Here is a 55,845-nt window from a genome sequence, read left to right as displayed (position 1 = left end):
TCGCGCCAGTTCTTCGCATTGGCCGACTTGCATTCCCAGAGCGCCGGGACCGCCATGCCGTTCGGCGCCGCGACCACCACACCGTCGGCATGCCCTTGGACCCGACCACCGACGACCGAGAAGCCGAACTGATCGCCATGGCGATTGCGCGTGCGCAGGTCAAAACCCGCCTTGCGCAGCCATTCGATGGCCAGATCTTCGAGGACGTGCCCGAGCGCGAAGATGCGCAGGGACTGGCCAGAGAACCCGGCGCCCGGGTCTTTCGGCGTCTTCAGGTATTCGTATTGCAGTCTGCGCTGGCAGACATCGCCCAGCCGGCTGCCACCGAGGTAGTCGCGTTGGGGGCGTTCAGCCTGTTCCGCGACAAGAGCCCGATCGATGCAGGTGTTGACCGTATCCGCAAAGCTCGGCGGCTTCTCCCGGTGATTGAAGTCGAAACCGGCGTCCATCAGAACGGCACCTCCGGATCGGGCCGGGGTGCGCTGGCCATCATCGCTTCCTGGAAGCCGTCGACGGCGGCGGTGGCGAGGGCGAGCGCCTGCGCCTCGCTGAGATCGGCGAACCGCGTGGTCCAGCCGATCTCGGCCATCAGTTCGGCCATGTTCTTCAAGGCGGCGCGGTGCGCGGCCTGTTCACGTTCATCGGGATCGATCATGCGCCAGCCCCGATGGTGGGTGACGCTGGCGTGCGGGAATGCAGGATGGCGCGGAGCGCCGGATTGATGCTGTTCATGGGAGAGCTCCAGATGCTCTCCTCACCTACCGGCGCGCTGTCCTGACTGTCGGATGCGTGGATCAGAACACTTCGGGAACATGCACTTGTGCGATCACTGTTCCGCCGATAGCCTGAACTCCACCCCCGATTCATCCTGGAGCCGAATCGCGCATGGCGTCATTCAACCCGAGAAGTTTCACCAACCCTGACCGTCTCAAGAGCATTTCGCCGAGGCATCTTTTGAAGTTCTTCGCGACGTGGGCCGGTTATTTTTCTGAGCGGGGGTTTGAACTTCCGGCCGAAGCGGGTGAGGATTTTCCCTACGACGATCTCGCGGCTGTGCTGATGAAGCCCGACGAAAAGGTGCCGCCCGAAATGGTCGACGCGCTTTTCTACGTACACGAGACCGCGACCAAGGAAACCGCCGAGGAACTGATCGAGGCGGCAGGACGGGCTGGCCTCACGATCGAGGCCGGTGAGGAACCCTCCGATGCGGACATCGCCCTGCAGATCTGGCTCCAGAAACCTGATCTGCTACGACGTCAGCATGCCGAGACCGTGGCGTTCACACGTTCGCGTTTCATCTATTTTGCGGGCCGCAGCGGCAAGCCGCGACCGGCTCCGGACCCGACCGACGAACAGACAGCCACCATGCAGGAGCGGATGGACGAGTGGTTCGACCGCAAACGCCGCGGCAAGGGTTCACGGGTCTTTGCTTTTCCGCGCGGGACGAAGACGTGGTTTATGGTCCGACACGGCGAACCGATGCGGCGCGAGGGGCGACATCAGGATGATGGGGGATCGGGGATCGCCTACTACCGACCGCAGAAGCACGACGTCGTCATCTATGACGGCGAATCCGATGAACTGGCTGTCAACGCAGGGACGAAAGGCGAGACCGCACTCTACCTGAGAACGTTCGGCGAGGTCATCTTCGGTGACGAAGAGTATTTCGATCGCTCGAACCGCTTCACCCTCGATCCGCTGCTGGAGAAGGGCGAGACATCGCTCGACAACGACACGGTCTCCGAGATCGTAAAGGTGCGCCTGATCGAAATCGAACGCTTTTGGGGCGGAAAGGCCAAGGAGAAGGAGGTGCGCAAGGCGAACGACCTCTTCGTGGCCTGGGAAAACGAGTGGGCGAGGCGCCTTGCCGGCGGATCCATCGACCGGGCCGTTTTCAAGGTCAAGTTCGATGGAGACGGCAAGGAGCGGACGGTTGCCATTCTCCCGCCGAGCCTCGCACGCTACGACCGTGATGCCGACAGCGATCTGATCGACCGCTGGCTCAAGGATCAGGGCTTCTGCCGCCCCAACGTCGGAGATGAGGACGATGACGTCGGCGTTCTGGAGGACGATTGAGCGCGTCCCCGGTCATGCGACCGACACGCTCGACTGGAAGGTCGACCTGATCGATTGCTGGACCCAGGTCGAACGCTACCTTCCGGAAACCTCCAAGTACGCAGAACGTATCGACTGTCCCTGGCCCGGCGGGGAGCATTGCCCGCGCCACGTCGTGCGGCATGCCGGCGGCTTGGTCCGTGCCGTCTGCAGCGATCCGGGGCGACTCTGCGAAACCCTCGACATCAATCCCGACGATATCCGCATCCGTGAACTCGACCGCCGCAGGCTGTTTGCCGACATAGCCACGGCGCTTGGCCTTGTCGCTCCCACCGCGCCTTCGCGCGGGGCGGTCTTTCTGCACATCGGCGATCATGCCATTGCCGCCGGCCGGAGTTTTCCGGTGTTCGCTGCGCTCACAAGCCCGCGCGCGCCGCTCAGCCGGGCAGACGTCCTCGACATCGATCGCCGCAATCTACCATTCGTCCTGCTGGTGACATCGCTCGGCGCGATCGACCCGGACGTTTCGGCCTTTCTTGCGGCACGGCAAGGGCGTGTTCTGACGTGGGCCGAATGCCTCCACTTCGCCCTCGCACCGCGCAAGGGATTCGTCGCTGCCATGCCACTTGTCGATCTCTTCGCGCCCGAGATCGCGGCACTGGCGAACGCAGGTGACGTCGCCCAGCGTCCGGTGATGACTCTGCCTGCGAATGCACGGTGGTCCGATCTGCGCTTCGCGTTTCGCGAGGAGGCCGTGCTCAACGTCAGCTATCTTGGGCAGGCTCCGGCGCGCCTTGAACCGGACCAGATCGGCATGCGCGATGAGCGGAACGGCAAGCCGAACCGCCAGTGGCGGCTACTCCTTGTTTGCGCCGCACTTGGCGGGGCATTGCCTCGGTCCTTTCCGATTTCCACCATCAAGGGGCGCCGCCCGGCGAGCGATATCGTTCGCATTCTCGGGCAGTTCCAGCGTGGTTACGAAAAGCAGCGCCAACTTCTCGCCGCAGCACTGCGTGAGCGGTTCGGGATCGACGAGGACCCGTTCTCAGGCGCTGACGATTGTTACGAGGCACGGTTCCTGGTCGATGCAAGCAGTCTGAAGCAGGGCCGATCCGACCAGCGCGACCGAAATTTCGCCGACGACGACTGACTCTTTCCGAACTTTTTTCATCCCACCCAACCCCATGAAACCGCAAGGTTTCGTGGGGTTTTTGCTTCTCCGATCCCCTGATTTCGAGGCCCTCCAACGAATTTTCGCCGGTCCCGGTCACTCGGGCCGCGTGCCCGTCCACCTGGACGAAGGCGAAACTTCATGGAGCGTTTCCACCCCATTTGCGACGCGCGCTCGCGCGTCTCCCGCAACATCACCATTCGCGCCGAACGGCTGGCCCGCTCGGGCTCCGTCCCCGGAATGGATGCCGAGGACATCAAGCAGGATCTGCGGCTGCATCTCTATCGCCGGGACGAGAAGTTCGACCCGGCCCGCGGTCAGTATGACACCTTCGCCGACCGCGTGCTGGCGAACCGCATCGCCACGCTGGCCGCGCCGACCGAACGGCTGCGGGCCGAACGGGCCTGGATCGACTTCGACAGCCCCGCCGAGGGGCGCGGCGATGACGAGATGCTGCCGCTCGCGGAAACGCTGCCCGACAGCGCGATGCCGCATGCCGCCGTCACACGCGGAACGGACGAGGCGTTCGGGCTGGTGCGAGATGTCCAGCGGCTCCTTGCTGGCCTGACCCCGACCTGCCGCGCCCTCGCGCTGGCGCTGATCGACATGTCGCCGACGGAAGCGGCCGAAGCCCTCGGGATCCATAGGAGCACCGTCTACGCACGGCTCGCCACCATCCGGAAGGCGGCCGAGGCGCTTGATCTCGCGGCATATCTCGGCACCGCCCCGACAGTCTCGGAGGCTCGCCGGTAGGTGACAACAGGACCGGCGATGACCCGGTCCGCCAGTTTCATGCCGGGCCCTCGGAGGAATGCAACACCCCCACGCGGGGAAACACTCCGACCGCAAGCTCCAGGGCGGCGTCAGGCCCGGCAGCAGTCTTCCCGACGATCCCTGGACAGCAACCGACGACAACACGGAGCGTCACCATGTTCAAGACTACCCCTCTGAAGCGCCTGCGCGAACTGCGCTGGCTGGAAATGCTTCCCGACAACATCGACGTCCCGGCGGTCTTCGACAGGCCGGACCAGGTCGTGCCGATCGAACGCGCCACGGTGGACGAGATCGAGTTTGCCCTTGTCGCCCTGGCGCGACAGCAATCCGACCTCTACCGCCTGACCGGCGCGCTCGGTGACGTGCTGAAGATGGCGCGCCGTCAGGGCGCCTGTGGAGCGGACAATGCCATCTCGGCGGCCGCGCGCGATCTGGAGAGCGGCAAGTGAGCGCCCCGTTCGGCGCCGGGCCGCTCCGGATCATCACCGCCGACGAACGGCTGCGCGAGGCGCGCGGCATCAAGGGGGTGCTCACGGGCACCTCCGGCATCGGCAAGACCACGCAACTCCTGACCCTCGATCCGCAGCGCACGCTGTTTCTGAACCTCGAGGCGGGCGAGCTCGCCGTGCAGGGCTGGCCCGGCGACGAGATCCGCATCCGCGATTGGGAGGTCGCCCGCGATCTCGCGGCCTGGATCGGCGGCGCCAACCCGGCGATGCGGGACGACCAGTCCTATGGGCCCGGGCACTTCGCACGGGTTTGCGCCGCCTTCGGCCCCGCCACTCAGCTCGACAAATACGACACCGTCTTCGTCGACAGCATCTCCGTCGCCTCTCGCATTTGCCTTCAGTGGTGCAAGGGTCAATCCCAAGCCCAATCCGACCGCACCGGCAAGCCGGATCTCCGCGCGACCTACGGGTTGCTCGGCCAGGAGATGATCGGCTGGCTCACGCATCTGCAGCACACGCCCGCCAAGAACATCTGGCTGGTCGGGCTGCTGGACCGCAAGCTGGACGATTTCGGCAAGCCCTTCTTCTCGATGCAGATCGAGGGCTCGAAGACCGGGCTCGAACTGCCCGGCATCGTGGATGAGGTCATCACCCTGACCGAGTTGCGCCCCGAGAAGGGCGAGGCGTTCCGTGCCTTCATCTGCACCACCATCAACGATTTCGGCCTGCCGGCAAAGGACCGCAGCGGGCGGCTGTCGATGATCGAGCCCGCCCATCTCGGACGGCTCATGGCGAAGATCCGCGGCCCGCGCCCCGAGGGCGCCGCCCGCCTGAACTTCGATCTACCCGCGGCCGCGACCGCACCCAATCCCCCGACGACGCAAGGAGCATGACCATGGCGAGCGACATGGATTTCAACGGCGCGGACACGCAGGACGCCGCCTTCGACCTTATCCTGGCCAACACGCTGGCCAAGGTCTGCCTGACCATCCGCCCCGGTGGCGCGGGGCCCGAGGGCTGGCTCACCCAGAGCAAGACCAGCCCGGCCCTTTACCTCAACACCGAGGCGGTGGTGATGGAGGGGCCGTTCGCGCGGCGTCGCATCTACACGCGCATCGGATTTCGCGGGAAGGCTGCGGGCGGTCCGGGCGACGACACTTACGGCAATCGCGGCCGCGCGATGATCCGCGGCATCCTCGAATCCGCCCGGGGCGTGCGCGCCGACGACCAGTCGAACGCTGCCCGGGCGGCGCGGATGATCCGCAGCCTCGGCGAGTTGAACGGGCTCGAGTTCGTGGCCCGCATCGGCATCGAGCGCGACAAGGACAAGCCCGAGGACAGCGGCCGCAACGTCATCAAAGCGGCCATCGGCGCCGACCATGCCGAATATGCGCGCCTGATGGGCAGCGTGCCGCAGCCGCCGCAACAGGGTCAGTTCACCGCGACGGGCGCCCATCTGTCGAACACCGGCATGGGCCAGTCCGGCGCGCCGTCCTCCGGCTCCGCGCCCTTCTGGGCGCGCTGAGGAGGACGGTCATGATCCCACGCGATTATCAGAGGGCGGCAGTCGATGCCGCCCGCGACCGCACCGCCACCCACGGCAACACCATGCTGGTCCTGCCGACCGGGGCTGGCAAGACCGCCATCGCCGGTTTCTACATCGGTGAGGAACTGGAACACCGGCGACACGACCGCGTCCTGGTGCTGCAGCACACCGACGAGTTGATCGACCAGAACCGGACCTCCATCGGGGCCGTGACCGGAATGGCCACCTCGGTGGTCAAGGCCGAGCAGGACGATTGGGGCGGCCGCATCGTCTTCGGCAGCGTCCAGACGCTCGCCCGCGCCAACCGGCGCGAACGGATGGCGCCGGTCTCGCATCTCGTCATCGACGAATGTCACCGTTCCGCCGCGCAAAGCTATCAGTCCGTCATTGACGCGGCACGGGAACTCAACCCCGAGATCAGGCTGCTCGGACTTTCGGCCACGCCCGGTCGCGGCGATGGGCGCAGCCTGCGCCGCACCTTCAGCAATGTCGGCTATCATCTGAAGATAGGCACGCTGATCGGGCGCGGTCTCCTGGTGCCGCCGCGCACCTATACAATCGATCTCGGCGTCGAGGACGAACTGGCCGGGCTGGAGGCCACTGCGGGCGATTACGACATGCGCGCCGCCGACAAGGTGCTGAACCGCTCGGTGCTGAACGAGGCGGTCGTCGAGCACTGGCAGGCAAAGGCGGCGGACCGGCGCAGCATTTTCTTCTGCGCGACGGTCGACCATGCCGATGCGGTGGCAGAAGCCTTCCGCGCCGCGGGCGTCACGGCCGAGACGATCTCGGGCGACATGCCCTCGCGGGTGCGCGCCGACCTCATCGCCCGGTTCGACAGGGGCGAGGTGCAGGTGCTGACGAACTGCATGGTCCTGACCGAAGGCTTCGACAGCCAGCCGGTTGGCTGCATCGGCATCCTGCGCCCGATGCTGCACAAGGGCACCTTCATCCAGGCGGTGGGGCGCGGTCTGCGCCGTGTCGATCCCGCGCGTTTCCCCGGTATCGTGAAGACCGACTGCATCGTGCTCGATTTCGCGGGCGCCGCGCTCCGGCACGGGTCGCTCGAACAGGAGATCGATCTCGACGAAGACGATCCCGAGGCCGGCCAGGCGCCGTGGAAACTCTGCCCGACCTGCGAGGCGGAACTACCGCTCGGCGCCTCGGTCTGCGATTTCTGCGGACATGTCTTCACGCGCGAGCGTGGCGAGGCCCGGCTGCTCACCGCCTTCGACATGATGGAGATCGACCTGCTGGAACGGTCGCCGTTCGCCTGGTGCGACCTGCATGGCGACGGCCAGGCGATGATGGCGAGTGGGTTCAATGGCTGGGCCGGCGTGTTCCACGACGGCACGCTCTGGCATGCCCTCGGACAACCGAAAGGCAGGGCGATCCGGCCGCTCGCCATCGGCACCCGGGTGCAGGCGCTCGCCGCCGCCGACGATTTCCTGCGCGCCACTGAGACCGGCACCGCCTCGATCAAGAGCCGCCGCTGGCTGAACGATCCTGCCACGATGAAACAGATGGCGCTGCTGCAGCGCGCGGGGCACGAGGCGGACGGGCTGGATTTCAGCCTGTCGAAATATGCAGCCAACTGCCACCTGAACTTCCGCTGGAACCGTGGGGCGATCACCGCCGCCGTTCTTGGCCGGGCGGAGCGGTCGGCCGCATGAAACGCCCCAATCCGCTGCCGCCCGACCTGATGACGCCCGCCGAGCGCCGCACCGAGCTCTGCGGTCTGCTGGCGCTCGGGCTGGTCCGGCTGCGGATGCGGGAAAGTGGCGAAGTATATGACGATACAGGAGAAAGTTGCCTACACTTGTCCAGAGACCAATGCCCTCATGCAACTCCAACGCACCGGAGAACCGCATGACGACCCATGATCCCATCCCCGCGCGCCTGGCCGCGCTGAAGACCACGCCGACGCCAGATTTGAAAGCGCAATGGCGCGAGTTGTTCGACAGCGAGCCGCCGCCGTTCAATCGCCGCTACCTTGAATCCCGGCTGGCCTACCGCATTCAGGAACTCAGCCTTGGCGGGTTGAAACCGGAGACGATCCGGCGGCTGGAACGGCTGGGCGAGGAACTGGATGGCGGCGACCGATTGAGGCGCAGCATCCGCGCCGACCGCAACCGCCCGATCACCGGCACGCGGCTGCTGCGCGAGTGGCAGGGCGTCGAACAGATCGTCACCGTCACCGCCGACGGATTCGAATGGCAGGGGCGGCCCTACAAGTCGTTGTCCGCCATCGCCCGCGCCATCACTGGCACGCGCTGGAACGGCTGGGTGTTCTTCGGCCTCAGGAATCACCGGGGCCGGACATGACGAAGCCGCCGGAAAAATCGAAACCCGTCCGCAAGCTGCGCTGCGCCGTCTACACCCGCAAATCCTCCGAGGAGGGGTTGGAGCAGGAGTTCAACAGCCTGCATGCCCAGCGCGAGGCCTGCGAATCCTACATCGCCAGCCAGCGCTCCGAGGGCTGGGTGCTGGTCCGCGATCAGTATGACGACGGTGGCATCTCCGGCGGCACGCTGGAACGCCCCGGCCTGCAGCGGCTCATCGGCGACATCGAGGACGGGCTGGTCGACGTGGTCGTCGTCTACAAGATCGACCGCCTCAGCCGCTCGCTTGCCGACTTCGCCAAGCTGGTCGAGGTGTTTGACCGCAATGGCGTGACCTTCGTGTCGGTCACGCAGTCCTTCAACACGACCACCTCGATGGGGCGGCTGACGCTGAACATCCTGCTGTCGTTCGCCCAGTTCGAACGCGAGGTGACCGCCGAGCGCATTCGCGACAAGGTCGCAGCCAGCCGGAAGAAGGGCATGTGGATGGGCGGGGTGCCGCCCTACGGATACCGCGTCGAGAACCGCAAGCTGGTGGTCAACGAGGAAGCTGCCGGTCATGTGCGCTGGATCTTCGCCCGGTTCCTCGAAATCGGCTCCTGCACGGAACTGGCCCGCGAAGTCGGTAAGCGCGGTATCCGAACCCCGCGCGGCAACCGGATCGACAAGAAGTACATCTACCGGATGCTGTCGAACCGCGCCTATATCGGCGAGGCGGTGCACAAGGGCGACAGCTATCCCGGCGAGCACGACGCGATCATCGACCGCGAGACGTGGGACCGTGTACATGCGATCCTGCAGGAGAGCCCCCGGAAGCGCGCCGCCCGCACCCGTGCCGAAACGCCCGCGCTGCTGAAGGGTCTGCTGTTCGGTCCCGATGGCGCCGCGTTCTCACCGACGCATACGCGCAAGGGTGACAGGCTCTACCGCTATTATGTCAGCCAGACAGTGCTGAAGCACGGGGCGGGAGCTTGTCCGGTCGGACGCGTCCCCGCAGGTGAGATCGAAGCCGCCGTAATCGACCAGCTTCGCGCCGTGTTCCGCCAGCCGGAGATCGTGGCGGGCACATGGAAGGCCGCGCGCACGCAGGATGGCGAGATCACCGAGGCCGACGCCCGCGAGGCGCTGACCCGGCTGGATCCACTGTGGGATGAACTCTTCCCGGCTGAACAGGCGCGTATCGTGGCGCTGCTGGTCGAGCGGGTCGAGATCGGCACGGATGGTCTGAGCGTCCGTCTGCGCATGGACGGGCTGGCCGGGCTCGCGCGAGAAATGGCCACCAATATTGGAGCAGCTGCATGACCGGCGCGACGCCGATCCCCGAGACCGTCACCATCCACGTTCCCTTCCGCCTCGTGAAGCGCGGCGGGCGCAAGGAAATGCAGCTACCCGATGGCGGACGGCCAGACCGCAAGGCTGACAGCACGCTGGTCAAGGCATTGGCCCGCGCCTTCCGCTGGAAGCGCCTGCTGGAGTCCGGCGAGTTCGTCACCATCGCCGAACTGGCCGAGCGCGAGGGGATCGCCTTCACCTATATGGCCCGTGTCCTGCGCCTTACGCTGCTTGCGCCCGATATCGTCGAAGCTATCCTGGATGGGAAACAGAGCTCGGACGTCACGCTGAAGGGGCTCATGGAGCCATTTCCGTTGGATTGGCGATCACAGATGGCGCTGCTTTCCTGAGTGCCCGCCAAATGAAATTCACCACGATACGGGGATTGCGGCAGCTTGAGTTTCAGATGACCCTGAGACAAATCGGGGATATTGGAGCGTATCATGTCGGGCATTTTCAGATGGTTATTTGGCGGATCTTCTGCCCGCGAGCCCAAGGCACCGGATACTGTGCGAGGTGAGCCTCGCAGTAAGGCCGCTGCCGAGCCGGAGCCTGATATCATCCGGATGGCGGACCCTTCCCTGCCCGGGCAGCTCTATTTCGCGCAGCTTGAACGTTTCACCTCTTCAGTTTCCGCAAAGGACTATGTGACCGCGGCTGCAGCTGCGCGTGCAAGTCTACCGCTGCTGCGTGACTGGCTGAAAGATCCTCAAGGCGACGGGCAGCGGCTCGACATTCGGATTCCGGCCCTGTCGCAAGGCGGAACGATGATGGCCATCGTCGGAGATCGGGACGGACTCTGCGAGTTGCGCGACCTTGTGCAGAGTTTCGACCATCTGCAAGCTTACCGAGACGAGGCGGAGGAACACTTCGTCGACCTCGACCTTTTCGACCGGCTCCGGGAAGCGATCCGCGCAAATCCGGGCATCCTGCAAAGCCGGATCAGAACCGTGCTGGGCGTCGATGACGCGCGCCGTTCCAGTCGGCTCATCTCCTACCTTGAGAAGTCGGGAGAAGTCCGTCGCGCGAACAGCGGAAAGACCTATGAGCTCTATCTCGCCGATGCCGAGATGCCCAAGGCCGCGGCCGCGACGATATACAATGAGCCAGCAAGGCCCGGATCGCACCGACGCGACCGAGGTGCCGGGCGGCCGTACGAACTCGACCCAAAGCGTGTGAGTATCGTGCCTCTTCCTCCTTCGCCCAATGCGTGGGAGCAACCCGTCGAGATGCCTGCCACAGAGGAAGCCTTCGCAGACCCTCAAGGAAGCTGGAGCGAAATCGTCGTCGAGCCAATTGCGAAATCGGATCGACCGGATCCGGGCTTTCGCAGGCACTACAGCACGCGTGGCGGCGCACTGTCGTTCGACGATCTTGCGAAGTCAGAAGCGAGCCTTGGCGCTCCTGGAGCAGTGATGTTCAGCGACGCGAACGGACGGCCTGGGACACCGGTGCCCCTACACCGCGATGCTTACCACATTTCCGTTCATCCTGAGGGCGAGGGCTTCGCCCTCCGCTCGAAAAGCGGTGTGATGACCGTTTATCGTGGCGACCTCGGCATCGACTTCGAGACAGATCTAGAGGCCGCCCCGGAAGTCGTCACCAACCGCGAACGACTCGGCTTGCCAGAGAGCGAGGCACATCGCGCTCTGCGCTGTATAGCGCTGACACCAGATCGGGACCGCTACCTCTTCACTCACGTGGACGAAGCATGGTGCGTTAACCGGGAAGGAGAGCGCCTATGGGGGCTCAGGATGCCGGCGAAAGAGCCGACCCGCATCAGGGTGGGCGGCTCCAGCTTCGGGACCGCGGCGGAAATCGATCAAGCCCTAGAGGTCATGGGTCTTCAGATGCCGGTCACGCCCGACGAGATCCGGAAGCGGTACCGGCAGCTCGTGCGTGAACTGCACCCTGACGTGAATCCCGGAAACGAAGAGAGGATGAAGGCAGTGAATGTCGCATCTGAGCGGCTAACCGGCCTCGATCCTGAGCAGCTCGACGGAAGTGGAGGTGGTGAAGCCGGTTTTGAAATCGTGATCAGCTTTGGCCCCGCGGCCGAGGCTGACTGGATCTATGCCGCAGCCTTCTCCGGGACAGGAGAAACCGCTCTGCTTGGCACCTATGCCGGGCGGGTGGTGCGCGTGGACTGCAGCGGCTCACTGACCACGATCTACGAAGTGGGCTCCGTGCCTGTCCGCATCGTTGAGACCGAATCTTTCCTCTATGTGATGACCACGACCCGTCTCTATGTGCTGGACGGCGACCGCCTGATCGCTTTGCATGACTGTTCGCCAAAATGCGATCTGCTCGTCAGCGGAGGCATGGTCCTCTTGGTCGAAGGCAAAGGCGTTCGCGTCTTCACGGAAGATGGCCAGCCAATGGGGATCGCCCTGACCAAGGCACCCATCCGGCGGGCGTATGTCCACAATGGCGCGGTCGTTGTCGAAACGCGGACGCAACGGGGGAACTTCAGAGGGGTCCGCGCGGCTCCTAAGAGACCCGGCGATCCGTTCCAGGCAAGTCCCATGCGTCCATCGTGATGGCTGACCATGTAACTGCGGACCGCCGGTCGTACATAATGTCGATGGTCTGCCAGAAGGACACGAAGCCTGAACTCGCCCTGCGCCGCGCCCTGCACCGGCTCGGATACCGGTTCAGGCTTCATCGTCGCGATTTGCCGGGCAGCCCCGACATCGTGTTCCCGTCGCGGAAGAAGGTCGTCTTCGTGCACGGCTGCTTCTGGCATGGCCATGGCTGCAGGTGGGGCAGACTGCCGAAGTCCAGGCCGGAATACTGGCGGCCGAAGATTGAAACAAACCAAGAACGCGATAAGAGAGTCTTAACCGAACTGAGAGACGCTGGATGGGAGCCACTGGTCGTCTGGCAGTGCGAGTTGAGGGACATCGAAGGAGCCGTCGACCGGGTCGAAGCCTTCCTGAAAAGCTAGGATTCGCTGGTCAAGCGAGCGACACACCGATATGTTGGGCGGAAACCTTGGGGGCGGCTGCATGGCAAGACCGATTGGAATCGATTTGTTCGCGGGCGCGGGTGGTATGAGCCTTGGCTTCGAGCAGGCCGGTTTCGATGTCGTTGCCGCCGTCGAGATCGATCCCGTTCACGCGGCGGTCCACAAGTTCAACTTCCCGGACTGCGCAGTCATTCCTCGATCGGTGACGGACGTCTCCGGCGAAGATATCCGCGCGGAGGCAGGGATTGGGGATCGGACGGTGGATGTCGTGTTCGGCGGAGCTCCATGTCAGGGGTTCTCATTGATCGGACAGCGCGCGCTCGACGACCCGCGAAACGCGCTGGTCAAAGATTTCGTGCGCCTGGTCCGCGAACTCGATTCGAACTACTTCGTTTTCGAGAACGTGAAGGGGCTGACTGTCGGCAAGCACCGAAAGTTCCTTTTCGAACTGATCGAGGAATTCGAAGAAATCGGCTATTCCGTCCAACGTGACTGGCGGGTTCTGAACGCGGCTGACTATGGTGTGCCGCAGGATCGTCAGCGCTTGATTTTGATGGGTGCAAAGAAGGGCCGCTCTCTTCCGGACTACCCCAAGGCAATCGCAGAACGCCCGACCTGTCAGGACGCTCTTGCCGATCTTCCAAACGCAGAGGAGTTCGAGCGCCTTCGAGATTTCGACACCATCAAGACAGCGGCCTTCGGAAAGCCCAGCGCCTACGCCGAGCCGCTGCGGGGCCTTGGCAACGACGCATGGGCGTATGGCCACCCTCGGAACTGGGATCCGAAGAAACTGACGTCCAGCGCACGTACCGAACACACCGAGATTTCCCGTCGGCGATTTCGCGAAACGGAACAGGGTCGCGTGGAACCGATCTCGCGCTTGTTCAAGCTGCCGGCCGACGGCGTTTCGAATACGCTAAGAGCGGGGACGGATTCTGCTCGTGGCGCGTTCACCAGCCCGAGACCGATTCACTACGCGTTCGACCGGTGCGTAACTGTGCGCGAAATGGCGCGCCTCCACGGCTTTCCAGACTGGTTTCGCTTCAACGTCACCAAATGGCATGGCGCTCGCCAGATCGGAAACTCAGTGCCGCCTCCGCTGGCGCGCGCGGTGGCCAGCGTCGTTATCGCTGCGCTGGGGGTTCGCCCCACGCGACCGACCGAGGCTGTGGATCTCGGCGACGAAAAGCTCCTGAGTATGGGGAACACCGAGGCCGCTGCGTATTTCGACATCCAGAACCCTATCGGACGCCGCGACAAGAAGAGCGGTGCGCGAAAGCGGAAACAGGAAGAGATCGAGGCTTCATATGCCCTTCACAGGGGGGCGCAACTCGTAGATGGCGTCGCTGGCTAGGGTCAATTCCTCCAGCGCCGACGCTTCCGACCGCTTCACGGCAGTGAACTCGGTCAGGTAGAACCCGACGCCTTTGATCGTCCGCAAACCGATGGGAACGACCGTGTCCACCTCCGCTTCCGCGAAGGCAGCACGGACTTGGTTGATGATCTGGCTCTGAATAAGCGGGTCCTTGGCCTGCTTCGCTTCGCAAGTGACCAAGACGGATTCCGGTCGTTGCGGATCGCCGGTCTTGCCAAGGAAGAGGGCGTCGATCTCGGTCGAGCGCAGCTTGATCCCCATTTGAAGATGGGCAAGTTCGAGCAATGGAAACGCGGCTGCCACCGCGAAATGGGTCTCGACAACACGCAGATTGATCGCAGTCTGAACCAACCAGGTTTCATCGGAACGCCCCAGCGACTTGGTAACGAGCGGAATACTGATCGACTGGACCGGATACTGCGGCGCATCTTCGCGCACTCCGAACGCATCGGGGAACGGCTCGGTCTGTCCTGGTCGGTAGGGTATAAACTCGAAGCACTCTCCGTCGCCGGTCCGCTGGACCGCGGCGAAGCGTTTGGCCGCAACCGAAGTCGGCCAGTTGCTGGAGGCATTGGCTCCGCGCAGCAGATCTTTCATGAAATTCGCAGGATTGCGGTCGCTAAGCGTCGAGCCGTAAAGATCGTTACACTCGCGAATGGCCTGCGCGACGTCGTCGAGACTCATCAGGCTTTTTTCGAGCGCGCCCGTCGATACGTTCCAGTACTTGTCAAACAGATGTTCGACGACTTTCGTTTTCTGCGATCGTGCCAACCTGCGCGCCTTCTGATTATCCGGAAAGATAATCGCCCGAAGCGGGTGCGACGTTCAATCCCTTTCGATTAGGGCCGGTTTCATGCCTTCGTACGCGCCGAAACGATTGGGGCGTTCAGCGTTGCGGTCGACTTACGATCTCGAAAAAAGCCTTGTCAAACTGCGGCTCGTCCCATCGGTCGGCGACCGCCAGCCAGCGGTCGAGGTGGTCGCGGAACCCCGGATCGTCAGCCTTGAGGTGAAAGGTGTAGAGCCGGTCGACGATCTGTCGCATCAGGCTTCGCATCTGGTCGTCGTCGAGATGGGACGCGTCAGACCATGGAATCTGGCGACCGTCGGCGTCGGTGACGAACACGTCCGAATAGTCGCCCGTGTGAGTGACCGGGACAGTCCCCGCGTGCAATTCCTCGATCCCCGTGTTGCGCACACAGATCATTGCCATCAGTTTGGCCAGCCGAGCTGCGATGCGCTCCTCGTCGGCCGGTTTCATGGGGCGGACCGTTGTGGATCGTTCCCCCGGCGCTTCTTGAACAACGCGGCGAGGGATGCTTCGGCTCGGGCCAATCCAGCTTCCGTCAGGGCTAGCGACTTCGCCTTACCGACGGGATCGTAGATCAGCCCCTTCGCGTGTAACCGGTCGGTGATGGACCAGTCGAGCCCTTTCCAGACGCGATTGCCGTCATGCAGCGTCAAGCTGAGGATCGCCAGCGCCGCGTCGTCGAGCTTGTCGGTGTCGAGGTCCGGTTCCGCCATGTATGGCCTCCTTCACCCACAGGATGCCGTCGTTGCCGGAATTTCTCAATGCCGGAAAGGATTTGCGAGGCTGGATAGAGAAAGAACGGGTTGGATTTCTGTTCCTTTCCACGAACGCCGCTGGCATCGAAGTGTTCAGGTGGCGCGAGGAACTGTCCCAATGCTTTCAACTGGTTACGGGCTCTACACCGAATGCGCGCAGTCGAGAGGTCCGGAGAATATCGGGCTCAAGAGAACGTCTCCGGCTGCTGTGGCGAGGATACCAGTGCAAAGCCCCTCCAGCATAACCCCCGAAAACAACGGGAAAATCCGGCCGTAGCCGGATCAGGAGAACGCTTTCGCGAGGGCAAGTGGCGGAGACGGAGGGATTCGAACCCTCGATAGGACTTTAAGGTCCTATAACGGTTTAGCAAACCGCCGCCTTCAGCCTCTCGGCCACGTCTCCTTGTGGTGCCTTCTTTGCAGATAAGCGCATCGAGGTCAACGCGGTTTATGAAAGATGAGGTGGATAACAACCATGAGGCGACAGCCCGCCTTTCGGCGGATCAATGCCTCAGATGGGCCCGCATGTGATAGTGACCGCCTTCGCCCCGTTCAAACGAATCAAGCACACGGGGATGCCGAACGGGCTCTCCTGAAGTATCCGCCACGAGATTCTGCTCGGAAACATAGGCAATGTATTCCGTATCCATGTTTTCGGCGAACAGATGATAGAATGGCTGATCCCTGTCGGGCCGCCCTTCCTCGGGAATCGACAGATACCACTCTTCCGAATTGCTGAAACAGGGATCGACATCGAAGATCACGCCGCGAAAGGGGTAAATCCGATGTCTGACAACCTGCCCAAGCGCGAATTTCGCGCTGCGCGTTCTTGAAGAAGGCAACTCGCCCATACGCCATCCTGCCCTTATCGTTATCGGAAAACACGCCCCCCGCCGCCGGAAACGCGCTTCCAGGCAATGCATCCTGAAAGCGCCTGACAATCGCGGCCATATGTGGGCAAACCCCTTATCCCCGATCATTTCCTTACATCGTATATAGTTTGTTAAGCAAGATGCCGACCGGGCGCTTGATGCGAACATGAAAAGAACATATAAGGAAATTGTTGGAACACAGGGGAGATCAGAAGATGTACAAGGCTCTTGTCGCCGATCTTGTCGAGCTTGCGTCGCTGGCGCTTTTCGTGGCCATGATCGGTGTCGTGGCGGTCGCCGGCGCCGCCGCCTGATCCGCGTCCGCGCGGGTGACGGGTGCGCCGGGCAGCGATAAAATGGGTCGCGCGCAGTCGATTCGCATGCGCACGGCCGGTTCGGGGAGTGAAATGCCGGGTCTCATCGAGAATGTCGGGTTCGTTCACCTTCACGTCCATTCGTCCTATTCGCTGCTCGAAGGGGCGCTGACGATTTCCGCCCTCTCGAAGCTGGCGGCGGCGGACGACATGCCGGCAATGGCGCTTACCGATACCAACAACCTTTTCGGCGCGCTGGAATTTTCCGAAAAGCTTGCGTCGACCGGCATCCAGCCGATCGCCGGATTGCAGCTTGCCGTCGCCTTCGAGGCGGCGGAGCCGAATGCCCGCCCGACCCATCGGGCCCTGCCGCATGTCGTGCTGCTCGCGGCGAGCGCGCGCGGATACGGCAACCTCATGGCGTTGTCCAGCGCCGCCTTTCTCGGCAACGAACCGGGACAGGGGGCACATGGCGCGCATGTGCCGCTGGAATTGCTGGCGGCTCACACCGAAGGACTGATCGCGCTGACGGGCGGCCCCGGCGGCCCGCTCGACAGCGCATTCGCCGCGGGACGGCCGGAGCTGGCGCGGGAACGTTTCGAGCACCTGCTGGCCCTGTTCGGCGACAGGCTTTATATGGAGCTGCAACGCCACGGCAGGGACGACGAGGCGCTGACGGAACCGGCCCTGCTGGAACTGGCCTATGCGCGCGGCGTACCCCTCGCGGCCGCCAATGAACCCTACTTCGCCACCGCCGGCGATTATGAAGCGCACGATGCGCTGCTCGCGATCGCCGACGGGCGGCTGGTGTCGGACGATCAGCGGCGGCGTCTGACGCCTTCGCGGTTTTTCAGGTCGCGCGCGGATATGGCGGCGGCGTTCGCCGATCTGCCGGAGGCGCTGCATTCGACGGTGGAGATCGCGCAGCGCAGCGCCTTCCGTGTGCGGACCTGCAAGCCGATTCTGCCTCATTTCAGCGGCGCGGACGCGCATGCCGACGATGGCGCGGACCATGCCGATGACGAGGCCGTCGAATTGCGCCGCCAGGCGCGGGAGGGGCTCGCGGCTCGCCTCGCCGCGCACGGCCCCGCGGAAGGGCTCGCCGCGAAGGACTATGAGGACAGGCTCGACTATGAACTGTCGGTGATCGAGCGCATGAAGTTTCCCGGCTACTTCCTGATCGTGGCCGACTTCATCAAATGGGCGAAGGCGCAGCACATACCCGTGGGCCCGGGGCGTGGCTCGGGCGCGGGCTCGCTCGTCGCCTATTCCCTGACCATCACCGATCTCGATCCGCTGCGCTTCGGCCTGCTGTTCGAGCGCTTTCTCAATCCCGACCGCGTGTCGATGCCCGACTTCGACATCGACTTCTGCCAGGACAGGCGCGAAGAGGTCATCGGCTACGTGCAGCGGCGCTACGGCGAGGAGCGCGTGGCGCAGATCATCACCTTCGGCACCCTGCAAGCGCGCGGCGTGATGCGCGATGTCGGCCGGGTGCTGGAAATGCCCTACGGGCAGGTCGACAAGCTGACGAAGCTCGTGCCGCAAAATCCGGCCAATCCCGTCACGCTTGCGCGCGCCATCGCGGATGAGCCCAAATTGCAGGCGGCGGCGGAGGAAGAGCCGGTGGTGGCGCGCATGCTGGCCTTCGCGCAAAAGCTCGAGGGGCTGCATCGTCATGCCTCGACCCATGCCGCCGGCGTCGTGATCGGCGACAGGCCGCTCGAACAACTGGTGCCGCTCTATCGCGATCCGCGCTCGCAGATGCGTGTGACGCAGTTCAACATGAAGTGGGTCGAGCAGGCGGGGCTGGTGAAGTTCGACTTTCTCGGCCTCAAGACGCTGACGGTTCTGAAAACGGCGATCGATCACATTCACCGCCGGTATCCCGATTTCTCTCTGGAGCGCATTCCGCTCGACGATCCGCTGACTTTCGAACAGCTCGGACGCGGCGAAACGGTGGGCGTGTTCCAGGTCGAAAGCGCGGGCATGCGCAAGGCGCTCGTCGACATGCGGCCCGACCGGCTCGAAGACCTCATCGCGCTGGTGGCGCTCTACCGTCCGGGGCCGATGGCCAACATTCCCGTCTATTGCGACCGCAAGAACGGACGCGGCGAGCCGGAAAGCGCCTGGTACCTGCACGAGGCGCTCGCGCCGATCCTGCGCGAGACCTTCGGCATCATCATCTATCAGGAACAGGTGATGCAGGTGGCACGGACGCTTTCGGGCTATTCGCTGGGCGAGGCCGACCTGCTGCGCCGCGCCATGGGCAAGAAGATCAAGGCGGAGATGGACGCCCAGCGGGCGCGCTTCGTCGACGGCGCGACGGGGCAGGGGCTCGCCCGCGATCTCGCGAACGAGATCTTCGACCTGCTGGCCAAGTTCGCGGATTACGGCTTCAACAAGAGCCACGCGGCCGCCTATGCCCTGATCGCGTATCAGACGGCGTATCTGAAGGCGAATTTCCCCGTCGAGTTTCTCGCGGCCTCGATGGCGCTCGACATGGACAACACGGACAAGCTGTCCGAGTTCCGGCGCGAGGCGCAGCGGCTCGGCATCCGCGTCGAGCCGCCATCCGTCCAGCAGTCCGGCGTCAGCTTCGACGTGGCGTTCGACGCGGACGGCACCGGCATCATCCGCTACGCGCTGGCGGCCATCAAGGGCGTGGGCGCGCAGGCGGTGGAATCGATCGTGGCGGCGCGCGCCGGGGCGCCCTCCGATCGATCGAAACCCGCCCCGATCGGCGTTGGCGCCGGCGGACAGTTCAAGGATCTCGGCGATTTCGCGCGCCGCATCAACCCGCGCCTCGTGAACCGGCGAACGCTGGAGGCGCTGGTCGCCGCCGGCGCGCTCGACCCGATCGCGCCCGACCGCGCCCGCGCCTTCGCCGCCATCGAGGCGATCATGGCGCTGGCCAACCAGACCGCGCAATCGGCGGCGGCGGGGCAGGGAGACATCTTCGGCGCGCTCGCCGCGCCCGAGCCGCTGCGTATTCCCGAATACCAGCCCTGGCAGGCGTCGGAGAGATTGCAGCGGGAATATGACGCCGTCGGCTTCTTTCTCTCCGGCCATCCGCTCGACGAATACGGACCGCTGCTGGAGAGACTACGCGTGCGGCGCTGGGCGGATTTCGCCCGCGGCGTCAAGCGCGGCGAGAGCATGGGGCAGCTTGCGGCGACCGTGCTCGACCGCGTGGAGCGGCGCACGCGCAACGGCACGAAGATGGGCGTGATCACCTTCTCCGACCAGAGCGGCCATTTCGAGGCGATCCTGTTCTCGGAGGGGCTGGCCCAGTACCGTGATCTGCTGGAGCCTGGCCAGGCGGTGATGCTGGTGGTGCAGGCCTCCAGCGACGGCGATGACGTGCGCGCGCGCATCCAGCGGGCTGAACCGCTGGATCAGGCCGTCGCCCGCCATCAGAAAGGCATGCGCATCGTCGTGAACGACGCCGCACCTCTTGACGCCATCGCGCGCCAGTTGAGCATGCACGGCGAGGGAACCGTCTCGCTCGTGGTGGATATCGCCGGCCTGCGCGAGGTGGAAATGGAACTGCCGGGCCGCTTCCGTACCACGCCGCAGATAGCGGCGGCGCTGCGCAGCCTCACGGGAGTAGTGGATGTCGAATTGCGCTGAGCGGGACAAGGACGTGTCAGCCTGCGATAACCGTGGAAAAAGCGGGAGATGACTTGCATTTGTCAGGCGCAGATACTATAAGCCGCGCCATTCCACACGCGGGGCGGGCTCTTTGGCTTCCGGTGGCCGGGTTGTCCGGCCGGAGCCCCGCGGAGGCTTGAACCGGAGACGAGTATCATGGCACTTCCTGAATTTTCGATGCGCGAGCTGCTTGAGGCAGGCGCTCACTTTGGCCACCAGGCCCACCGCTGGAACCCGAAGATGGAACCTTACATCTTCGGCACGCGCAGCAACATCCACATCATCGATCTCGCCCAGACGGTCCCCGCGCTCTATCGCGCGTTGCAGGCGATCTCCGACACCGTGGCCGCCGGCGGCCGCGTGCTGTTCGTCGGCACGAAGCGTCAGGCGGCCGAATCGGTGGCGGATGCCGCGCGCCGTTCCGCGCAGTATTATGTGAACTCCCGCTGGCTCGGCGGCATGCTGACCAACTGGAAGACGATTTCCGGCTCCATCCAGCGGCTGCGCAAGGTGGACGAGATCATCGCGGGCGGGGCGGTCGGCCTCACGAAGAAGGAGCGCCTGATGCTGGCGCGCGAGCGCGAGAAGCTTGAGCGCGCGCTGGGCGGCATCAAGGACATGGGCGGCACGCCCGACCTGCTGTTCGTCATCGACACGAACAAGGAGCAGCTCGCCATCAAGGAAGCCCAGCGCCTGGGCATTCCGGTCGTCGCGATCGTCGACACCAACAGCGATCCCGACGGGATCAACTACCCCGTGCCGGCGAACGACGACGCCGGCCGCGCCATCAATCTGTATTGCGATCTCGTCGCACGCGCCGTGATCGACGGCATCTCGCGCGGTCAGGGCGATTTCGGCGTCGATATCGGCGCTTCCGACGAGCCTTTCCCGGAGGATCTGTCGGCCGAGACCGCCGCGAGCGCCTTCGAGCGTCTGGTGGCGCCGCGCGGCGCGCCGGATGAGCTTTCGGCCCTGCCGGGCGTCGGCCCGGAGCTGGAGAAGAAGCTCAACGAAGCGGGCATCTTCCATTTCTGGCAGCTTGCGGCTCTGACGCCGGCCGATGTGGCCACGATCGACGCAGAGCTGAAGCTCGGCGGTCGTATCGAGCGCGAAGGCTGGATCGATCAGGCCCGCGCCCGTCTCGACGCCGTCGAGATCTGAAAACCGTTCCGGCTGACCGGAGCCGGAGACTGAAGATGTTGATCGACTGGCCCGGCGCCTCTTCGGGGGCGTCGGGCCGGCCATGTCAGTGACGAGTGACAACCCCGAGAGGACACTATGGCGAACATCACCGCTGCTCTGGTGAAAGAGCTCCGCGAAAAATCCGGTGCGGGCATGCTGGACTGCAAGAATGCACTGACCGAAACCGAAGGGGATATCGAGGCCGCGATCGACTGGCTGCGCGCCAAGGGGCTGGCGCGCGCCGCCAAGAAGTCCGGCCGCGTGGCGGCGGAAGGGCTGGTGGCCGTCGCCGTCGAAGGCACGAAGGGCGTCGTGATCGAGCTGAACGCGGAGACGGATTTCGTCGCCCGCAACGACCAGTTCCAGGCACTTGCCCGCACGGTCGCCGACGTGGCGCTGAAGGTGGGCGGCGACGCCGCCGCTGTGGGCGCGGCGCCGTTCCCGCAGGGCGGCACGGTGAGCGAGGCGATCACCGCCGCCATCGCGACCATCGGCGAAAACATCGCGCTGCGTCGCGTCGACGGGCTCTCGGTGTCGGAAGGCGTCGTGGCGGCTTACCTGCACAACGCCGCGGGCGAGGGGCTCGGCCGCATCGGCGTGCTGGTCGGGCTGGAATCGACCGGCGACAAGGATGAACTGAACGCGCTCGCGCGCCAGATCGCCATGCATGTCGCGGCGACCAACCCCGTCGCGCTCGATGCCGCCGGCGTCCCGGAGGAAACCATCGCCCGCGAGAAGGCGATCCTGCTGGAGAAGAACGCCGGCAAGCCCGCCCACGTCCTCGAGAAGATCGCGGAAAGCGGCCTCAAGAGCTACTTCAAGGAAGTGACGCTGCTTGAGCAACCCTTCATTCACGACACCTCGAAGTCGGTCTCGCAGGCCGTCAAGGAATCCGAAGGCAAGATCGGCGCACCCGTCAGGCTGGTCGGCTTCATCCGCTACGGCCTCGGCGACGGGGTTGAAAAAGAAGAAACGGATTTCGCCAGTGAGGTGGCGGCCGCGGCGGGCGCGGCCTGAGTTTCGAAGGGCGGCGCCTGGCGCCGCCTTTTTTTTGAGGCGGGAAACGTCGTTCGGCGCTGTTCTCCCCGCACGGCAGATGTTGCTCATCCCCCTGCGGCCCGTCGCGGTTGCGCGGAGCGATGCGCAGGTTGATCACAGGAGAGACGGAATGCGTTTCAAGCGGGTGTTGATCAAACTGTCCGGGGAGGCTCTGGCAGGGCCGGGCGGATCGGGGCTGCACGGCGAGACGTTGACGAGCATCGCCTCGGACATCGCCTCAGCCGCGCATGCGGGGCACGAGATCGCGATCGTCGTCGGCGGCGGCAACTTCTTTCGCGGCGTGCAGGGGCTCAGCAAGGGGCTCGATCGCCCGACGGCCGATTCCATCGGCATGCTGGGCACCGTCATGAATGCGCTGGCGCTCGAACATGCCATCGACGCGGCCGGCGTGCCCGCGCGCGCGATGTCCGCGGTGCCCATGCCGTCGCTGTGCGAGAGTTATGCCCGCAAACGCGCGCTCGACCATCTGGCGCACGGCAAGGTCGTGGTGATGGGCGGCGGCACGGGCAACCCGTATTTCACGACGGACACGGGCGCGGCGCTGCGCGCGGCGGAACTGTCATGCCATGCGCTGCTGAAGGGCACGAACGTGGACGGCGTCTATACGGCCGATCCGAAGAAATATCCCGACGCGACGCGCTACGATCACCTGACCCACGACGAGGCCATCAACCGGGATCTGAAGGTGATGGATACCACCGCGTTCGCCCTGGCGCGCGAAGCGGGATTGACGGTGGTGGTGTTTTCCGTTTTGGATGCTAGCGCGATCGGCGCGGCATTGTCCGGTACGGGGCGGTCCACTCTCGTCACTCCGTGAACGGACTTGAATGAACGGACTGGAGCGCGTTCCGATTGAATGGAATCATTTAATCGATCAGAATTCGCTCAAAATCAAAAAGTGAGAGGATTTTTGCGTTTCAACGAAACGCGGAAAGCCTCTAATGCATTTCGGTTTTTCGTTGAAACACCAAAATGCTTTACCTTATTGATTTAGCGCGTTTTCTTCACGCAAAGCGCTATCCGCTTTGCTTGAAAACGCTTTAGAGGCCCTTCGTCGCCCGATGGCCCGCGATGATCGGCGATGCGGCGAAGGATGCGGTACGGGTAAGAGAAGGGCGTTTTTATGGCTGGTACTTTTGATCTCGACGATATCAAGCGGCGCATGCAGGGCGCCGTCGCGGCTTTGCGGCACGATCTCGGCAGCCTGCGGACAGGGCGCGCCTCACCGGGCATTCTCGACCCGATCACCGTCGATGCCTACGGCACGCCGACGCCGATCAGCCAGCTCGCCACGGTCAGCGTGCCGGAGCCCCGGCTTCTCAGCGTGCAGGTGTGGGACCGCAGCGTCGTGGGCGCGGTGGAAAAAGCGATCCGCGAATCGGATCTCGGCCTCAACCCGCAGACCGAGGGCCAGGTCATCCGGCTGCGCATCCCCGAGATGAATGAACAGCGCCGCAAGGAAATGGTGAAGGTCGCGAACAAGTATGCCGAAGAGGCGCGCGTCGCGGTTCGCCATGTGCGGCGCGACGGCCTCGACACGCTCAAGAAGCTGGAGAAGGACGGTTTGAGCGAGGACGAATCGGCCCGGCACGCCGATCAGGTCCAGAAGGCGACCGATCAGACCATCGTCGAAATCGATCAGACGGTGGCCACGAAGGAAAAGGAAATCCTGCAAGTGTAAGTTGCGATCGGCCGGGAAACCGGCCGGCCGAAACGCGCACCGATGCGAATGGAAACACCCCGTTGAACGGCTTTGTCCCGGCGCCGGATGGCAAGCCGGAGCCTGATCGAATCTGCAAAGCGTGAAACAGGGCGCGTCGCATGCTGCGCGGCGCGCGTTTTCGCGCTACACGGTCTACAGACGGAGATGGATCGATTGATCACGATACCCCGCATGGGGGGGAAAGCCGGAGGGGGCATGAAACGCGCACCCGTGGGAGACGAGGCGGCGACGGACGACGCTCGTCAGGCGGTCGGGACACCTGCCGCGGAATCTCCCGCGCATGTCGCGATCATCATGGACGGCAACGGCCGGTGGGCGCAGGCGCGCGGCTTGCCGCGCTACAGGGGGCACCACAGCGGCGTCGAGGCGGTGAGGCGCACCGTGCGGGCCGCGATCGAGCTGGATATCCGCTACCTGACCATTTACAGTTTCTCGTCGGAAAACTGGCGGCGGCCGGCGGCGGAGATCGCCGAGCTGATGGGCCTGTTGAAACTGTTCATCCGCCGCGATCTGGCCGATCTGGCGCGCAATAACGTGCGCGTGCGCATCATCGGCGACAGGGCGGGCTTGCCCGACGACGTCGTGGCGCTGCTCGACGAGGCGCAGGCACGCACCGTCGGCTGCACCGGACTCACGCTGATCGTGGCCTTCAATTACGGCGGCCGGCAGGAGTTGGCCCGTGCGGCGCGCGCATTGGCGCGGCAAGCGCAGCAGGGCGAGATCGCGCCCGACGACATCACCGAGGATATGCTCGGCGCGCATCTCGATACGGTGGGAATCCCCGATCCCGATCTGCTGATCCGCACTTCGGGCGAGCAGCGCCTGTCGAATTTCCTGTTGTGGCAGGCGGCCTATGCGGAACTCGTCTTCATGCCGATCTACTGGCCGGATTTCGACCGCGCCGCGCTGGAAGCCGCGATCGCGGAGTTTCGCCGCCGCGAGCGGCGTTTCGGCAGCGTCGGCGCCGATGCCGTCATCGACGAGGACGTCTGAAAGCGTGAAGCCGAATAGTGTGCGCACTTCCAGAAAAACGGGGTGCGTAAACAAGTGGATCGAGCAACGGCACGATTCGACGTGAATGTCCGGCGCTCCGGAGCATGTCGCTGTTAACCGGAAACGACGGCATGCTCTAGGTTGTTAATTTCGAGCGCATTCTGATCGATCGAGTGATTCCATTCGATCGGAAGGCACTCCAGAGCAAAATGCGTTGAGTATGAATCGGAAATTTGCTCCAATCAGTTGTTTTTACATCGAATCTGTTCAGAAAACGGCATGCGTTTTCCGGTTTGATGCAGCGGTGGGTCAGGAATGAACCGTTTCCGCCCGCCCGGCGCGGGCTCATCCGATTCCTCCGGCGGCGCCGGGAAAGATGCGCGCCTCACGGAGCTTGCGGCGCGGGTCGCTTCCGCGCTCGTGCTGGCGGCGGCGGCGATCGCGGCGACCTGGCATGGCGGATGGCCGTTCGCGGTTCTGTGGTCGCTGGCCTCCGGCGTGATCGTTTTCGAATGGCTCGGTCTCGGTCTGACCGCCGTGCGGGCGAATAGGAACGGCGGCGTCTCGCCGGTCGGCGGGTTTCCCTTCGTCGCGCGCCTGCTGATTTCCGCAGGCACCGGGGCGCTGCCGCTCCTCCTGTTTCTCGACATGCTTCCGGGCGCGTTCGTCGGCACGGCCATGGTCATGGCGGTTGCGCTCGGCTGGTGCGTCCTCGTCGCGCGCGGGGCGGCCGTCATCTCTCTTGCCGCGTGGGCGCTGACCGGCATCGCCGTCGGCGCGCTGATCGGCCTGACGCCGGTCCTCGCGCGGGCCGTACCAGGCATCGGGTCGGCGTTGATCGCCTGGATGTTCGCCGTGACCTGGACGACGGATATCGCCGCCTATTTTTCGGGCCGGGCGATCGGCGGGCCGCGCCTCTGGCCGCGCGTCAGCCCCAACAAGACCTGGGCGGGATGCGTCGGCGGCACGCTGGCCGGCACCTTCATGGGCTGGCTGGTCGCCCATGTCGCTGCGACGGCGGGAGCCGCGACCGCGTGGGACGGGGCGACGATCGCTGCGATATCGGCGCTGGCGTCGCTGGCGGGGCAGGCGGGCGACCTCGCCGAATCGGCCATCAAGCGCCGGGCCGGCGTCAAGGATTCGGGCCGTCTCATTCCCGGTCACGGCGGGTTCATGGATCGGCTGGACGGCTTCGCCGCGATTTGTCTTCTGGTGGCAATCGGGCTTGCCGCAGGCGTTTTCGCGCCTTCCTGAACCTCCGATGGTGGAAATCATGTTTCCTCGCCAATTGTCATGCCCTATCGATGAGCCGTGCCGGCGCGGCCGGAAGATGGCGGGAGGCGCCGTATGCCGCCTGCATGTCCGCACGAGGATCGGGGAGTATTCATGACTACGCGCATTGTTCTGCTGGGCGCCACGGGCTCCGTGGGCAGCGCCGTCGTGGACGTGATCCTGCGCCATCCCGATCGCTTTCATGTCGAGGCGATCGTGTCGGCGGGCAGCGACGTATGCGCGCTGGCTTCCGTGGCGCGGCGCACGGGGGCGCGTTTCGTGGCGGTCGCCAATCCGCAGAAGGCCGAGACGCTCGCGCGAGCGCTGGCGGACGCCGGCGCCGATGCCGCCAGCGGCGCGGGCGAAGCGGCGATCGACGAGGCGGTCGACCGCGACGCCGACCTGGTGGTGGCGGCGATTGCGGGAACGGCGGGCCTGCGCGTCACGCATCGCGCCATCCGGCCGGGCCGGCGGATCGCCCTCGCCAACAAGGAAACGCTGGTGAGCGCGGGCGATGCCTTCATGCGCGACGCGCGCGCGGCCGGCGTCGGCATCCTGCCGCTCGATTCGGAACATAACGCGTTGTGGCAGGCCATGGGCGACGCATGCTCCGAGGATATCGAGGAGCTTGTTCTCACCGCCTCCGGCGGCCCGTTCAGGAAGTGGGCGGCGGAGGCCATCGCCGCGGCGACGCCGGAAGAGGCGCTTCGGCATCCCAATTATTCGATGGGCGCGAAGATCTCCATCGATTCCGCCTCCATGATGAACAAGGGGCTGGAACTGATCGAGGCGCACCATCTGTTCGGCGTGGACGGTGCGCGCCTGCGGGTGCTCGTTCATCCGCAGCAGGCCGTGCATGGCCTTGTCGGCTTCCGCGACGGCTCCGTGGTGGCGGGCCTCGCGGCGCCGGACATGCGTATTCCCGCCGCCCATTGTCTCGGTCTTCCCGGACGCCTCAATACAACCCTGCCGCGCCTTGACCTCGCCGCATTCGGCAGGCTCGATTTCGAGCCACCGGATCTCGCGCGCTTTCCGGCCCTCGGGCTCGCTTTCGAGGCGCTGGCGGAGGGCGGGGGCATGCCGACGGTTCTCAATGCCGCCAACGAGGTGGCGGTGGGAGCGTTTTTGTCGCGCCGGATCGGCTTTGGCCGCATCGCGGCGCTGGTGCGGGATGCCTGCGAGGCGTTCGCGGGCCGGGTGAGCCACGCGCCCGACAGCGTCCCGGAGGCGCTGGCGCTCGATGAGGAAGCCCGCGCCTGGACGCATGCGCAGGTGACGCGGGGCATGGCGGTCGCCTGAGGCGATCCGGCCGTTCGGCAGGGCGTGCGGCGCAGGACGAGAATGATATCGTGACCGCGGGGCGATTCGGCGTCGCCGCAAGAGTGCTTGAACGTTGCGGGCAATTGCGGCGACCGTCGCGACCTGAGAAAGGGAGAGTATGGAACTTCTGGGGGGCGTTGGCGGGGCGGCGGTTGCGCTGGCCGGAACCATTCTGGCATTTCTGTTCGTGCTCACGCTTGTCGTGTTCGTTCACGAATACGGCCATTTCATCGTCGCACGCTGGTGCGGGGTGAAGGTGCGCGCTTTCTCGATCGGCTTCGGCACGGAGCTGTTCGGTTGGTATGACCGCAAGGGCACGCGCTGGCGGGTATCGGCCATTCCGCTCGGGGGCTACGTGAAATTCGAGGGAGACGCCAATGCGGCCAGCGCTCCCGATTTCGACGCCGTGAAGGCGATGTCCGCCGAGGAGCGGCAGGGCAGCATCTTTCACAAGCCGGTCGGACAGAGAGCCGCCATCGTCGCCGCCGGGCCTTTCGCCAACTTCCTGCTCGCGATCGCGATCTTCGCCGCCATGGCGTATTTCAACGGCCGGCAGATCCTGCTGCCGCGCATCGAAACCGTGCAAACCGGCAGCGCGGCGGAGCGGGCGGGTTTCCAGCCGGGCGATCTCGTGCTCTCCATCGATGACGTCGCCATCGAGAGCTTCGCCGACATGCAGCGAATCGTCGGCATGAACGCCGGCGAGAGCCTGACCGTGCGCGTCGACCGCGGCGGCGTCGAGGCGTCGCTGGTCGCGGTGCCGGATCTGCGCGAGGTGACGTCGCCGCTTGGCGCGCAGCGCATCGGCGTGCTGGGCATCCAGGCGGCCAACAGCCCCGAGAACTGGCGCACGGAGCGCTACGGCCTCACCGCGGCGGTGGGCGTGGGCCTGAGCGACACCTGGCAGGTGGTGACGCAGACGTATCATTATCTCGGCCGCGTGATCACGGGCAAGGAATCGACAGAACAGCTCTCGGGGCCGATCCGTATCGCCGAGGTTTCCGGCAGGGTTGCGCGCCTCGGCGGACTGGGGGGACTGCTCAACCTCGCCGCGCTGCTGTCGGTTTCTATTGGATTGATTAACCTCGTTCCGATTCCGATGCTGGATGGCGGGCATCTGTTGTTCTATGCTATTGAGGCGGTGCGTGGCAGGCCCCTGAGCGAACAGGCTCAGGAGTTCGGCTTCCGCATCGGCCTGGCGCTTGTCGTGATATTGATGCTGTTCGTGACGTGGAACGATCTCTCCCATATCGGCGGTCTTTTCGGCGCCGGCGGGTGAGGGCGTGACCTGAAGGCAACGGCTGTGCGGGAAATCGACTCCCGGACGAGACCGTCGTTTGCATGGACGTACTTTATCTGTAGAAGCGTTTAGTCATAGGACTTCCATACGCCGGCATGCGGGCTGGCTCGTAAGTGAGTGCAAGTGAAGGGCGGCACCTGATGACGCGGAATACGACCAACAGCCGGTATGCGGCGCTGACGGGGGTATCGACCTGCCTTCTCGCGCTTGTGATGACCGTCGGACCGGTGGGTCAGGCGAATGCGCAGGCAGGCGCCGCGCAGGCGGGCGTCGCGCAGGGGCAGCCCCGCGCGGCTCAGGGCGAACGCATCAACCGGGTGGTGTTCGAAGGCAACAAGAAGCTGAACAAGGATCAGCTCGGCAGCGTCGTCACCATTCAGGCGAACAACACTTACAATCAGGCGACCATCAACGCCGACGTCGAGCGCATCCGCGACGCCTACCGGCAGTCGGGCCGCTCGCTCGCCTCGGTCTCCACCCGCACGGTGACGCTGCCGAACGGTTCCGTCGACGTGATCTTCACCGTCGACGAAGGCGACAAGACCGGCGTGAAGGAGATCAATTTCGTCGGCAACAACGCCTACTCGTCCTATAAGCTGCGCAATCTCATGTCGACGACGGAATCGAACTTCCTGTCGTGGCTGAAGACCTCGGACGTCTACGATCCGGCGCGCATCGGGGCCGACGAGGACACGATCCGGCGCTATTACCTGCGCAACGGCTACGCCGATTTCCAGATCCTCTCGACCGACGTCGTGTTCGACGAGCAGCGCGGCGGCTACATCGTCACCTTCAACCTGTCCGAGGGGCAGCGGTATCGCATCAGCGACGTCAGCGTCGATTCGCGCGTTCCCGGCGCCCCCACCGAGCAGCTTCAGCCGCTGGTGCGCACGCGCGCGGGCGACGTCTACGACGTCGAGGCGGTGGAAAAGTCGCTCGAGCGGATCACCAACGAGATCAGCGGCGAGGGCAACCCCTTCGTGCAGGTGCGCCCCACCGGCATCCGCAACCAGGAAGACGGCACCGTCTCGCTTCAATACGTGGTCGATGAGGGTCCGCATCTCTACATCGAGCGAATCAACGTGCGCGGCAACAGCCGCACGCGCGACCACGTCGTGCGCCGCGAGTTCGATATCGGCGAAGGCGACGCCTACAACAAGGTGCTGATCGACAGGGCCGAACGACGCCTCAACAACCTCGGCTTCTTCAAGTCGGTCCGCATCACGAGCGAGCCGGGATCGACGCCCGATCGCGTCATCGTCAACGTGGATGTCGAGGATCAGTCCACCGGCCAGTTCTCGATCTCCGGCGGTTACTCGACCTCGGACGGCTTCATCGGCGAGGTGGCAGTCTCCGAATCGAACTTCCTCGGCCGCGGCCAGTTCGTGCGGCTTGCCGGTTCGTGGGGCCAGTATGCGCAGGGCGTGGACTTCTCGTTCACGGAGCCGTACTTCCTCGGCCAGCGCATGGCGTTCGGCTTCGACGTGTTTTCCAAGTTCACGGACAACAGCCGCTACTCCCGCTACGAGGACCGCGTGACGGGCGGCCAGCTTCGCCTCGGCCTGCCGATCGACGAGGCGACGACGCTGACGCTGCGTTATTCGCTTTACGAGTCGCGCATCAAGGTGCCCAACACCTGGGAAGATCCCTACGGCGACTGCTCGGCGCCGCTGCCCGCCTATACGCTGCTCAATCCCGACGGCAGCGCGCTCTACCCGAATTGTACGTGGGACGGCGAGGCGTCGCTGGCCATCAAGGAAGCGGCGGGCACCACGCTCACGTCGCTGGTCGGCGCGACGCTCACCTACAACACGCTCGACAACACCCGCAATCCGACGTCGGGCCTTTACGCCGAGTTCAAGCCCGAGGTCGCGGGCCTTGGCGGCGACTCGCGCTTCATCCGCGCCTCGGTCGATGCGCGCTACTATCGCGAGCTGTTCGATGAAGTCGTCGGCTTCGTCCGCGTGCAGGGCGGTCATATCCGCTCCTTCGGCGGCAAGGATCTGCGCATCGTCGACAACTACTTCCTCGGTCCGTCGCTGGTGCGCGGTTTCGCGCCGTCGGGTATCGGTCCGCGCGACATGTCGGGCGACTTCCAGAACAACGCGCTTGGCGGCACGACCTATTTCGGCGGCACGCTCGAGGTGCAGTTCCCGATCTTCGGCCTGCCGCGCGAAGTGGGCCTGAAGGGCGCGGTGTTCGCCGACGCCGGTACGCTGTTCGGCTACGAAGGCCAGAAGGACTTCTCGGCGAGCCTCGGCGTGCCCACGAACTGCGCGGGCTTCCCCGGCTACTCGTCCAGCCGCCAGCCGACCTGCGTCAACGTGCAGGACGACAAGAAGATCCGTTCGTCGGTGGGTGTCAGCCTTCTGTGGGCCTCGCCGCTCGGGCCGCTGCGCTTCGACTACGCCTTCGTCCTCTCCAAGGTCACGGGCGACCAGACGCAGGCCTTCCGCTTCTCGGGCGGCACGAACTTCTGATCTTGCGCGGTTTCCGCGGCTATCGAAAAGAGTGGCGGGACGGCCTTGCGCCGTCCCGTTTTTTTTGCGACACGGGCAGCCATGAGCGATCCAGTTTTCTTTTCCGGCGGCGTTCCCGTATCTCTCGGTGAAATAGCCGCATTGGCGGGGATACCGGTGCCGGACGGCAGTGACGGCGCGCGTGTTTTCGCGTCCGTCGCTCCGCTGGATACGGCGGGGCCGGGTGATCTCGCCTATATGGACAACCCCCGCTATGGCGACGCACTCGCGGCGACGGCCGCCGGCGCATGCCTCGTCTCGCCGCGCTTCGCCGAGCGGGTGCCGGCGGGAACCGCGGCCCTTGTCACGCGCGAGCCCTACCGGGTGTTCGCGCAGGTTCTGGCGCGCCTTTATCCGACGGCGGTGCGCCCGCAACCGCTGTTCTCGGCCTCCGGCGTTTCGCCGGGCGCGGTGGTGCACACGGAGGCGCGGCTGGAAAGCGGCGTGGCCGTCGATCCCGGCGCGGTGGTGGGGCCGGGCGCGGAGATCGGCAGCGGCACGCTGATCGGCGCCAACGCCGTGATCGGGGCGGGCGTGCGCATCGGGCGGGACTGCGCCATCGGCGCGGGCGCGGTGGTGACGCATGCGCTGCTCGGGAACCGCGTGATCGTCCATCCGGGCGCGAGCATCGGACAGGACGGCTTCGGCTTCGCCATGAGCGGGCGGGGCCACCTGAAGGTGCCGCAGGTCGGGCGCGTCATCATCCAGGACGACGTGGAGATCGGTGCCAACACCACGATCGACCGGGGCGCCAGCCGCGACACCATCATCGGCGAGGGAACGAAGATCGATAACCTCGTGCAGATCGGCCATAACGTCGTCATCGGCCGCCATTGCGTGATCGTGTCGCATGTCGGCATTTCAGGCAGCACGACGCTCGGCGACTTCGTCGTCATGGGCGGGCAATCCGGCATTGTCGGCCATGCCCACATCGGCAGCGGCGCGCAGGTGGCGGCGGGCAGCGGCATCACCACCAACATCCCGCCCGGCGCCGTATGGGGCGGCACGCCCGCAAAGCCGGTCAAGGACTGGATGCGCGAAGTCGCCTGGCTCAAGCTCGCGGTCGCCGGCCGCCACGCGAATCGCCCGCAGAAGACGGCGGATGACGACGGCAAGCCGTCCTGACGCCTTTCAGCCGTTTCCCGGCGAGGCGGTCCCGGTCGGATAAGGTCGTCCGACCGCCGGGAGGGGCCGGAAGCGCCAATATCGAAACCACGATCCGGCCCGATTCGGGCGAACCGGATCCATGGAGCGTAGCCTACATGACCGACGTGCCGTCGAACCTGAATACCGCCGATATCCTTCAGATATTGAGCTACCTGCCGCATCGCTATCCGTTCCTGCTGATCGACCGGATCATCGACATGAACGGCGACGAAAGCTGCATCGGCGTCAAGAACGTCACCTACAACGAACCGCATTTCCAGGGGCATTTTCCCTCGCGGCCGCTGTTCCCCGGCGTCTACATGATCGAGGGCATGGCGCAGACGGCGGGCGCGATCTGCGTCGCCTCGAAGCTTGCCGAAAAGGCCCGCCCGAAGGAAGTCTATTTCATGACCATCGACAAGGTGAAGTTCCGCAAGCCTGTCGAGCCCGGCGACGTCGTTCACTATCATATGAAGAAGCTCGCCAACCGCCGCAACATGTGGTGGTATCGCGGAGAAGCGCGGGTAAACGGCACGCTGGTGTGCGAGGCGGAGCTTGCCGCCATGCTCGTGATCGAGTGAGCGGGGCGGCCATCATGACCAAGGCGGATACTGCCGTCATCCATCCGACCGCGGTCGTGGAAGAGGGAGCGCGCATCGGCGCGCGGGTGCGCATCGGTCCCTTCAGCATCGTGGACGGCGCGGCGGAAATCGGCGACGATTGCGAGCTGGTGAGCCATGTCGTCGTCGCCGGGCAAACCCGGATCGGCCCGCGCACGCGGATATTCCCTTTCGCCTCCGTCGGCCACCAGCCGCAGGATCTGAAGTATCGCGGCGAGCCTTCCACGCTGGCGATCGGCGCCGACTGCCTGATCCGCGAGGGCGTGACCATCAATCCCGGCACCGAAGGCGGCGGCATGAAGACCGTGATCGGGGATCGCTGCGCCCTGCTCGCCAATTCGCATGTCGGCCACGACTGCCAGGTCGGCGACAACGTCATCCTGTCGAACAACGTCATGCTCGCCGGCCATGTGAGTGTGGGCGATCATGTGATCATCGGCGGCGGCGCTGCGGTGATCCAGTTCGCGCGCGTCGGCGCGCATGCGTTCATCGGCGGGCTCTCGGGGCTGGAGAACGATCTCATCCCCTACGGCATGGCGCTCGGCAACCGGGCCTATCTCGGCGGGCTCAACATCGTCGGCCTGCAACGGCGCGGCTTTTCCCGCGAGGAAATCCACACGCTGCGGCGCGCCTACCGGGCGCTGTTCGCCGATGAGGGAACGCTGATGGAGCGCGTCGAGGATGTCGCGGCCGCGTTTCCAGATGTGCCGCTGGTGGAGGAGGTGCTGTCGTTCATCCGCGCCTCGGGCAAGCGGTCGATCTGCATGCCGCGCGACGGGCGGGGCGGATGAGCGACGGCGCGCGGCCCATTGCCGTTCTGGCGGGCGGCGGCGCGCTGCCCGGCGCGCTGATCGAGGCTCTGCGCCGGCGCAGGGAGAATTTTCGCGTGCTGGCGTTCCGCGGCTTCGCCGATGGCGGGCTGGTGCGCCGCGCCGATGCGGCCAATGACCTGCTCGACGTGAAAAGAACGCTGGCGACGCTCGCGGCCTGGCAACCTGCCTGCGTGGTGATGGCGGGGCCGGTGAACCGCCCGCGGCCCTCGGCCGTGTTCAGCGCGCTTGCCGCCTATCGCAACCGGCGCGAACTGGCGGCCCTGATGGCGCTGGGCGACGACGGCCTGCTCGGCGGCGTTGTGCGGCTCTTGGAGGACAACGGCCATCGCGTCGCCGGCGTCGATACGCTGGCGCCGGAACTTCTGGGCAGCGTCGGCGTGCGCGCGGGGCGGGAGCCCGATGCGGCGAGCCTGCGCGCCATCGGCATCGGCATGGACCTGCTGCGCACGGTGTCGCGCTTCGATGCGGGGCAGGCGACCGTGATCGGCGGACAACGGGTGATCGCACTGGAAGGGCCGGAGGGCACCGACGCGATGCTGCGGCGGGTGCGCTTCATGCGTTTCACGCGCCGATGGCGGGCGGAGAATCGCGGCGTGCTGGTGAAGACCACCAAGGAGGGGCAGGATTTTCGCGTCGACCTGCCTGCGATCGGGCCGCGCACCGTCATCCTCGCCGACAAGGCGGGTCTCGACGGCGTCGCCTACGGCGCCGGACGCACGCTTGTCATCGATGAGGACGACATGTTGCGCGAGGCCCGGCGGCGCGGATTGTTCGTTCTCGGCGTGCCGGCAAACGAGGCGGAGGCGGTTCATGGCGGATGACCGGCGGGAAGAGGCCAAGGCGGACACCGGGCCGCTGCATGTGTTCCTCGTCGCCGGCGAGGTATCCGGCGACAATCTCGGCGCGGGATTGATGCGCGCTTTGCGGGCGCAGGCGGGCGAGGTGCGCTTCTCGGGCGTCGGCGGGCAGGCGATGGCGGCGCAGGGGCTCGACAGCCTGTTTCCGCTGTCCGACATCGCCGTGATGGGCTTCGTGGCGGTGATCGCACGGATAAGGACCATCGTCGCGCGTGTGCATGCCACGGTCGACGCGGTGGCGGCGGCGCGCCCGGATGTGCTGGTGATCATCGACAGTCCCGATTTCACGCATGCGGTTGCGAAGCGCGTGCGCCGGCGTCTGCCGGATCTGAAGATCGTCGATTACGTCAGCCCCAGCGTCTGGGCCTGGCGGCCGGGGCGCGCGCGCAAGATGCGCGCCTATGTCGATCATCTGCTGGCGCTGCTGCCTTTCGAGCCGCAGGCGCACGCGCGGCTCGGCGGCCCGCCCTGCACCTATGTCGGCCATCCGCTGATCGAGCGGCTCGGCACGCTGCGGCCGTCGACGGGCGAGCGGCCGCCGCTGGCGGAGGCGGAAACCCTCAACGTGCTGGTGCTGCCGGGGAGCAGGCGGTCGGAAGTCACACGGCTGCTGCCGGTGCTGGGCGAGACCGTCGCGCGCGTGGCGGCGCAGGCATCGCGGCCCGTGCGTTTCGTGCTGCCGGCTGTGGATCATGTCGCCCCGCTGATCCGGGCGGCGGTGGCGCAATGGCCGGTGAAACCGACGATCGTCTCGGGCGAGGACGCGAAATATGCGGCGTTCCGGCAGGCGCATGCGGCGATCGCCGCTTCCGGCACGGTGACGCTGGAACTGGCGCTCGCCGGCGTGCCGATGGTCGTCACCTACAAGGTGTCGCCCGTCGAGGCGCAGGTGCGCCACTTCCTGACCGTCACCACCGTCACCTACGCGAATCTGATTCTCGGCGAGAATGTCGTTCCCGAGCCGCTGCAATGGGACTGCACGCCGGACATACTCACAAGGACCCTGTTGCCGCTGCTCGACGAAACACCCCTGCGCCAGCGGCAGATCGAGGCTTTCTCGCGCCTCGACGCGGCAATGGCGATCGACGCCGACACGCCGAGCGTCAAGGCGGCGCGCATCGTGCTCGCGCAGGCCGGACGCTGAACGCACCACCATTCTTTCGACGACATTTTTCAGCGGCGTCCGCTCCCGCACCGAACGGGAGATTGACAGCGGGTGTTTTCCGCGCAATGCTCTCAGTGCATATCTAGCAGGTGATTGGCGAATATCTTGATTTCACGCGCAATCATTTGCCGGGGAGAGCCAAGCGCGATGTCAGCCCCGGAGGGCGGGGGATTCGGTTTAGAGACATAATCAAAGAACGCAATTCAGGGAGAACGCCGGATGCGCGACGAGCCCATACTTGCAACACGCGGTCTGACGATTGAGTTCAAGGGCTTCAAGGCGGTTGACGGGGTCGATCTGAACATCCGGCAAGGCACGATCCATGCGCTGATCGGCCCCAACGGCGCAGGCAAGACGACCTGCTTCAACCTGCTGACGAAGTTTCTGACGCCGACGACGGGCGCGATTCTTTACAAGGGCCGCGACATCACCGCGCTCCGGCCGGCGGAGATCGCGCGCCTGGGAGTGGTGCGTTCCTTTCAGATCTCCGCGGTTTTCGCGCAGTTCACCGCACTGGAAAACGTGCGCATCGCGCTTCAGCGGCGCAGGGGCGATTCGTTCGACTTCTGGCGCTCCGAGCGCATCCTTTCCCGCTACGACCGGGAAGCGAAGGAGCTGCTGGAGGCCGTCGGCCTGGCGGACTACGCCACGGTGCGCGCCGGCGAGTTGTCCTACGGCCGCAAGCGGGCGCTGGAAGTGGCGACCACACTGGCGCTCGATCCCGCCATGCTCCTGCTCGACGAGCCGCTCGCAGGCATGGGGCATGAGGATGTCGACCGCATGGCGGCGCTCATCCGCCACGTCTCGACCAACCGCACCATCCTGATGGTGGAGCATAACCTGTCCGTCGTCGCCTCGCTGTCGGACCGCATCACGGTGCTGGCGCGCGGCAAGGTGCTGGCCGAGGGCAGTTATGCCACGGTTTCGAAGGATGAGCGGGTCGTGGAAGCCTACATGGGGGGAATGCATGCCTGAAGCCGCTGTGAGTACCGCGCGCGCGCCTGCGGCGGCGGCGATGCTCGCCGTCCGCGATCTGCAAGCCTGGTACGGCGAATCCCACGTTCTGCACGGCATCGATTTCGATGTCGCCGCCGGCGAGGTGGTGACGTTGCTCGGCCGCAACGGCGCGGGCAAGACGACGACGCTGCGTTCCATCATCGGCATCCTGCGCAAGCGCACCGGCTCCATCGTGTTCGACGGCAGCGAGACGATCCGCATGCCCTCCCGCCACATCGCGCGTCTCGGGATCGGCTATGTGCCCGAGGAGAGAGGCATCTTCTCCAGCCTCTCCGTGGCCGAGAATCTTGTGTTGCCGCCGCAGGTGAAACCGGGCGGCATGACCACGGAACACATCTTCACGCTGTTTCCGAACCTGAAGGAACGGCTGTCGAGCCAGGGCACGAAGCTTTCCGGCGGCGAACAGCAGATGCTGGCCATCGCCCGCATCCTGCGCACCGGCGCCAACCTGCTGCTGCTCGACGAGCCGACGGAGGGGCTTGCGCCGGTAATCGTGGAGCAGATCGGCCGCACCATCGCCCGCCTCAAGCGGGAGGGCTTCACGATCGTGCTCGTGGAGCAGAACTTCCGCTTCGCAGCCACCGTGGCCGACAGACATTACGTGGTCGAACAGGGGCGGGTGGTCGACATGATCCGCAACGACGAGCTCGACGCGAATATCGACAGGCTGCACGGCTATCTCGGCGTGTGAGCCCGCGATGCTTCCGGCCCGCCCGGCGCCGGACAAAAACAACAGAACATTCATTGCGATGACGAATCAGGGGGAAACGATGGGTATCAGGACATGGTTGCTGGCCACGGTCTTCGCGCTCGGCGCGGCGGGCGCAGCGCAGGCCCAGATCGCGGTCAAGCTCGGCGTGCTGAACGACCGCTCGGGCGTCTACGCCGATCTCTCCGGCGAGGGCTCCGTGGTCGCCGCACGGATGGCGGTGGAGGATTTCCAGGCGAAGGAGAAGGGTATCGACGTCTCCATCATCTCCGCCGATCACCAGAACAAGCCGGACATCGGCTCCAACATCGCCCGCCAATGGTATGACCGGGACGGCGTCGACCTGATCCTCGACGTGCCGACCTCCTCGGTGGCGCTCGCCGTGTCGCAGATCACGCGCGAGAAGAACCGGATCATGATCAACTCCGGCGCGGGCGCGACGGATCTCACCGGCAAGCAATGCTCGCCGAACACCATCCACTGGACCTACGACACCTATTCGCTCGGCTACGGTACCGGTACGGCGCTGGTGAAGCGGGGCGGCGATACGTGGTTCTTCCTCACCGCCGACTACGCCTTCGGCCACGCGCTGGAGCGCGACACGGCGGAAGTGGTGAAGAACGCCGGCGGCAAGGTGCTGGGCCAGGTGCGCCATCCGTTCCCGGGCAGCGACTTCTCGTCGTTCCTGTTGCAGGCGCAGGCGTCGCAGGCCAAGGTGATCGGCCTCGCCAACGCGGGCGGCGACACCATCAACACCATCAAGCAGGCGTCCGAGTTCGGCATCGTCGCCGGCGGCCAGACGCTCGCCGGCCTGCTCGTCTTCCTCTCCGACGTGCATGCGCTGGGCCTTGAGGCGGCGCAGGGGCTGGTGCTGACGGAAGCGTTCTACTGGGACCAGAACGACGGCACCCGCGCGTGGTCGGAGCGTTTCGCGGCCCGCCACGGCGGCGCCAAGCCGACGATGGTGCACGCGGGCGTCTACGCCGGCACGCTGCATTACCTGAAGGCCGTCGAGGCGCTCAAGAGCAAGGACACGAAGGCCGTGCTGGAATGGATGCGGGAGAATCCTTCCGAAGATCCGCTGTTCGGCAAGGGCGAAGTGCGCGTCGACGGGCGCCATGTGCATGACATGTACCTGTTCGAGGTGAAGAAGCCCGCGGATTCGAAAGGACCGTGGGACTATTACAACCAGCTCTCGGTCATCCCGGCGGCGGAGGCGTTCCGCCCGCTCGACGCCGGCGGCTGCGAGCTTGTCAAGAAGGGCTGACGCCCGCAGCCGGCGGCGCGGGTGCGCCTTGCATCCGCGCCGCCGTCCCCGCATCAAATCCCTTCGGGAAGCGGCGTCCAATTTCCGGTCGTAGCCGTCGAAAGGCGTATCGATGTTTGAACTGCTCGGCGTTCCACCGCAGGTGCTGTTCGGCCAGTTGCTGCTGGGCCTGATCAACGGCTCCTTCTACGCGGTGCTCAGTCTTGGGCTGGCGATCATCTTCGGCCTGCTCAACATCATCAATTTCGCACACGGCGCGCAATACATGATGGGCGCGTTCGTGGCGTGGATGCTGCTCCAGTACGCGGGCGTCAGCTACTGGTGGGCGCTGCTCCTGGCCCCGCTCGCCGTGGGCGCGACCGGCGTCGTCATCGAGCGGCTGCTGCTCGCGCGGCTGCGCAATGTCGATCACCTCTACGGCCTGCTGCTGACCTTCGGCCTCGCGCTGATCATCCAGGGCGTTTTCCGCAACCAGTACGGCGTCTCGGGCCTGCCCTACGGCATTCCGGCGGACCTGGCGGGCGGGCGCAATCTCGGCTTCATGTTCCTGCCCAACTATCGGGCATGGGTGGTGCTGGCCTCGCTCGCGGTATGCCTTGCGACGTGGTTCGTCATCGAGCGCACGCGCCTTGGCGCCTATCTGCGGGCGGCGACGGAAAATCCCACGCTGGTGCAGGCGTTCGGCATCAACGTGCCGCTGCTGGTGACGCTCACCTACGGCTTCGGGGTCGCGCTGGCGGCCTTCGCGGGCGCGCTCGCCGCGCCCATCTACTCCGTGAACCCCAACATGGGCGCGGACATGATCATCGTGGTGTTCGCGGTGGTGGTGATCGGCGGCATGGGCTCCATCCTCGGCTCCATCGTCACCGGCTTCGCGCTCGGCATCGTCGAGGGGCTGACGAAAGTGTTCTACCCGGAAGCCTCGTCCACCGTCATCTTCGTCATCATGATCCTCGTGCTGCTGGTGAAACCCGCCGGCCTCTTCGGGAGGGCTGCCTGATGAGCGCAAACAACCCGGCTGTTTCCGTCGCCGCCGACAGCGGCGGGCGGGCGCGATCCGGCCGTCACTACGGCGTGCTGTTCGTCGCGCTCGTCGCCGTGCTTCTCGCCGCGCCGCATGTTCTCTATCCCGTCTTCCTGATGAAGGTGCTGTGTTTTGCGCTGTTCGCCTCGGCGCTGAACCTGCTGCTCGGCTACGGCGGCCTGCTGTCTTTCGGCCATGCGGCCTTCTTCGGCTTCGCGAGCTATGTCAGCGCGCATGCGGCGAAGGTCTGGGGGCTTTCGCCGGAGCTTGCCATCCTGTCGGGCACGGCGGCGGCGACCGTGCTCGGCGCGGCATTCGGCGCGCTGGCGATCCGGCGGCAGGGCATCTATTTCGCCATGATCACGCTGGCGCTGGCGCAACTCGTCTACTTTCTCTCGTTGCAGGCGGCGTTCACGGGCGGCGAGGACGGCATCCAGTCCGTGCCGCGCGGGGTGCTGTTCGGCGTGCTGCCGCTCGCCGACGACCGCACGCTGTATTATGTCGTGGCGACGATCTTCCTCGCGGGTTTCCTGCTCATCTTCCGCATCGTTCATTCGCCGTTCGGGCAGGTGTTGCGCGCCATCCGCGACAACGAGCCGCGCGCCATTTCGCTCGGCTATCGGACAGTGCAGTACAAGCTGGCGACTTTCGTGATCTCCGCCGGCCTTGCGGGGCTCGCGGGAGCGACCAAGGCGCTCGTGTTCCAGCTCGCCTCGCTGACCGACGTGCACTGGACGATGTCGGGCGAGGTGGTGCTGATGACGCTCGTCGGCGGCATGGGGACCATCTTCGGCCCGGCCATCGGCGCCGTGGTCACGGTGTCGATGCAGAACTACCTGGCGACGCTCGGCGCATGGGTGCCGATCGTACAGGGCATCGTGTTCGTCGTCTGCGTGCTGCTGTTCCGCGAAGGAATCATCGGCGTGCTGTCACGCTGGACGAAACGGCCCCTGTGAGGCATGCGCCGGGAAGGGCGGGGACGGCCCGATCCATAAAAAACGCTTCCGCGCCGCAGATTTCCCGGCGCGGAAGAGGGTGCTCGTCTTGTCGCTGACGTATCATGCGGCTATAAGCCCGTCACCCATCGATAACGCAAGGTTCAGACGGTACATCATGGCTCTTGAGCGCACTTTCTCCATCATCAAGCCCGACGCGACGGAACGCAATCTCACCGGCTCGATCAATGCCGTTATCGAGGCGGCGGGCCTGCGCATCATCGCGCAGAAGCGCATCCTGCTCACCCGCAAGCAGGCGGAAACGTTCTACGCCGTCCACAGCGCGCGCCCCTTCTTCGGCGAACTGGTGGATTTCATGATCTCCGCCCCGGTCGTCGTGCAGGTTCTCGAAGGCGACAACGCCATTGCCCGCTATCGCGAAGTGATGGGCGCCACGAACCCCGAGAACGCGGCGGAAGGCACCATCCGCAAGCTGTTCGCCAAGTCGGTCGGTGAAAACTCCGTGCACGGTTCGGATTCGCCCGAGGCCGCCGAGGTCGAAATCGCCCAGTTCTTCGCCGGCAACGAAATCGTCGGCTGAACGGCGCCTGCCGGACGGAAATGCAAGCGTGGCGCGCGGGTCGCAGCCACGCTTTTTTCTTGGCCGCGCCCAAAAACCGTTTTTCTCCAGAGAGAAAATGAGCTATCGCGTGTCGCGGATCGTATGGCGCGCGAAAGCAGGAACAGGGCGATGCACACGTTCGGGAGTCGGTCGGGGCTTTTGTTGGGCGCGGTGCTTGCGGCAGCGGCCGGTCTTATCCTCTTCACCGCGGACCGCGCCGGCGCGGGCGCCACGCCGCCGCAATCCGGCCCCGCTCAAGGTGCGGTCGACTTGCGCGACGCCAGCCCCGATACCATCCGCACGCATATCCTCGACAGTTGCGTGATTCGGGAGTGGGGTATCTCGGCCGATTCGATCGGGAGCTATGCCGAACGTTGCGCCTGCTTCGCCCGCAATGTAACGCAGGCGCTGTCTCCCGACGAGTTCGATGCCTTCCGCCGATCCGGCGTATTCAACGCCAGCGCCCGCCCGAAGGCGGAAGCGGCCCGGACCGCGTGCAAGCTGCGATAAAGCGGAGAGAGCGGCAAACACCGCTCAATCCTCCTTCTCCAGCGGCTCGCAGATGCCCTTGCCGACCGGCACGCGGCGATAGAAGCACGAACAGCGCCCCGTATGGCAGCAGCCGCCGTCTCCGGCGACCTTCACCCGGAGCCAGACGGCATCCTGATCGCAATCGACGCACATCTCGACAACGGTCTGGATCTGGCCGGACGTGTCGCCCTTGTGCCACAGCGTCTTGCGCGAGCGCGACCAGTACCATGCCTCGCCGGTCTCGATGGTGCGGCGCAGCGATTCGGCATTCATGTGCGCCACCATGAGCAGGCGGCCGCTGTCGGCGTCGGTCGTCACGCAAGTCACGAGACCGTTGGCGTCGAAGGCCGGCGCAAGCTGCGTGCCTTCTTCGATGGACGCCTTGTCGAGCGAAGCGGGAGAAGGAAAAAGATCATCGACCACGGCGAAATCCGTATGCTAGAGCAGTTTGCGTTCAAGTCGATTGATCGATTTGAACGCAAGTTGCGGTAAAATATAGAATTTAGAGCGGCGTGACGATTCCGCAGACCTGAAGGCGCGCACACCTTTCGGCCTGATGCTCTGGAAAAAGAGAATATCTGTTACATAACAAGCTGTAACATCGATATTCTCTCCTTTTTGATGAGATCGCTATTCGCGCACGAGCGTGAAAAAGCGTGCCTGTTCCGCCGGATTATCGACAAACTGGCCGCTGAAGCGGGTGGTGATGGTCGTGGCGCCCTGCTTCTGGATGCCGCGCATCGCCATGCACAGGTGCTCCGCCTCGATCATGACGGCGAGGCCGCGCGGTTGCAGGGCGTCGTTGATCGCATCGGAGATCTGGGCGGTCAGCGCCTCCTGCGTTTGCAGGCGGCGGGCGAAAACCTCGACCACGCGGGCGAGCTTGGAGAGCCCGACGACTCCCTTCGCCGGATAGTAGGCGATATGCGCCTTGCCGATGATCGGTACCATATGGTGCTCGCAATGCGAAAAGAACGAGATGTCGCGCACGAGCACGATATCGGAATAGCCCTCGACTTCCTCGAACACCCTGTCCAGAACTTCGGCGGGATCCTCAAGGTATCCCGCGAAAAGCTCCTCATACGCCTTGACCACGCGCCTCGGCGTATCGACAAGCCCCTCACGGCGCGGATCGTCGCCGATCCAGCGCAGCAGCGTCTCGACGGCCGCCTCCGCCTCCGCGCGCGTGGGCTTGTCCAAACCATACCGGAAAACCGGCCCCGCACCCGGCTTGTCAGCGTTGGCGGCGATCGCCTCACGCGCGGACAAGGGCTTAACCACGGCATCCATGTGGTGCCTCCCGCTATTTGACCGGCCCTGAACGAGGACCAATTCGATGAGCTGGACAATGGGCTTTTCAACCCGCAAAGAAGATCACTATATAGGCATTATCGGCTGCGCCGCAACGACCGCTTGCGGCGGCTGCTCAGACGCCGGGAGGAGCGCGATCGACTCCGGGCTCTGAAACGGCATTTCGGACATCATGCTTAACGATATCTATACCCGCCAGATACTCACGCTTGCCGCCGACATTCCGCGCCTCGGAAGGCTCGCCCGTCCCGATGCGACCGCCACGGCGCACTCGCGCCTGTGCGGCTCCACCATAACCGTGGATCTGACGATGCGCGGCGGCGAGGTGACGGACTTCGCCCACGAAGTGCGCGCCTGCGCGCTCGGGCAAGCGTCGGCGTCCGTCATGGGACGGCTGGCGGTCGGCGCATCCGCGCAGGAGCTGCGGGAAGTGCGCGACGTCATGCGGGCGATGCTGCGCGACGGCGGCCCGCCGCCTGCGGGACGCTGGGAAGCGCTGGCGGCGCTGGAGCCCGTGCGCGACTATCCGGCCCGCCACGCCTCGACTTTGCTGACGTTCGACGCCGTCGTCGATGCCATTGCGCAGATCGAGGCGCGCGACGCGGACATGCCGGCCGCGGCTCAGTAGACGCCGAACGAATAGGCCGCGCTGAGCCCGAAGCTGAACTGGTCGCGATCGCCGAGTTGCCTGACGATGGGGCTGCGGCCGGCGTCACCCACCAGCCGGCTATAGGAAGCGGTGGCCGTGGCGCTCCATTCCTCGGTGAACCTGTAGGCGAGGGACGCCGCCGCTCCCGCGCTCTGCAAGCCGCTTTCCGGCTTGTAGGCGTAGAGCTGATGCTGCGGAAACACCAGATTGTTGAGCGACGCCTCGTAGGCGGTCACGCCGAACGTGTTGCGCATCGTCGTGTCGCTCGCCCAGCTTGCGCGCGGACCGATAGTAAATGTGAACTGACCGAAGGGCTGCACGAAATCGGCTGCGAAATCGACGACCCAGCCGTCCTCGTCGCGAAAGCCGTGACGCGCCTCGACCCGCCCGCGCAGGTTATGCGTCGGCCATACTTCGAGGAACGCGCCGCCCTCGATGGTCCACGGCAGCTTGCGCAGGCCGAACAGCTTGCGATCGTCGGCGAAGTAGCGGCCGGAACGGTAGCGCGCGACGGGACCGAAACTCAGATATTCGTGGTCGAGCAGATCGAGACTCGCGCCATCGCCGGGAATGCGCGGGCGGCGCGCCTGGCCGCCGCGCCGGATGCTGATCAGCGGATAAGGCGTCAGCGTGTACTTGTCCGAACCGACGAACGAGGGGCCGACATTGACATTGGCGCTCAGGGTCGCGATCCATTTGGCGGAACTCACCGGCACCGGCGAGAAGAACGGCGCGGACGCACTTGCGCCCGTTTCGGCCGGCGCGGCATAAGCATCGTAGCCTGATGTCTGGGCGGCGGCGCGCGTTCCGGCCGCATCGAGGCACAGAACGCCGGCCGAAAGCGCAAGCGCCGTTCCAAAGGGGTATGCAAAACGCAACACAGCATGCCTCCGTTCATGATCGGCCCGAGTTTCTTGCATAAAGTTCACCAATTGGTTAGCACGCAGCCGATGGACGCGCGCGTCTGCGTCGAGCGTACCCCGTCGGCACTCTTAAGCCATGTCCGCACGAAGGTCAGGTTAAATTTGGGTGACGGAAAGCCTTTCGCGAAACTGCTCCGGCGGCCCGCCGTCACGGCGGCGCGGCTGCTGATTCGCGCCTATCAGCTCACGCTCTCGTCCGTTCTCGGCCGCCATTGCCGTCACCTGCCGACCTGTTCATCGTATATGGACGAGGCCATCGACCGGCACGGCCTCTGGGCGGGCGGCTGGATGGGGACGGCCCGCCTGTGCCGCTGCCACCCGTTCGGCACGCACGGTCTCGATCTGGTGCCCGAAACGTTGCCCGACGGGCATCGATGGTATAAGCCGTGGACTTACGGGCGCTGGCGGAGCACCTACGCCCCGCCCATGACAGAAACAAGCATTGTTTGCGAGGCCGTCGAAACGGACGGCGGCGAAGCCTCGACGCCCGTTTCCCGAACCGTCCCATGATCGCATGAACGCTTACCTGCCCCGTTTGCAGGAGTGAGCCGGAGAAATTTGATGATTACCCTGACATTTCCCGACGGCGCGGAGCGCCAGTACGCGCCCGGCGTCTCCGGCCGCGAGATCGCCGAAAGCATCGCGAAATCGCTCGCCAGGCGCACCGTCGCCATGGCCGTCGACGGCGAGGTCCGCGACCTTGCCGATCCGATCGACGCCGATGCCCGCATCGAATTTCTCACCCGTGACGATCCGCGCGCGCTGGAGCTTATCCGCCACGATTGCGCCCATGTGCTTGCCGAGGCGGTGCAGACGCTGTGGCCCGGCACCCAGGTGACGATCGGTCCCGTCATCGAGAACGGATTCTATTACGATTTCGCCCGCAACGAGCCGTTCACGCCCGACGATTTTCCCGCCATCGAGGCGGAGATGAAGAAGATCATCTCCCGCGATGCGGCGTTCACCAAGGAGTTCTGGACGCGCGAGCAGGCGAAGGCGTTTTTTCGCGAAAAGGGCGAGCATTTCAAGATCGAACTCGTCGACGCCATCCCGGAAGGCGAGGATCTGAAGATCTACCGACAGGGCGACTGGCTCGACCTCTGCCGCGGCCCGCACATGACGAGCGTCGGCAAGATCGGCACGGCCTTCAAGCTGATGAAGGTGGCGGGCGCCTACTGGCGCGGCGACGCCAACAACCCCATGCTGACCCGCATCTACGGCACCGCCTGGGCCACGCAGGAAGCGCTCGACGCCTATCTCCACCAGCTCGAGGAAGCCGAAAAGCGCGACCATCGGCGGCTGGGGCGCGAGATGGACCTGTTCCACTTCCAGGAGGAAGGGCCGGGCGTCGTCTTCTGGCACGAAAAGGGCTGGACGATGTTCCAGCAGCTTATCGCCTACATGCGCCGCCGGCTTCACGGCGACTACCGCGAGATCAACACGCCGCAGATTCTCGACAAGGCCATGTGGGAAACCTCCGGCCACTGGGCATGGTACCGCGAGAACATGTTCGTCACCCAGACGGAGGACGAGCGCGTCTTCGCCATCAAGCCGATGAACTGCCCCGGCCATGTGCAGGTGTTCAAGCACGGTCTCAAGTCCTACCGCGATCTGCCTCTCCGGCTTGCGGAATTTGGCTCCGTCTCACGCTACGAGCCTTCCGGCGCGCTGCATGGGCTGATGCGCGTGCGCGCCTTCACGCAGGACGATGCGCACGTCTTCTGCACCGAGGATCAACTCGCGGAGGAATGCCTCAAGATCAACGACCTGATCCTCAGCACCTATGCCGATTTCGGCTTCGATCTCAACAACATCGTGGTGAAACTTTCCACGCGGCCCGAAAAGCGCGTCGGCAATGATGCGTTGTGGGATCATGCGGAAGCAGTGATGGGCAACGTGCTGGAGGAAATCCGCGCGCGTTCCGGCAACCGCATCCGCACGGAAATTTTCCCGGGCGAGGGAGCCTTTTACGGACCGAAGTTCGAGTATGTTCTGAGGGACGCCATCGGACGCGACTGGCAATGCGGCACCACGCAGGTGGATTTCAATCTGCCGGAGCGCTTCGGCGCTTTCTTCGTCGATCAGGACGGGCAGAAGAAGACGCCGGTCATGGTCCACCGCGCGATCTGCGGCTCGATGGAGCGCTTCCTCGGCATCCTGATCGAGCATTACGCCGGTCATTTCCCGCTGTGGTTCGCGCCGGTGCAGGCGGTCGTCGCCACCATCACCTCGGATGCCGACGATTATGCGCGCGAGGTGGCGGCGGAGGCGGAGAAACGCGGCCTTCGGGTGGAAACCGATCTGCGCAACGAAAAGATCACCTACAAGGTGCGCGAACACTCACTCGCCAAGGTGCCCGTGCTGCTCGTCGTCGGCAAGAAGGAGGGAGAGCAGCGCACCGTCTCCATCCGCCGCCTCGGCTCGCAGGCGCAGCAGCAGTTGACGCTTGACGAGGCGCTGAAATCGCTCGTCGCCGAAAGCCTGCCGCCGGATCAACGCCGCGACGGCGAGGCTGCGCCGGCAACCGTCTGACAAAATGGCGGCGCCGGAAACGGCGCCGCTGTATTCCAATCGCCTTTCCTTAACGGTCGCCCTGCGCCCGGCGCAGGCGGGTGCGGTCGTGCATGTCGGCGTATTCCGGGCGCGTGGGGTCGATGGTTGCGACCACCAGCGCCGACTGGCCGCGCCGGGCGCGGGCGACGAAGTTGCCGTCCGGCCCGATGAGGCCGCCGGGGAGGCTGCGGCTCGTCGCCACCGGCGTCGCGAGCCCGACCCAGAGAGCGTTGATCGCCGCATGCGCCTGCGCCTCGATGGCGAAAATGGCCTCTTCTGCATAGCAGGACAGCAGCACGACATCCGTCGACAGGCGTTCGTAGGCGGCGAAAAGCTCCGGGTAGTGAACCTCGGTCGACAGCGCGCAGCCGAACCGGTAGCCGTCGATGACGAAGGTGGTCGACGTCAGCCCCGGCGTGTACCAGAGGCTGGAGCCGTCGCTGGCGCACAGGCGCTTGTCGTAGCGCGTGACGATCACGCCCTTGTCGGAAATCACGTAGAGGCTGTTGTGCGGCTCCCGCGGCGGCGGCAGGCGGTGGTTGCTGCCGATGACCGTCCACAGCCGCAGCTTGCGTGCATGATCGGCCGTTTCGGTGAGTTCCGAATCGAGCGCCTCCCAATCCACCCGATGCCAGTTGTTGATCTGGTTGCGGGCGCGGCCGGAGAGGGCGCATTCGGTGAATTGAATGAGGCGCGCGCCCTTTTCGGCGGCGCGCTGCATGAGCGCGCGCAGGTGGCGGCCGTTGGCGTGAACGTCGGGTGTGATGTGGCTTTGCGCTACCGCAATGTTCAGTGGGTGGGCGAGATTCGTCATCGGTGAATCGTGACGGTTTTACGACATGCTGCCAAGCCCATGTGGCGCGTATCATCAAAAAAATATTATGCCGCTGCCGCCGATACGTATTAAGAAAATTAAAAAATCGGTGCTTCTTCACCGATCCCCGCCATGAGTACAGAATAGCCGTCGCCGTCGTGTTTACGCTCCAGCATCCGGCATCCGGCTGCCATGTATATGCTTGGCTGTAGCTGCGGCAATCCGTTCCGACAGAACGTTTTATTGCCGCCCGACGATCTCGATATCGCTGTCGACACCGCTTCTGACTGCAAAATCGCGGGAATAGACCTGTCCTTCGTGGCGCGCCACGACGACATACTCTCCTTCGGCGAGAACAAGCGAGGGAAATGCGCCGACTTCCTCATGCACGGTATCGCCGCCGGGCGTGAGCACGCTGAACGCCGTGCCGGCGAACGCCTCCGCCCCCTCGCTCGCGACCAGCTTCAGGGTGACGCGCGCCGCGCGGTGATTGATGGTTGCGTCCGTTACCTTTCCTGCCTCGACCGACAGATCGGTGCGGGCCATGGCGTTCGAGGAGCCGTAGGACGACACGACATGATATTCCCCTTCCGGCAGGCGCACCGTCTCGCCGGAGCGCACGCCGGCCACCACGAGACGGCCTTCGGGGTTGTTCTGCTCCGGCATGTAGATGGAGTAGGTGAGATCCTGATCGGGAATGGCGTTCTTGCCGACCACGCCGGTGATCCGCAGCGCGCCGGCGCCAATGACCAGGCGGGAAACGGAATCGGCGCGCAGCGCGACGCGCGCCACGGTGCTGGCGAAACCGTAGGAGACATGGACGATGTAGTTGCCCTGCGCAAGCAACTGGCGCGGGGATGCCTCCGTCAGCTCCGAAACCAGCGTCGGATCGGCGCCGGGCGTCACCGCGTAGATGCGCCAGACCAGCCCCGAGCGGATGGGCATCTCGCTGCCCGCCAACGTGGCGGTCAACGAAAGCGCGTGCGTGGTGCGCGTGCCGTCCTGCAACGACTGCGGCAGCATCTTGGGCACTTCGCCGGCCGGGCCTTCCATCGGCAGCACCGGCGTGATCGGAATGGCCTGCGGCGGTTCGTATTGCTGCTGCGCTGGCGCCGCGCCGAACGGCACCAGCCATGCCACGGTCGCCAGCAGGAGAGCGGCGCGCGGTCCCGGCTCGCGAAGGCGTGGCATGACCATTTCTAGTATCCGAACTGCGCGCGCAGGATGCGCTCGTCGAGGCTGTGGCCGGAATCATGCAGCATCACCAGCCCCACGCTCCGGTCAAGGGCGATATCCACGAAGGCGACGGAAAGCACCTCGGTGTGATCGGCCACCGCGTTGACCGGCCGCTTGGCGGCCTCCAGCACCTCGAAGCGCAGGCGCGCGTGATCGGGCAGCAACGCGCCGCGCCAATGGCGGGGCCGGAAGGCGGAGATGGGCGTCAGCGCCAGCAGCGGCGCGTTGAGCGGCAGGATGGGGCCGTTGGCGGAAAGGTTATAGGCGGTAGATCCTGCCGGCGTGGCCACCATGATGCCGTCCGCGATCAGCTCCTTCAGCCGCACCTCGCCGTCGACATAGACCCTGATCTTGGCGGCCTGATAGGTCTGGCGCGACAGGAACACCTCGTTGATGGCCCACGCCCGGAACTCTTCGCCATGAATGTCGTGCGCGATCATCAGCAGCGGATGAACGACACTGCGCTGGGCGGCGGAAAGACGCTCCACCAGCCCGACTTCGCTGAACTCGTTCATCAGGAAGCCGATGGAGCCGCGATTCATGCCGTAGATCGGCGTTTCACGGCCCATGAAGCGGTGGAGCGTTTGCAGCATCAGGCCATCGCCGCCGAGCGCCACGACGATATCCGCCTCGTCGGGATCGCAAGCGCCGTAAATTTCCGTCAGGCGCGCCGCCGCCGCCTGCGCCTCGGGCGTATCGCTGGCGACAAAGCCGACCCGCAAGGCCGCGTCCGGCTTTCCGGCCTTCAACGCCGCGGGAGTTATCGCAAGGCCGGGAGGCCGGTCGATGATCGGGTCCTGATCCACGTTCGTCACGCTCCACGGCTGCCGGCGGAGATCGGGAGGCAGCCCGCAAAAACAGACCGGGAGGATAGACGCAGGGCGGGGAGCGTCAAAGGAAAAACTCGGCGGGGAAAAACCCGGCGGGGAAAAATTCAGCGGAAGAATCCGGCGCCCGCAAACGACAGCCCGCGCCGCGCATCGGTTACTTCCTTTCGCGGCTGCGGTCGGTCAGGATGACGTATTCGGCGTCGACGATGTTATCGCGCGGCGCGCCGGGCTGCTGCGGGCGAGACTGTGATTCGCCGCGCCACCGCGCGAGCAGCCGCCAGACGAGCCCGCCGATCAGCACCGCCGGAAACAGCAGCAGGAACGCGCCGGCCGCGACCACCGCGAGCGTCAGCACGAGGGCGACGGCCGCCGCGGAAACAAGCGCGACCTGCCAGCCCTTCAACTTCACCACACGCATATGCGCAAAACCCTGCCGGCCTGCGCGAAACGGATCATACGTCATCCCCGCCTTCCATTTATTGCCTGCGTCGGCCATTGCCGATGCACGGAGCATTCCCATCACACCCCCTCAATATGGTGAGGTGATGGCGAAGCTCCAAGAGCGACGCCGACGGAATGGACCGGGACCGGCGGAATGCGGGCGGGCGTTTTCTCACACCCGCGTCGGCACGATTCCATCATCGCCGGGCAAATCTCGCAAGACAACGGACTTTTCAGCCAAGCGGGAAAAATCGTCGGACTCGATCACCTGTCGCCATGCCATGATGACGCCGAGACTTCGCTCCACGAAAGCGCGGAAACGATCCTGATCCAGCCCGACAAGGGAGATCGCGTGTGTGTAGAACAGGATGCCGGAATCGCTGTCAAGGCCCAGAGAACCATCGCCGTCGGCGCTGCCCTTCAGGTTGAGCTCCAGCAGGATCGCATAGACGGCGACGTCATGGGGAACGCCCTTATTGGTGGCGGGCGCGCTCAATATGATCAACTGCCTTTCCCGCTCGACGAAAAAGCGGACGACGATCGAATCGTAAAGAAGAATGAGTTCGCCGTTTTCATCCAGCGCCGTGTCCTCCAAGCCGAGCGAGAGCGCATATTGCCTGGTCAATTCGTCAGGATCGGCAATGAAGGACTTCCGTTGTTCCGACTCTCGCTCGCTCATGGGTACCCCCGCTACAGGTAAAAACATTGCATTTGCCATCTATCGGCGACGAAGGAACAAATGAAAGCGCCGCAACCGACCGAAATACGGCAGCGGCGACGATAGCGTGACAATAAAAAGCCTGACATTATGAGACTAAAATATGGTTTTCCGTGCGAACGACGTTAGTGTGCGTCTCAGCCGCGATCAGCAACTCTTCCACCGCGGAAAGTGCGGCGTTCAGTTCTTTGACAGTCCTGAGAGCCACGTCATCTGTGCCTTCAATGTTCGTCTGCGGCGCTTCCTGGTTATCCTTTTCCGCGATAATCAAATCCGCCATCTTCCTCATCGCCGCAGCGTAACACTCTAAAGCCCGGAGATCGCTCGCGTTCAGGAGGCCATCCGGTTTGGTCAAACGCACATTCAATACTTTGCCGATATTATCCGCTCGTTCCTTATAGGCATTAAATTTTGCCACCAAGCTATCGTGGATGACCCTTTCCTTCATTGCAGGCAATTCTTTCCGGCTCATCGACTCGGCTTTTTTCTGCGCGATGATCACGCCGCACAGTGTAGCGCCAACGGCTATCATAGGCGCACCGATAGCCAACCCGATCCCCGTGGCCGACAATACAGTCCCCGCTATCACCAGAAAAGCAGCGACCAACCCTAAGCGGTTGGTTATTCTTGCCTCGGTCTGCTTAGACTTTCTGTATTGAACCGACCGGGCCGTGTTTTCTTCTCCTGTCTTCATAAACGCGTTATCTATCCATTCTACACCCTCTTTGGTGTCGGCCATAGACTGGAATTGGGAGGGCGCCTTGCTTTTTTCATCCATGAGTACCTTCTTAAAAAGCGTTCTGGCGACCTGACCTGGATTCATTACTATCCTGGTCGTAGCACTGCCGACCCCGACATTTTTTGTATATTTCAGCAGTTCAGCCAACGCTGGAGGGGTATAATTCTCCGCCAAGCTCGTCAGCGATCTAATGTCGCTTGGCGTCAACCCGGCAAGTACATCGGTCCCACCCCGCTCCGCAACGGCGTCCAGAAAGGTTCTAGCGCCGCCATCAACTGGAATGTCAGAATATGCCTTGATCTGCTCATCAGACAAACTGGCGACTAACGTGAGGTCCAGCGTGCCCAGAAAGCTCCCCGCAGCAGTTGCCGGAAGCTTGCCCAATCTCTCTACGGCAGACGCATCCAGCCGGTCGAACCCGGCATGATCCTTACCCAACGTACACAGAAAACTGAAAGCCGGAAGTGGCGGTTGCTTCTCCAGCACCTGCATGCCGCCCGCAGATTCCGTAGACAAGCTGGAAGCGCTGCGAGACCTCACCAATGGCAGATTCGTCATAATCTTATCCTCAATTCATAAAGCAATAAATTTCCATTTAGACGTCGAACCATACGATAAAGACATGAGACTGTAAATTTTTTTAATATAAATAAGTACATGAAGTATATAATAAAATTATCTTATTATTCAATCAATTTTTCTTTTAAATTGAAAATTATGCATTTATGTTCTCTCAAAATAGAGTTTTTTCTTATAGTTTGTTTAGTTTAAAAAATCATGGCGAGCAGCTTTTCGATGCCCTTTCCCGCAGGCGGGCGGGGCGGTTTTCCCGGCTGCGCCGCTTGACGTTTCGCCGTTTCGCCATTCAACTCGTTTATGTTGCCGCTCCATAAAGATGCCGCGCGCGCTGCATGCGGCGCAAGAGAGGTTGCCGTGTCCGACGATCCCATTCGCCCGCGCCCCACCGACAACGCCTTTCTCGGCAATCTGCGCGGCGGCTCGGCCGAGCCCACCTATTCCGGCGCGCTCTCCTTCATGCGCCGGCGGTTCGGCCGCGATATCGACGGGGCGGATGCCGTGGTGTGGGGCGTGCCGTTCGACTGCGCCACCTCCAACCGCCCCGGCGCGCGCTTCGGCGCGCAGGCCATCCGCCGCGCCTCCGCGATCTTTGACGGCGACCCGCAGTTTCCCTCCGGGCTCGATCCCTTCGATACGCTCATCGTGCTGGATTGGGGCGACTGCTCGTTCGACTATCGCCATCCCGATCAGGTGCCCGGCCTGATCGAGGCGCAGGCGGGCGACATCCTCGCCTCCGGCGCGCAGCTCATCACGCTGGGCGGCGACCATTCCATCACGCTGCCGCTGCTGCGCGCCCATGTGGCGCTGCACGGGCCGATGGCGCTGGTGCAGTTCGATGCGCATCAGGACACCTGGGAAGCCGACAGCGGCATGTCGCACGGCGCGTTCGTCACGCAGGCGGAGGCGGAGGGGCTGATCGACACCGGCAGTTCGATCCAGATCGGCGTGCGCACCATCGCCCCCGACGATTTCGGCATCGAGATCGTGGATGCCTACGAGGCGCGCACGCTCGGCTCGGCGGGGCTCGCTGAGCGGGTGAGGGCGCGCGTGGGCGCGCAGCCCGCCTATCTCTCATTCGATATCGACGCGCTCGATCCGGCCTTCGCGCCGGGAACCGGCACGCCGGTTTCGGGCGGGCTCGCCGCCATCGACGCGCTGATGACGCTGTGGGCGCTGCGCGATCTCGACTGGCGGGGCATGGATATCGTGGAGGTCTCGCCGCCCTACGACCACGCCGACATCACGGCGATCGCCGGCGCGACGGTGGTGCAGCACTATCTGCAAATTCTCGCCGAGAAAGTGCGATAACGGCCATCACGCAGACGGTGGAACGCCGGGAGCGTCGGTGTATCGAGGACGCTTCTTGACACGCACGCCGCGTTACGCCATGCGGTGAGCATCATTGCAGGGGATCATCATGTCCGGGCAGACCAGTGCGACAGCGGCCGGCAAGCCGCGCGTGTTCATCGACGGAGAGGCGGGCACCACGGGGCTCGGCATCCGCGCGCGCCTCGACGAGCTGGGGAGCGTCGAGGTCATCAGCATCGCGCCCGAGAAGCGCAAGGACGCCGACGCGCGCCGCGAGATGATGCGCGCCGCCGATCTCGTGATCCTGTGCCTGCCGGACGACGCCGCGCGCGAGGCCGTGGCGCTCGCCGCATCGCTGGGCGAGGAAGCGCCGCGCGTGCTCGACGCCAGCACCGCCCATCGCGTGAGCGAGGGTTGGGTCTATGGCTTCCCGGAAATGGCGGAGGGGCAGGCGCAGGCTGTCGCCGGCGCTTCGCATGTCGCCAATCCCGGCTGCTACGCCACCGGCGCCATCGCCCTGCTGCGGCCTCTCGTGGCGCGCGGCATTCTTCCCGCCGATTTTCCCGTCGCGATCAATGCGGTGAGCGGCTATTCGGGCGGGGGGCGCTCGATGATCGAGGATTACGAAGCCGGCCGCGCGCCCGCTTTCGAGCTTTACGGACTGGCGCTGAAGCACAAGCACCTGCCGGAGATCCGCGCCTATGGCTTGCTGGAGCGCCAGCCGATCTTCGTGCCGTCCGTGGGCAATTTCCGGCAGGGCATGCTGGTGAGCGTTCCGCTCTTCCTGCGCGATCTGCCGGGCGCGCCGGCCGCCGCCGATCTGCATGCCGCCCTCGGCGCGTATTACGACGGGGCGCCGAATGTTTCCGTCGCTCCCCTCGCGGACGCGGCTGCGGGCAAGATCGACGCGCTGGCGCTGGACGGCACCGACCGCCTGGAAATCCATGTTTTCGGCAATGCGGATCACGGCCAGGCCGTGCTCGTGGCGCGCCTCGACAATCTCGGCAAGGGCGCTTCGGGCGCGGCGGTCCAGAACCTGCGGCTGATGCTGGGCGTGTGAGCCGCCCCGAGCGCTTTTCGAAGGGCGCTCTTCCTGTACGAAAGCGCCCTTAAATCCAGGTGCGCTTTCGGGTCCAGGTGCGCTTTCGGGTCCAGGTGCGCTTTCGGGTCCAGGTGCGCTTTCGGGTCCAGGTGCGCTTTCGGGTCCAGGTGCGCTTTCGGGTCCAGGTGCG

Annotated in this window: 55 protein-coding genes and 1 tRNA gene (1 of these 56 only partly in view); 40 read left to right on the top strand and 16 right to left on the bottom strand. The window is 64.7% G+C overall.

From position 1 onward, the window contains the following. Positions 1 to 449 carry the 5' portion of a hypothetical protein gene (locus ACOYJQ_RS12815; RefSeq protein ID WP_433458940.1) on the bottom strand. It extends 298 nt beyond the left edge of the window, so only the first 449 of its 747 coding nucleotides appear in the window; it begins with the start codon at positions 447 to 449; its stop codon lies beyond the left edge, outside the window. Beyond that, positions 449 to 655, bottom strand: a complete 207-nt coding sequence (locus tag ACOYJQ_RS12810; protein WP_433458938.1) for a DUF6511 domain-containing protein — start codon at positions 653 to 655, stop codon at positions 449 to 451. Before ACOYJQ_RS12810 ends, ACOYJQ_RS12815 begins: the two co-directional genes overlap by 1 nt. A gap of 230 nt (positions 656 to 885) precedes the next feature. Between ACOYJQ_RS12810 and ACOYJQ_RS12805 the strand changes: the two genes are divergently transcribed. The 13 genes from ACOYJQ_RS12805 to ACOYJQ_RS12745 all read left to right on the top strand — a co-directional run bounded on the left by ACOYJQ_RS12805 (position 886) and on the right by ACOYJQ_RS12745 (position 13,991). Continuing rightward, positions 886 to 2,076, top strand: coding sequence for a hypothetical protein (locus tag ACOYJQ_RS12805; RefSeq protein WP_433458936.1), 1,191 nt, complete (start codon positions 886 to 888; stop codon positions 2,074 to 2,076). After that, entirely contained in the window at positions 2,048 to 3,205 is a 1,158-nt protein-coding gene (locus tag ACOYJQ_RS12800) for a hypothetical protein (protein WP_433458935.1), read from the top strand. The genes ACOYJQ_RS12805 and ACOYJQ_RS12800 overlap by 29 nt, the downstream gene beginning before the upstream one ends. Before the next feature lie 162 nt (positions 3,206 to 3,367). Then, complete coding sequence (locus ACOYJQ_RS12795) at positions 3,368 to 3,979, top strand: sigma-70 family RNA polymerase sigma factor (protein WP_433458934.1); 612 nt, start codon at positions 3,368 to 3,370, stop codon at positions 3,977 to 3,979. Between the two features lie 176 nt (positions 3,980 to 4,155). Beyond that, positions 4,156 to 4,449, top strand: a complete 294-nt coding sequence (locus ACOYJQ_RS12790; RefSeq protein WP_310458516.1) for a hypothetical protein — start codon at positions 4,156 to 4,158, stop codon at positions 4,447 to 4,449. Beyond that, complete coding sequence (locus ACOYJQ_RS12785) at positions 4,446 to 5,342, top strand: ATP-binding protein (RefSeq protein WP_433458933.1); 897 nt, start codon at positions 4,446 to 4,448, stop codon at positions 5,340 to 5,342. The genes ACOYJQ_RS12790 and ACOYJQ_RS12785 overlap by 4 nt, the downstream gene beginning before the upstream one ends. A gap of 2 nt (positions 5,343 to 5,344) precedes the next feature. Beyond that, entirely contained in the window at positions 5,345 to 5,974 is a 630-nt protein-coding gene (locus tag ACOYJQ_RS12780; RefSeq protein WP_433458931.1) for a hypothetical protein, read from the top strand. An 11-nt stretch (positions 5,975 to 5,985) separates the two neighbouring features. Continuing rightward, positions 5,986 to 7,668 (top strand): DEAD/DEAH box helicase family protein, encoded by a 1,683-nt coding sequence (locus ACOYJQ_RS12775; protein WP_433458930.1) that lies wholly within the window; start codon positions 5,986 to 5,988, stop codon positions 7,666 to 7,668. A 196-nt stretch (positions 7,669 to 7,864) separates the two neighbouring features. Beyond that, positions 7,865 to 8,320, top strand: a complete 456-nt coding sequence (locus ACOYJQ_RS12770; RefSeq protein ID WP_433458929.1) for a DUF2924 domain-containing protein — start codon at positions 7,865 to 7,867, stop codon at positions 8,318 to 8,320. After that, the gene (locus ACOYJQ_RS12765) at positions 8,317 to 9,639 is read left to right on the top strand and encodes a recombinase family protein (protein ID WP_433458928.1); all 1,323 of its coding nucleotides are present in this window, start codon (positions 8,317 to 8,319) and stop codon (positions 9,637 to 9,639) included. Before ACOYJQ_RS12770 ends, ACOYJQ_RS12765 begins: the two co-directional genes overlap by 4 nt. Continuing rightward, positions 9,636 to 10,019 carry a hypothetical protein gene (locus ACOYJQ_RS12760; RefSeq protein WP_433458927.1) on the top strand — a complete coding sequence of 128 codons (384 nt, stop codon included), beginning with the start codon at positions 9,636 to 9,638 and terminating at the stop codon, positions 10,017 to 10,019. The genes ACOYJQ_RS12765 and ACOYJQ_RS12760 overlap by 4 nt, the downstream gene beginning before the upstream one ends. 93 nt (positions 10,020 to 10,112) lie before the next feature. Beyond that, positions 10,113 to 12,209, top strand: coding sequence for a DnaJ domain-containing protein (locus ACOYJQ_RS12755; protein WP_433458925.1), 2,097 nt, complete (start codon positions 10,113 to 10,115; stop codon positions 12,207 to 12,209). Beyond that, positions 12,209 to 12,616, top strand: coding sequence for a very short patch repair endonuclease (locus ACOYJQ_RS12750; RefSeq protein ID WP_433458923.1), 408 nt, complete (start codon positions 12,209 to 12,211; stop codon positions 12,614 to 12,616). Before ACOYJQ_RS12755 ends, ACOYJQ_RS12750 begins: the two co-directional genes overlap by 1 nt. A 61-nt stretch (positions 12,617 to 12,677) precedes the next feature. After that, entirely contained in the window at positions 12,678 to 13,991 is a 1,314-nt protein-coding gene (locus ACOYJQ_RS12745; RefSeq protein WP_433458922.1) for a DNA cytosine methyltransferase, read from the top strand. On the opposite strand, the gene ACOYJQ_RS12740 is transcribed toward ACOYJQ_RS12745, so the two are convergent. The 5 genes from ACOYJQ_RS12740 to hspQ form a co-directional block, all read right to left on the bottom strand. Next, positions 13,941 to 14,783: a hypothetical protein gene (locus ACOYJQ_RS12740; RefSeq protein ID WP_433458921.1), complete on the bottom strand. Its 843-nt coding sequence runs from the start codon at positions 14,781 to 14,783 to the stop codon at positions 13,941 to 13,943. The genes ACOYJQ_RS12745 and ACOYJQ_RS12740 overlap by 51 nt on opposite strands. 115 nt (positions 14,784 to 14,898) lie before the next feature. Further along, positions 14,899 to 15,273 (bottom strand): hypothetical protein, encoded by a 375-nt coding sequence (locus ACOYJQ_RS12735; RefSeq protein ID WP_433458920.1) that lies wholly within the window; start codon positions 15,271 to 15,273, stop codon positions 14,899 to 14,901. Continuing rightward, positions 15,270 to 15,536 (bottom strand): DUF6429 family protein, encoded by a 267-nt coding sequence (locus ACOYJQ_RS12730; protein WP_433458918.1) that lies wholly within the window; start codon positions 15,534 to 15,536, stop codon positions 15,270 to 15,272. The genes ACOYJQ_RS12735 and ACOYJQ_RS12730 overlap by 4 nt, the downstream gene beginning before the upstream one ends. 351 nt (positions 15,537 to 15,887) lie before the next feature. Continuing rightward, a tRNA-Ser gene (locus tag ACOYJQ_RS12725) sits at positions 15,888 to 15,981 on the bottom strand. Between the two features lie 100 nt (positions 15,982 to 16,081). Continuing rightward, positions 16,082 to 16,429: a heat shock protein HspQ gene (gene hspQ / locus ACOYJQ_RS12720; RefSeq protein WP_433458916.1), complete on the bottom strand. Its 348-nt coding sequence runs from the start codon at positions 16,427 to 16,429 to the stop codon at positions 16,082 to 16,084. Between the two features lie 428 nt (positions 16,430 to 16,857). On the opposite strand from hspQ, the gene dnaE reads away from it, so the two are divergent. The 22 genes from dnaE to ACOYJQ_RS12610 all read left to right on the top strand — a co-directional run bounded on the left by dnaE (position 16,858) and on the right by ACOYJQ_RS12610 (position 42,491). Then, complete coding sequence (dnaE, locus tag ACOYJQ_RS12715; RefSeq protein ID WP_433458913.1) at positions 16,858 to 20,397, top strand: DNA polymerase III subunit alpha; 3,540 nt, start codon at positions 16,858 to 16,860, stop codon at positions 20,395 to 20,397. Between the two features lie 177 nt (positions 20,398 to 20,574). Then, on the top strand, positions 20,575 to 21,579 hold the full coding sequence (locus ACOYJQ_RS12710) for a 30S ribosomal protein S2 (RefSeq protein ID WP_433458911.1): 1,005 nt from the start codon (positions 20,575 to 20,577) through the stop codon (positions 21,577 to 21,579). A gap of 117 nt (positions 21,580 to 21,696) precedes the next feature. Further along, positions 21,697 to 22,617, top strand: coding sequence for a translation elongation factor Ts (gene tsf / locus ACOYJQ_RS12705; RefSeq protein WP_433458909.1), 921 nt, complete (start codon positions 21,697 to 21,699; stop codon positions 22,615 to 22,617). Positions 22,618 to 22,768: 151 nt separating this feature from the next. Next, on the top strand, positions 22,769 to 23,476 hold the full coding sequence (gene pyrH / locus ACOYJQ_RS12700) for a UMP kinase (RefSeq protein WP_433458908.1): 708 nt from the start codon (positions 22,769 to 22,771) through the stop codon (positions 23,474 to 23,476). Between the two features lie 306 nt (positions 23,477 to 23,782). Next, complete coding sequence (gene frr / locus ACOYJQ_RS12695; RefSeq protein WP_433458907.1) at positions 23,783 to 24,340, top strand: ribosome recycling factor; 558 nt, start codon at positions 23,783 to 23,785, stop codon at positions 24,338 to 24,340. 237 nt (positions 24,341 to 24,577) lie between these two features. Beyond that, positions 24,578 to 25,375: an isoprenyl transferase gene (locus ACOYJQ_RS12690; protein ID WP_433458906.1), complete on the top strand. Its 798-nt coding sequence runs from the start codon at positions 24,578 to 24,580 to the stop codon at positions 25,373 to 25,375. Positions 25,376 to 25,690: 315 nt separating this feature from the next. Continuing rightward, the gene (locus tag ACOYJQ_RS12685; RefSeq protein WP_433458904.1) at positions 25,691 to 26,629 is read left to right on the top strand and encodes a phosphatidate cytidylyltransferase; all 939 of its coding nucleotides are present in this window, start codon (positions 25,691 to 25,693) and stop codon (positions 26,627 to 26,629) included. A gap of 132 nt (positions 26,630 to 26,761) precedes the next feature. After that, positions 26,762 to 27,946, top strand: a complete 1,185-nt coding sequence (gene dxr / locus ACOYJQ_RS12680; protein ID WP_433458902.1) for a 1-deoxy-D-xylulose-5-phosphate reductoisomerase — start codon at positions 26,762 to 26,764, stop codon at positions 27,944 to 27,946. 139 nt (positions 27,947 to 28,085) lie between these two features. Further along, positions 28,086 to 29,246 carry an RIP metalloprotease RseP gene (gene rseP, locus ACOYJQ_RS12675; protein WP_433458901.1) on the top strand — a complete coding sequence of 387 codons (1,161 nt, stop codon included), beginning with the start codon at positions 28,086 to 28,088 and terminating at the stop codon, positions 29,244 to 29,246. Positions 29,247 to 29,407: 161 nt separating this feature from the next. After that, complete coding sequence (bamA, locus tag ACOYJQ_RS12670) at positions 29,408 to 31,747, top strand: outer membrane protein assembly factor BamA (RefSeq protein ID WP_433458900.1); 2,340 nt, start codon at positions 29,408 to 29,410, stop codon at positions 31,745 to 31,747. A gap of 81 nt (positions 31,748 to 31,828) precedes the next feature. Then, positions 31,829 to 32,911 (top strand): UDP-3-O-(3-hydroxymyristoyl)glucosamine N-acyltransferase, encoded by a 1,083-nt coding sequence (gene lpxD, locus ACOYJQ_RS12665; protein ID WP_433458899.1) that lies wholly within the window; start codon positions 31,829 to 31,831, stop codon positions 32,909 to 32,911. Positions 32,912 to 33,048: 137 nt separating this feature from the next. After that, positions 33,049 to 33,513 carry a 3-hydroxyacyl-ACP dehydratase FabZ gene (fabZ, locus tag ACOYJQ_RS12660; RefSeq protein WP_433458897.1) on the top strand — a complete coding sequence of 155 codons (465 nt, stop codon included), beginning with the start codon at positions 33,049 to 33,051 and terminating at the stop codon, positions 33,511 to 33,513. 14 nt (positions 33,514 to 33,527) lie between these two features. Continuing rightward, positions 33,528 to 34,343: an acyl-ACP--UDP-N-acetylglucosamine O-acyltransferase gene (gene lpxA / locus ACOYJQ_RS12655; protein WP_433458895.1), complete on the top strand. Its 816-nt coding sequence runs from the start codon at positions 33,528 to 33,530 to the stop codon at positions 34,341 to 34,343. Beyond that, positions 34,340 to 35,206, top strand: coding sequence for an LpxI family protein (locus ACOYJQ_RS12650; protein ID WP_433458893.1), 867 nt, complete (start codon positions 34,340 to 34,342; stop codon positions 35,204 to 35,206). Before lpxA ends, ACOYJQ_RS12650 begins: the two co-directional genes overlap by 4 nt. Next, the gene (gene lpxB, locus ACOYJQ_RS12645; RefSeq protein ID WP_433458892.1) at positions 35,196 to 36,386 is read left to right on the top strand and encodes a lipid-A-disaccharide synthase; all 1,191 of its coding nucleotides are present in this window, start codon (positions 35,196 to 35,198) and stop codon (positions 36,384 to 36,386) included. Before ACOYJQ_RS12650 ends, lpxB begins: the two co-directional genes overlap by 11 nt. 240 nt (positions 36,387 to 36,626) lie before the next feature. Continuing rightward, a complete protein-coding gene (locus tag ACOYJQ_RS12640; protein WP_433458891.1) occupies positions 36,627 to 37,382 on the top strand; it encodes an ABC transporter ATP-binding protein in 756 nt (251 codons plus the stop codon). Continuing rightward, complete coding sequence (locus ACOYJQ_RS12635; RefSeq protein ID WP_433458890.1) at positions 37,375 to 38,115, top strand: ABC transporter ATP-binding protein; 741 nt, start codon at positions 37,375 to 37,377, stop codon at positions 38,113 to 38,115. Before ACOYJQ_RS12640 ends, ACOYJQ_RS12635 begins: the two co-directional genes overlap by 8 nt. 79 nt (positions 38,116 to 38,194) lie before the next feature. Next, positions 38,195 to 39,400 (top strand): ABC transporter substrate-binding protein, encoded by a 1,206-nt coding sequence (locus tag ACOYJQ_RS12630; protein ID WP_433458888.1) that lies wholly within the window; start codon positions 38,195 to 38,197, stop codon positions 39,398 to 39,400. 112 nt (positions 39,401 to 39,512) lie between these two features. After that, complete coding sequence (locus ACOYJQ_RS12625; RefSeq protein ID WP_433458886.1) at positions 39,513 to 40,400, top strand: branched-chain amino acid ABC transporter permease; 888 nt, start codon at positions 39,513 to 39,515, stop codon at positions 40,398 to 40,400. Then, the gene (locus tag ACOYJQ_RS12620; protein WP_433458885.1) at positions 40,400 to 41,380 is read left to right on the top strand and encodes a branched-chain amino acid ABC transporter permease; all 981 of its coding nucleotides are present in this window, start codon (positions 40,400 to 40,402) and stop codon (positions 41,378 to 41,380) included. Before ACOYJQ_RS12625 ends, ACOYJQ_RS12620 begins: the two co-directional genes overlap by 1 nt. A gap of 157 nt (positions 41,381 to 41,537) precedes the next feature. After that, entirely contained in the window at positions 41,538 to 41,960 is a 423-nt protein-coding gene (gene ndk / locus ACOYJQ_RS12615) for a nucleoside-diphosphate kinase (protein ID WP_433458883.1), read from the top strand. Positions 41,961 to 42,110: 150 nt separating this feature from the next. Further along, entirely contained in the window at positions 42,111 to 42,491 is a 381-nt protein-coding gene (locus ACOYJQ_RS12610; protein WP_433458881.1) for a hypothetical protein, read from the top strand. 24 nt (positions 42,492 to 42,515) lie between these two features. Here the strand turns inward: ACOYJQ_RS12610 and hisI are convergent, their stop codons facing one another. Together hisI and folE are read right to left on the bottom strand one after the other, a co-directional pair. Continuing rightward, complete coding sequence (hisI, locus tag ACOYJQ_RS12605) at positions 42,516 to 42,935, bottom strand: phosphoribosyl-AMP cyclohydrolase (protein WP_433458880.1); 420 nt, start codon at positions 42,933 to 42,935, stop codon at positions 42,516 to 42,518. Between the two features lie 207 nt (positions 42,936 to 43,142). Further along, positions 43,143 to 43,802: a GTP cyclohydrolase I FolE gene (folE, locus tag ACOYJQ_RS12600; protein WP_433458878.1), complete on the bottom strand. Its 660-nt coding sequence runs from the start codon at positions 43,800 to 43,802 to the stop codon at positions 43,143 to 43,145. Between the two features lie 193 nt (positions 43,803 to 43,995). Between folE and ACOYJQ_RS12595 the strand changes: the two genes are divergently transcribed. Further along, positions 43,996 to 44,451 (top strand): iron-sulfur cluster assembly scaffold protein, encoded by a 456-nt coding sequence (locus tag ACOYJQ_RS12595; protein ID WP_433458876.1) that lies wholly within the window; start codon positions 43,996 to 43,998, stop codon positions 44,449 to 44,451. Here the strand turns inward: ACOYJQ_RS12595 and ACOYJQ_RS12590 are convergent. Continuing rightward, entirely contained in the window at positions 44,445 to 45,353 is a 909-nt protein-coding gene (locus tag ACOYJQ_RS12590; protein WP_433458875.1) for a MipA/OmpV family protein, read from the bottom strand. The two genes, ACOYJQ_RS12595 and ACOYJQ_RS12590, sit on opposite strands and share 7 nt — an antisense overlap. A gap of 171 nt (positions 45,354 to 45,524) precedes the next feature. Between ACOYJQ_RS12590 and yidD the strand changes: the two genes are divergently transcribed. Together yidD and thrS are read left to right on the top strand one after the other, a co-directional pair. Continuing rightward, positions 45,525 to 45,905 carry a membrane protein insertion efficiency factor YidD gene (gene yidD, locus ACOYJQ_RS12585; RefSeq protein ID WP_433459143.1) on the top strand — a complete coding sequence of 127 codons (381 nt, stop codon included), beginning with the start codon at positions 45,525 to 45,527 and terminating at the stop codon, positions 45,903 to 45,905. Between the two features lie 51 nt (positions 45,906 to 45,956). Next, positions 45,957 to 47,927: a threonine--tRNA ligase gene (gene thrS / locus ACOYJQ_RS12580; RefSeq protein WP_433458874.1), complete on the top strand. Its 1,971-nt coding sequence runs from the start codon at positions 45,957 to 45,959 to the stop codon at positions 47,925 to 47,927. Positions 47,928 to 47,976: 49 nt separating this feature from the next. Here thrS and ACOYJQ_RS12575 read toward each other — a convergent pair whose 3' ends face one another. The 6 genes from ACOYJQ_RS12575 to ACOYJQ_RS12550 all read right to left on the bottom strand — a co-directional run bounded on the left by ACOYJQ_RS12575 (position 47,977) and on the right by ACOYJQ_RS12550 (position 53,284). Next, positions 47,977 to 48,762 (bottom strand): carbon-nitrogen hydrolase family protein, encoded by a 786-nt coding sequence (locus ACOYJQ_RS12575; protein WP_433458872.1) that lies wholly within the window; start codon positions 48,760 to 48,762, stop codon positions 47,977 to 47,979. Positions 48,763 to 49,002: 240 nt separating this feature from the next. Further along, positions 49,003 to 49,953, bottom strand: coding sequence for a hypothetical protein (locus ACOYJQ_RS12570; RefSeq protein ID WP_433458871.1), 951 nt, complete (start codon positions 49,951 to 49,953; stop codon positions 49,003 to 49,005). A gap of 8 nt (positions 49,954 to 49,961) precedes the next feature. Further along, positions 49,962 to 50,747 carry an NAD kinase gene (locus ACOYJQ_RS12565; RefSeq protein ID WP_433459142.1) on the bottom strand — a complete coding sequence of 262 codons (786 nt, stop codon included), beginning with the start codon at positions 50,745 to 50,747 and terminating at the stop codon, positions 49,962 to 49,964. A gap of 235 nt (positions 50,748 to 50,982) precedes the next feature. Next, positions 50,983 to 51,291 carry a hypothetical protein gene (locus ACOYJQ_RS12560; RefSeq protein WP_433458870.1) on the bottom strand — a complete coding sequence of 103 codons (309 nt, stop codon included), beginning with the start codon at positions 51,289 to 51,291 and terminating at the stop codon, positions 50,983 to 50,985. A gap of 150 nt (positions 51,292 to 51,441) precedes the next feature. After that, a complete protein-coding gene (locus ACOYJQ_RS12555) occupies positions 51,442 to 51,987 on the bottom strand; it encodes a type III secretion system chaperone (RefSeq protein ID WP_433458869.1) in 546 nt (181 codons plus the stop codon). An 88-nt stretch (positions 51,988 to 52,075) separates the two neighbouring features. Continuing rightward, positions 52,076 to 53,284, bottom strand: a complete 1,209-nt coding sequence (locus ACOYJQ_RS12550) for a hypothetical protein (RefSeq protein WP_433458868.1) — start codon at positions 53,282 to 53,284, stop codon at positions 52,076 to 52,078. A 375-nt stretch (positions 53,285 to 53,659) separates the two neighbouring features. Here ACOYJQ_RS12550 and speB point away from each other — a divergent pair, with 375 nt between their 5' ends. Then, a complete protein-coding gene (speB, locus tag ACOYJQ_RS12545; protein ID WP_433458867.1) occupies positions 53,660 to 54,613 on the top strand; it encodes an agmatinase in 954 nt (317 codons plus the stop codon). A 109-nt stretch (positions 54,614 to 54,722) separates the two neighbouring features. Then, positions 54,723 to 55,673, top strand: coding sequence for an N-acetyl-gamma-glutamyl-phosphate reductase (argC, locus tag ACOYJQ_RS12540; RefSeq protein WP_433458866.1), 951 nt, complete (start codon positions 54,723 to 54,725; stop codon positions 55,671 to 55,673). The last annotated feature ends 172 nt before the right edge of the window (positions 55,674 to 55,845 follow it).

The sequence above is a fragment of the Pseudochelatococcus sp. genome (assembly GCF_050946405.1).
GTDB lineage: Bacteria > Pseudomonadota > Alphaproteobacteria > Rhizobiales > Beijerinckiaceae > Pseudochelatococcus.
Note: the sequence above shows the minus strand (reverse complement) of the source record. Positions and strands in the feature narration are given on the sequence as shown.

What these genes read in the sequence shown, in the direction of transcription:
- lpxD (WP_433458899.1), top strand. Translation starts at nt 31,829, where the DNA reads ATGAGCGATCCAGTTTTCTTTTCCGGCGGCGTTCCCGTATCTCTCGGT.
- dnaE (WP_433458913.1), top strand. Translation starts at nt 16,858, where the DNA reads ATGCCGGGTCTCATCGAGAATGTCGGGTTCGTTCACCTTCACGTCCAT.
- ACOYJQ_RS12635 (WP_433458890.1), top strand. Translation starts at nt 37,375, where the DNA reads ATGCCTGAAGCCGCTGTGAGTACCGCGCGCGCGCCTGCGGCGGCGGCG.
- ACOYJQ_RS12640 (WP_433458891.1), top strand. Translation starts at nt 36,627, where the DNA reads ATGCGCGACGAGCCCATACTTGCAACACGCGGTCTGACGATTGAGTTC.
- tsf (WP_433458909.1), top strand. Translation starts at nt 21,697, where the DNA reads ATGGCGAACATCACCGCTGCTCTGGTGAAAGAGCTCCGCGAAAAATCC.
- ACOYJQ_RS12620 (WP_433458885.1), top strand. Translation starts at nt 40,400, where the DNA reads ATGAGCGCAAACAACCCGGCTGTTTCCGTCGCCGCCGACAGCGGCGGG.
- ACOYJQ_RS12810 (WP_433458938.1), bottom strand. Translation starts at nt 655, where the DNA reads ATGATCGATCCCGATGAACGTGAACAGGCCGCGCACCGCGCCGCCTTG.
- frr (WP_433458907.1), top strand. Translation starts at nt 23,783, where the DNA reads ATGGCTGGTACTTTTGATCTCGACGATATCAAGCGGCGCATGCAGGGC.
- ACOYJQ_RS12650 (WP_433458893.1), top strand. Translation starts at nt 34,340, where the DNA reads ATGAGCGACGGCGCGCGGCCCATTGCCGTTCTGGCGGGCGGCGGCGCG.
- dxr (WP_433458902.1), top strand. Translation starts at nt 26,762, where the DNA reads ATGACTACGCGCATTGTTCTGCTGGGCGCCACGGGCTCCGTGGGCAGC.
- lpxA (WP_433458895.1), top strand. Translation starts at nt 33,528, where the DNA reads ATGACCAAGGCGGATACTGCCGTCATCCATCCGACCGCGGTCGTGGAA.
- ACOYJQ_RS12790 (WP_310458516.1), top strand. Translation starts at nt 4,156, where the DNA reads ATGTTCAAGACTACCCCTCTGAAGCGCCTGCGCGAACTGCGCTGGCTG.
- rseP (WP_433458901.1), top strand. Translation starts at nt 28,086, where the DNA reads ATGGAACTTCTGGGGGGCGTTGGCGGGGCGGCGGTTGCGCTGGCCGGA.
- ACOYJQ_RS12765 (WP_433458928.1), top strand. Translation starts at nt 8,317, where the DNA reads ATGACGAAGCCGCCGGAAAAATCGAAACCCGTCCGCAAGCTGCGCTGC.
- hspQ (WP_433458916.1), bottom strand. Translation starts at nt 16,429, where the DNA reads ATGGGCGAGTTGCCTTCTTCAAGAACGCGCAGCGCGAAATTCGCGCTT.
- ACOYJQ_RS12770 (WP_433458929.1), top strand. Translation starts at nt 7,865, where the DNA reads ATGACGACCCATGATCCCATCCCCGCGCGCCTGGCCGCGCTGAAGACC.
- ACOYJQ_RS12560 (WP_433458870.1), bottom strand. Translation starts at nt 51,291, where the DNA reads ATGACGTATGATCCGTTTCGCGCAGGCCGGCAGGGTTTTGCGCATATG.
- bamA (WP_433458900.1), top strand. Translation starts at nt 29,408, where the DNA reads ATGACGCGGAATACGACCAACAGCCGGTATGCGGCGCTGACGGGGGTA.
- ACOYJQ_RS12745 (WP_433458922.1), top strand. Translation starts at nt 12,678, where the DNA reads ATGGCAAGACCGATTGGAATCGATTTGTTCGCGGGCGCGGGTGGTATG.
- ACOYJQ_RS12570 (WP_433458871.1), bottom strand. Translation starts at nt 49,953, where the DNA reads ATGCCACGCCTTCGCGAGCCGGGACCGCGCGCCGCTCTCCTGCTGGCG.
- ACOYJQ_RS12630 (WP_433458888.1), top strand. Translation starts at nt 38,195, where the DNA reads ATGGGTATCAGGACATGGTTGCTGGCCACGGTCTTCGCGCTCGGCGCG.
- ACOYJQ_RS12710 (WP_433458911.1), top strand. Translation starts at nt 20,575, where the DNA reads ATGGCACTTCCTGAATTTTCGATGCGCGAGCTGCTTGAGGCAGGCGCT.
- lpxB (WP_433458892.1), top strand. Translation starts at nt 35,196, where the DNA reads ATGGCGGATGACCGGCGGGAAGAGGCCAAGGCGGACACCGGGCCGCTG.
- ACOYJQ_RS12780 (WP_433458931.1), top strand. Translation starts at nt 5,345, where the DNA reads ATGGCGAGCGACATGGATTTCAACGGCGCGGACACGCAGGACGCCGCC.
- ACOYJQ_RS12685 (WP_433458904.1), top strand. Translation starts at nt 25,691, where the DNA reads ATGAACCGTTTCCGCCCGCCCGGCGCGGGCTCATCCGATTCCTCCGGC.
- ACOYJQ_RS12795 (WP_433458934.1), top strand. Translation starts at nt 3,368, where the DNA reads ATGGAGCGTTTCCACCCCATTTGCGACGCGCGCTCGCGCGTCTCCCGC.
- ACOYJQ_RS12575 (WP_433458872.1), bottom strand. Translation starts at nt 48,762, where the DNA reads ATGACGAATCTCGCCCACCCACTGAACATTGCGGTAGCGCAAAGCCAC.
- ACOYJQ_RS12760 (WP_433458927.1), top strand. Translation starts at nt 9,636, where the DNA reads ATGACCGGCGCGACGCCGATCCCCGAGACCGTCACCATCCACGTTCCC.
- argC (WP_433458866.1), top strand. Translation starts at nt 54,723, where the DNA reads ATGTCCGGGCAGACCAGTGCGACAGCGGCCGGCAAGCCGCGCGTGTTC.
- ACOYJQ_RS12550 (WP_433458868.1), bottom strand. Translation starts at nt 53,284, where the DNA reads ATGACGAATCTGCCATTGGTGAGGTCTCGCAGCGCTTCCAGCTTGTCT.
- ACOYJQ_RS12800 (WP_433458935.1), top strand. Translation starts at nt 2,048, where the DNA reads ATGACGTCGGCGTTCTGGAGGACGATTGAGCGCGTCCCCGGTCATGCG.
- ACOYJQ_RS12755 (WP_433458925.1), top strand. Translation starts at nt 10,113, where the DNA reads ATGTCGGGCATTTTCAGATGGTTATTTGGCGGATCTTCTGCCCGCGAG.
- ACOYJQ_RS12805 (WP_433458936.1), top strand. Translation starts at nt 886, where the DNA reads ATGGCGTCATTCAACCCGAGAAGTTTCACCAACCCTGACCGTCTCAAG.
- pyrH (WP_433458908.1), top strand. Translation starts at nt 22,769, where the DNA reads ATGCGTTTCAAGCGGGTGTTGATCAAACTGTCCGGGGAGGCTCTGGCA.
- ACOYJQ_RS12555 (WP_433458869.1), bottom strand. Translation starts at nt 51,987, where the DNA reads ATGGCAAATGCAATGTTTTTACCTGTAGCGGGGGTACCCATGAGCGAG.
- ACOYJQ_RS12735 (WP_433458920.1), bottom strand. Translation starts at nt 15,273, where the DNA reads ATGAAACCGGCCGACGAGGAGCGCATCGCAGCTCGGCTGGCCAAACTG.
- fabZ (WP_433458897.1), top strand. Translation starts at nt 33,049, where the DNA reads ATGACCGACGTGCCGTCGAACCTGAATACCGCCGATATCCTTCAGATA.
- ACOYJQ_RS12690 (WP_433458906.1), top strand. Translation starts at nt 24,578, where the DNA reads ATGAAACGCGCACCCGTGGGAGACGAGGCGGCGACGGACGACGCTCGT.
- thrS (WP_433458874.1), top strand. Translation starts at nt 45,957, where the DNA reads ATGATTACCCTGACATTTCCCGACGGCGCGGAGCGCCAGTACGCGCCC.
- folE (WP_433458878.1), bottom strand. Translation starts at nt 43,802, where the DNA reads ATGGATGCCGTGGTTAAGCCCTTGTCCGCGCGTGAGGCGATCGCCGCC.
- ACOYJQ_RS12750 (WP_433458923.1), top strand. Translation starts at nt 12,209, where the DNA reads ATGGCTGACCATGTAACTGCGGACCGCCGGTCGTACATAATGTCGATG.
- ACOYJQ_RS12730 (WP_433458918.1), bottom strand. Translation starts at nt 15,536, where the DNA reads ATGGCGGAACCGGACCTCGACACCGACAAGCTCGACGACGCGGCGCTG.
- ACOYJQ_RS12775 (WP_433458930.1), top strand. Translation starts at nt 5,986, where the DNA reads ATGATCCCACGCGATTATCAGAGGGCGGCAGTCGATGCCGCCCGCGAC.
- ACOYJQ_RS12625 (WP_433458886.1), top strand. Translation starts at nt 39,513, where the DNA reads ATGTTTGAACTGCTCGGCGTTCCACCGCAGGTGCTGTTCGGCCAGTTG.
- ACOYJQ_RS12610 (WP_433458881.1), top strand. Translation starts at nt 42,111, where the DNA reads ATGCACACGTTCGGGAGTCGGTCGGGGCTTTTGTTGGGCGCGGTGCTT.
- ndk (WP_433458883.1), top strand. Translation starts at nt 41,538, where the DNA reads ATGGCTCTTGAGCGCACTTTCTCCATCATCAAGCCCGACGCGACGGAA.
- ACOYJQ_RS12595 (WP_433458876.1), top strand. Translation starts at nt 43,996, where the DNA reads ATGCTTAACGATATCTATACCCGCCAGATACTCACGCTTGCCGCCGAC.